The organism is Synechococcus sp. LTW-G (assembly GCF_054459035.1).
Map to the genome: position 1 here is coordinate 215404 of NZ_JBTKYW010000003.1, position 57297 is coordinate 272700.

The window sequence follows — 57297 nt, forward strand, 5'->3', positions numbered from 1 at the left end:
GCGATGACGGCCACCTCCCTTGAACAGGACCTGGCGTCCTTGGCGGAGAGCTGCGATGCCTGTCGCCTCTGCAAGTTGGGCTCCAGCCGCAGCCAGGTCGTGGTCAGCCGCGGCAATCCCCAGGCGCGCCTGATGGTCATCGGCGAGGGTCCTGGTGCTCAGGAGGATGAGCAGGGACAGCCCTTTGTCGGCCGCTCCGGCCAGCTGCTGGATCGCATGCTCGAGAGCGTGGGCATCGACAGCAATCACGACGCCTACGTCTGCAACATCGTCAAGTGCCGGCCACCGGAGAACCGCAAGCCCACGGCCTTGGAGATGGCCTCGTGCAAGCCCTGGTTGGATCGTCAGATCGCCCTGGTGGATCCCGCGGTCATCCTGTTGGCTGGGGCCACGGCCGTGGAGGGCCTACTGGGCATCAAGGGCGGGATGACCAAGATTCGCGGTCAGTGGCGCCAATGGGAAGGCCGTTGGTTGATGCCTGTCTTCCACCCCTCGTACCTGCTGCGCAATCCCTCCAAGGAGCGCGGTGCCCCGAAGTGGCTCACCTGGCAGGACCTGCAGGATGTGCAGCGCCGTCTGGCCCAATTGGACGCTCCGTTGTGACAGGCTTGGCCCAACCGGCCTGCCCAACGCTGCTGCCATGACTGCCTCTCTCACCGCAACGCCCGAGGCGGGGCAGCTGTCCTCCCGTTACGACACGGTGATCCGCCGCCGCCAGACCCGCAGCGTTCGGGTGGGCGACCTCTGGATCGGGAGCGAGCACCCCGTGGTGGTGCAGTCGATGATCAACGAGGACACCCTCGACATCGAGGGGGCCACCGCTGGGATCCGTCGCTTGCATGAGGCGGGCTGCGAGATCGTTCGTGTCACCGTTCCGTCCTTGGCCCACGCCAAGGCGATGGGGGAGATCCGCAAGCGCCTGGAAGACACCTATCAGCCCGTTCCCCTGGTGGCTGATGTGCACCACAACGGCATGAAGATCGCCCTGGAAGTGGCGAACCATGTCGACAAGGTCCGGATCAACCCGGGCTTGTTTGTCTTTGACAAGCCGGATCCGAATCGGACCGAGTTCACCCCCGAAGAGATCGCCCAGATCGGTGATCGCATCACCGAGACTTTTGAACCCCTGGTCAGCCTCCTGAAGGCCCAGGACAAGGCCCTGCGCATTGGCGTCAACCACGGCTCCCTGGCTGAGCGGATGCTGTTCACCTACGGCGACACCCCCCTGGGGATGGTGGAGAGCGCCCTGGAGTTCATCCGCATCTGCGACCGCCTCGACTTCCACAACATCGTGGTCTCGATGAAGGCTTCGCGGGCTCCAGTGATGCTGGCCGCCTACCGGATGATGGCCGACCGGATGGATGCCGAGGGCTTCAACTACCCCCTGCACCTCGGGGTGACAGAAGCCGGTGACGGTGATTACGGCCGGATCAAGAGCACCGCTGGCATTGCCACCTTGTTGGCCGATGGCCTGGGAGACACGATCCGGGTGTCGCTGACCGAGGCACCGGAGAAGGAAATCCCTGTCTGCTACTCGATCCTGCAGTCCCTGGGTCTGCGCAAGACCATGGTCGAGTACGTCAGCTGCCCCAGCTGCGGACGCACGTTGTTCAACCTGGAGGACGTGCTCAACAAGGTGCGCAACGCCACCTCCCACCTCACGGGTCTCGACATCGCTGTGATGGGCTGCATTGTTAATGGCCCCGGTGAGATGGCCGATGCCGATTACGGCTACGTCGGTAAAACCCCCGGGGTGATTTCGCTTTACCGCGGCCGCGACGAGATCCGCCGGGTTCCAGAGGCCGAGGGCGTGGAGGCTTTGATTGCCTTGATCAAGGACGACGGCCGTTGGGTCGATCCCTGAGGCCCTACGGCTAACCCTTAGATATCTCCGGTTTTCACGCCAACTGAGGTGTGTGAATTGCAGCTACGTTGAAGCAATCTCCCGGCCTCAGGAGCGCCTTGATGACTCAGCCACGCGGCCTGTTGCTTGTTCTGGCCGGTGCCGGCGCAGTCGGGGCGATCTGCTTGCCTCCCCTGCTGATGCCCAGTTCGGCATCGCTGGTGAGCGATAGCCCGAAGGAAGTCATTGATCAGACCTGGCAGATCGTCTTCCGGGACTATCTCGATACCAACGGCAAATACACCACCGACAAGTGGAAGGACTTGCGTCGTCAGGTTCTCTCCAAGAGTTACGGCAGCACCAAGGAGAGCTACGAGGCCATCCGTGGCATGTTGGCCACCCTGGATGACCCCTACACGCGCTTCCTCGATCCGCGTGAGTTCAAGGAGATGCAGATCGACACCTCCGGGGAACTCTCCGGGGTCGGCATCCAGCTGAGCCTGGATAAGGACAGCAAAGAACTCACCGTTGTCAGTCCGATTGAAGGATCTCCGGCCTCCCGCGCCGGAGTGATGCCCAAGGACGTCATCACCGCGATTGACGGCAAGAGCACCAAGGGGATGACGACCGAGGATGCGGTCAAGTTGATTCGCGGCAAGGCCGGCAGCACCGTGACCCTGCAGCTCCGCCGCAACGGCAAGCTGCTGGATACGCCCCTGGTGCGTGCACGCATTGAGCTCCATGCGGTCGACACCCAGGTCAACACCAGTGCCGATGGCACCAAGATTGGCTACATCCGCCTGAAGCAGTTCAACGCCAATGCCGCCAAGGACATGGCGCAGGCGTTGAAGGATCTGGAGAAGGAGCAGGTCCAGGGCTACGTGCTCGATCTGCGCAGTAACCCCGGTGGCCTGCTGGTGGCGAGCATCGCCATTGCCCGCCAATGGCTCAATGAGGGGGTCATCGTCTCCACCAAGACCCGCGATGGCATCCAGGACACCAAGCGGGCGGTGGGCCGCGCCCTGACCGAGCGTCCCTTGGTGGTGCTGGTGAATGAGGGTTCAGCCAGTGCCAGCGAAATCCTCTCCGGTGCTCTGCAGGACAACCATCGCGCTGTGTTGGTGGGGGAGACCACCTTCGGCAAGGGTCTGGTCCAATCGGTTCGCGGCCTGATCGATGGATCAGGAATGACCGTGACGATCGCCAAGTACCTCACCCCAAGCGGTCGCGATATCCATAAGCACGGCATTGATCCCGATGTGCGCGCCAAGCTCAGCGCTCGCGAGATCCAGAGCCTGCGGCTGGAGGACCTGGGCACCCAGAAGGACAGCCAGTACCGCGTGGCTGAATCGACCCTGCTCAAGCAGGTCAAGGCCGCCGGCAGCCTGACGAAGTCACGTGCCTACAACCCCAGCAGTGCCAATGTCCCAGCGGCGCTGGCGGCTCCGGTTCAGTAGTTAGGCCACAAAAAAGCCCGCGGTTGCTCCGCGGGCTTTTTTGATCGCGCTTGTGGCCTGACCTCAGGCGGCGCTGCCCACGGGTTGCATCAGGCCGCCGCCAGGGGTGGAGTCGTCGTCATCGTTGCCGGTGTCTGCTTGAAGCAGAGCGAAGACACCCAGGGCCACAAGGGAGATCAAGCCAGAGACAAGGCTCAGGCCTCCGCCGAAGCCGCTGCTGAGATCGATGACTTCGCCGAGGCCGGGACCCATGAGCGTCCGTTACATCACTTTACGGAATTGTAACGGACTTTTGCGCTGGTCGCTCATCTTTGGCCTAAACCGCCAGCACGGCTTCGTTCTTGGCCTTCAGCTGTTCAGCCCGTTGGGCATCGGTCAGGCCATCGGCACCCGGGATCTGCTCGGCCATTTGCTTGAGCCAGTTCATCAGCTCCTCCACCTGTTTCTCCATGGGCAGAACCCCCAGACCCCGTGCCAGCACCTTGGCGGTGCTGCCTGAACCGGCCTGGTAGACGAGCCTGCCGTGCAGGTGTTGGGGTAATCCCTGGCGCAGCAGCCGGAAGGCTGGCTCCTCCATCGGGGTCTCCAAGGCGATGTTGGGTTTCTCGGGTTTGATCCGTGAGAAGCCGCAGCGTTTGGCCAGCAGCTTCAGCTCCATCAGCTGCAGCAGCGAGATGACCGGCGCCGGGATGGCGCCATAGCGATCCACCCAGTCGGCCGCCAGTTGCAGCAGGCCGTCTGGGCTGATGCAGTCGGCCGCGGCGCGGTAGGCCGCCATCTTCTCGTCGTTGTCGCTGATCCAGTCGCCGGGGATGAAGGCGGTGAGTTGCAGATCGATCTGGGTGTCGTCCACGGCGGGGATGTCCTGGCCTTGGATCTCGGCGAGGGATTCCTGGAGCATCTCCATGTAGAGGTCAAAGCCGATGGTCTCCATCTGGCCGCTTTGCTCCACCCCGAGCAGGTTGCCGACGCCGCGGATCTCCATGTCGCGCATGGCCAGTTGGTAGCCACTCCCCAGTTGGGCAAATTCCTGAATCGCGCGCAGACGCTGCCGTGCCGCATCGCTCAGGGAGGCATCACCTGGATAGAACAACCAGGCGTGGGCTTGGATGCCGCTGCGGCCGACGCGACCGCGCAGTTGGTAGAGCTGGGCTAGGCCGAATTTATGGGCGTCCTCGATGAGGATCGTGTTGACCCGGGGAATGTCCAGGCCGCTCTCCACGATCGTCGTGCAGAGCATCAGGTCGGCCTCGCCGGCGTTGAAGGCCACCATGGCGCTCTCCAGTTCGCCTTCAGCCATCTGACCGTGGGCGACCAGGAGCCGTAGGCCGGGGATCATCTGCCGAATCCCTTCGGCCACCTCTTCGATGCCCTCCACACGGGGGACGACGTAGAAGATCTGGCCGCCGCGATCAAGTTCCTGGCGGATTGCACTGCGAACCGCTTCCTCATCGAGGGCCGCCAGGTGGGTTTTGATCGGCCGGCGCAACGGCGGGGGCGTGGTGATCAGGCTCATCTCGCGCACCCCTGAGAGGCTCATGTAGAGCGTCCGCGGGATCGGGGTTGCCGAGAGGGTCAGGACGTCGACGTCCTTGCGCAGGGCCTTGATCTTTTCCTTTTGGTTGACGCCAAAGCGCTGCTCCTCATCCACCACGAGCAGGCCCAGCTCCTTGAACTGGGTGCCCTTGCCCAGCAGTTGGTGGGTGCCGACGACCACGTCGACGGTGCCTTCGCCCAGGCCCTCTTGGATCACCTTGCGCTCGCTGCTGGTGCGGAAGCGGTTGAGCAGGCTGACCTTGATGGGATAGGGCGCAAAGCGCTCCGAGAGCGAGCGCCAATGCTGCTGGGCCAGAACGGTTGTAGGGGCGAGCATTGCCACCTGTTTGCCTGCGGTGACGGCCTTGAAGATCGCGCGGATGGCGACTTCGGTTTTGCCGAAGCCCACATCACCGCAGACCAGGCGGTCCATCGGCTGGGGCTGCTCCATGTCCCGTTTGACATCGGCAATCGCCTTGACCTGATCAGGCGTGGGCTCGTAGGGGAAGGAGTCCTCGAGTTCGTTCTGCCAGGGGCCATCCACCGGGAAGGCGAAGCCCGGAGCCTTGTGCCGTTCGGCGTAGAGCTTGACCAGATCGAGGGCTACCTTGCGGACGGCCTTGCGCGCCCGCTCCTTGGCTTTGTTCCACGCGGTTCCGCCCATCCGGTTGAGGTCCGGGGGGCTGTCACTGGTGGCCCGGTAGCGCCCGAGGCTGCCCAGCTGGTCGGCGGCGACCCGCAGCAGGCCATCGGCGTACTGCACAACGAGGTAGTCGCGGGCTTCGCTGCCAATCGCGAGCTTCTCGAGCTTCAGGAATTTGCCGATGCCGTGGTTGCGGTGCACCACGAAGTCGCCCGGGCGCATCTTGTTGGGATCGACCGTGCGGCTAGCGGCCTTGCGCCGGCGGCGCACGTAGCCGCTGGCCGCCAGGGAGTGCTGGCCGAAGAACTCCCGGTCGGTGATCAGCGCCAGCTTCCAGGCCGGCAACTGCAGACCCTCGAGTTCAGCGGTGCCCTTGGTCTTGAGGGCGACGGGGGTGTTCTGCTCGATCAGCCGATCAATCGCCGGGTGATCCGCCGGGTTGGGGACGAAGCGGCTGATGCAGTCGTGCTCCTCCAGCAGGGCCACGGCCCGGCTGGGCTGGGCCGAGAGCAACCAGACCCGCGCCTTGTCCTTCTGGAAGCCTTTGATCAGTTCGGCGAGCTTGCCGAATTGGTTGGGGTAGGCCGGCACGGGCCGGCTCGAGAGGTCGAAATTGTTGGGGTGGTTGTCGCTCTCCTGGAGCTCCGCCAGGTCAAAGCCCTGGAAGCGCTCTGCAGCGGCCAGGGCCTCTTCGGGCCTGCGGTGCAGCACGGCCGGTAGCTCGACGCCGAGTTCAGCGCAGACCTCAGCGTGGTGCTCGATGGCGTGGTCGAACCACTGCTGGCCGTGGGAGAGGCAGTGGCGCCGCTCATCGATGGCGATCAGCGTGCCATCGGGCAGGTAATCCAGCAGGGAGGCCGGCTCGCTCCAGGCCAGACCCATCAGCCGCCGCATTCCCTCCGGCGTTCCGCCCTCCAGCAGTTGTTCGCTGGCCTCGGGGCTGAGCAGCTGATCGAGACCCTCGGGCATGCCCTCACGCAGGGCATCGGCAATCAGGGGGCCGTAGCCGCTGGGGGTGAGCCGCACCACCTCGATCGGATCGAGGGAGCGCTGGCTGGCGGGATCGAATTCCCGCAGCTTCTCCAGCTCCTCACCGAAAAACTCGAGACGAACGGGGAGTTCGGCGCTGACCGGGAAGACGTCGACGATGTCGCCGCGGCGGCTCCAGCTGCCCTCCTGCTCGATGCTGGTGACCCGCTCATAGCCCAGGCGGGTCAGGGTTTCTCCGAGGGCCTCGAGCTCAAATTCATCCCCTTTGCGCAGGCTGAGGCACTGGGCCTGCAGGGCCGGCGGCGGCGGCAGGTGGGGCTGCAGGGCGCGCTCGGTGGCGACGATGGCGCAGCGGCCCTTGGCATCCAGCAGCTCGCTGAGCACCTGAAGTTGTCCCCAGGTGATCTCGCTGGTTGGATCGAAGGGTTCGTAGGGGCTGCCCTCGCTGGTGGGGTAGAGCTGGGCGCTGCTCCAGCCCATCAGCTCCAGCAGGGCGGCCCAGCGTCCGGCCTCCTCCAGGGTGGGCACGACCACCAGCAGCGGCGCCTCGGCGCAGCCCGCCAGGACGCTGCTGATCAGGGCCCGGGCGCCGCGTCCCGCACCGGAGAGCCGCAGGCGCTCATCCCTGTTGCACCGCTGCAGAACCTCTCCACTGAGGGCCACCTGCTGCAGTTGGCGCACCAGGGCGGAGAGGGGCATGGGGCTCAAAGCACAGCTGACCATCTTGGCAAGAGAATGGTGAGCAGCTGAGGCGGGCTGCGGTGAGGCAAGGGAGGCGTCTGCTGCTGGCCCTGGCGCTTCTGTTGCTGGCCGGGGCGGGGCTGAGTCGGCTGGGGCAACCCGAGAGGGAGCTGGTTGCTGAGGAGGTCGCCCAAGCCAGTAGCACAGCGCCAGCCCTGGCCCCGCCCTTGCCCCTGAACTGGCAACTCACGAGCGCCAGCCAGCGGGCCCTGTTTCAACGGCTGGATCAGGCGGATCAGCTCTGGCTGCCCCGGGTGGAGCGTCTGCCGGGCGGGGGCCAGCGGATCACCTATCGCCGTCGCCTGGGGGAGAAGCCCCTCACCGCATCAGCGCTGCGGCAGTTGATCGCCCATCCGCCCAGCTACAGCCGTGAGCGGGAGGCGATCAGCTTGCTGCTGGAGCAGCTGGAGCGCAGCGGCGTGGTGCTGGTGGTGCGCCAGCCCAAACAGAAGGGAGCCGCCGGTGAGTGGAATCCGCGTCGCGGTGAGTTGCGCCTGAGGCCCGATGTCGCCTCCAAAGGGACGGTCAATTTCACGCGGGTCCTCAACCACGAGGCGATCCATGTGGCCCAGAGCTGCAAGGGCGGCTCAATCCATGCCCGGCCGCAGCTGCTGGGACTGAGCCGCAGCCTGAACGCCTCAGGGCGGCGCCATCTGCAGCAGCCGCTCTATGCCAAGGCCTCGAGCGAGCAAAGGGGGCTCGAGGAGGAGGCCTACGCCAACCAGGAGCAGCTCAACCTGGGCTGGGAGCTGCTGGCGCGCCACTGCCGGCGCCGATGAGTGTTGTCTCCAGCTGCATGTTGAACGCCAGCAGCTGTTCATCACTCAACTGTTGACGACTACTGAGGTTGAACTGCTGCTCCAGGGCCTGGCGGCCGCGGTTGGCATCCCATTGCAAGGAGGCGAGCAGCTGATCGCTCTGCTGGAGCAAATCGCGCCGTCGGAGGGGAATCGACGCGGAGGCGGGATCGCAGCCTGGCTCGAGCACCCTCAGGCTGCGGACGTAGGCGGCCAGATCGGCGTAGTTGGTGATGCGGTTGCGGCTGGGGTGGCCGAAGGCCCGTTGCAGATAGGTCCCCTCTTGGCTGCGCTCCCAGCCCAAGCGTTTGAGCTGAATGTCGATCTCGGCGAGCTCATCACTCCAGTCCTCGGGATCGGTCGCTGGCTCTTGGGCCTCGACGACTGGAGCCTGCGGCAGGGTTGGCTGCACCGCCTCGGGAGCGGCTGCCGGAGCCGGATCGCTGGTCTCTTCAGCGGGCGGCCGCCTGACCACGGCATGGCGGACCGGTGGCTCAGGTGGTGCAGGTGCAGGTGAAGGTGCCGGCGCAGGGGCTTGGTGATTCAGTCGGCTTTGCAGCCGTTCCAGGGCCCGCTCCTCAGCAAGTTCGGCGTTCTCCGCTTCCCCCAGGGCACTACCGAGGCACTGGGATCCCCTCCAGGCACTGAGTTGGACCACGCGCTTGCCGGCTTCGGCGTGCACCAGACGCGACCGAAACGACAGGCTGCTCTCCATGGTTGGCTCGTCGTTTTGGCGTTTCTACACCGGCGGGCCTTGGAATTCTCTGCAGCACCCATGCAACTTCTCAATTGCATTCCAGGCTCAAAGCCCCGCTGGCACGTCAGGAGGTATTGCTCAACTATTTAGGCAATGTAAAAAAACAGTTTATCTATATTAAGAAGCGGCTGCCATCGGGATGGTGTCGCTTTACTTGGATTAATTGACAGTTGCCAATGAACCGGGTCTGTGCTCTCTCGGCTGGGGTTTTAGCGTCATTGGCTTTTGCTGGAGGTTCGCCAGAAGCGCTTTCGCAAGTTCATACGTCTAGTGGGCCAGAGGGATCCCTTCTGGCACAATCAAAACGACCCAAAGATGTTAATAGCGAGCTTCAGCTTGTAAGTAGTTCAAAGACCACTGGCAAGGTCTCTGTTGGTTCAATGAGTCAGTCGGCGAGGGGCAATGTCAACCTTGTCGTCCTGGCTACTCCTGAAATGATCAGGAGAGGAAGGTTGTCAGTCCAGAATCTTACGCTGCTGATGTCAGGGGTCCGTCAGTTTGACCGTAAACGAGGTTCTTTTTCTGGAGTTGTTGCATTTTCTTCTGTTGGCTCTGGACAGTTGAAATATGACCCCAAAATGCGTTCTCTCGTTGGTTCTCTAGGTGGCGAAGTCGAAACGAGTGCATTAAGCCTTGGGAGGGCTGTTCCGACGTCTAGGTATAATGATGCTTATGATCTGCCTGTTCAGAAGGCTCAAGCTCGAATTGTTATCGAGCTTGAGGATGGTCTGCCAGAAAAGCTTCCGCCTGATGGACGGATGAAGCTGGCTGGGAGGATCCGCTACCAGATTTCGGCAAAGCAGAATCCCTCCTTAAATGCCCCGGCAATAGCGATTAGTGGATCAAGTTCTTGGTGGGGCTGGTGGTTCTTCCGTGGACGTTTTGAGATTGCTCGACAGCTATGTGTTCAGCCTGTTCGTATCAAGGCAAGTTCAACTGATACTAATCCAACTGGTGCTGGTCTTGCGTTTGGGATGCCTGGTGCCCGCACACAGTGGAGTAAGGCGGATGTGGTGTTTAGCGTTAGGCCGTGGAAAGAGATTGTTGACTCCGACTTAAAGGTTGCGACTTCCTATGCTCACGCCACTTCTGATGAGGAGATCAAGATCATGGGTAAAGTGGATGACTCTGATTGCGTTGAAATATTCTTTGTTGAAAATTTCTCGCCAGTCGATGCGCATGGTGGTGGTGCGGCATGGGGTGGTGGTCTTGCAACAAGTAAAATTATCTCCAGCGATGGTAATAATAATGGTATTGACTTTACTCATCTTGCTCATGAACTTGGTCACGTCATGGGTCTTAGACACCCATCGAGACCCGCGACAAGTGCATCTCGGCCTGGTAATACTGGAACATTGATGTGTCCTAGTGGTTGGCGACGTGATAACCCTTCTGTGAATAGTATAGGGAATCAAGAGTTGCTATCCAATCCACTCTTTACCCTGACTGTTAAGCGTAGATCTGCGGGTGCAGATTGCATTGATAGCGTTGACTGCGGAGCGTGTCCCTGACTTATTGGTCCTGGGCGCTCCTATCGCATTGTGTGCCTTTTCTTGGGCTGAGCTCTAATTCGCCCCTTTGGTTTGTGGGTCCGATGTTGATCGCTTGCCGGCCTCGGCATGCACCAGACGTGCCCGGAAGGACCGGCTGTTCTCCATGCTCGGGACCTCGGTGCAGCGTTTCTACACTGGCGGGCCTTGGAATCCTCTGCAGCAACTAAATGGAAGCGGAGTCAATTCCATCCCTTTCACCCTTGATCCAGGCGGCGGATCAATGGGGTGAGCTGTTGCTGCTGCTCCCGCTCCTGGTGGCCCTTGAGGCGGTGCTCTCCGCCGATAACGCCATTGCCCTCGCGGCGATCTCAAGGCGGCTGCACGATCCGAAGCTCCAGGGCCAGGCCCTGAACCTGGGATTGGGGCTGGCCCTGGTCTTCCGGCTGATCTTGATTGCGGCCGCCCAATGGGTGCTCGACTTCTGGCCGCTGCAGCTGCTGGCGGCGGGCTATCTGCTGTGGCTCTGTGTCACCAGCTTGAGGTCCAGCGAGGCTGAAACAGGGGATCCAGAGCCCAGCGATGACTCCGCAGCAGATGGAGCGGTCAAGGGGCTCTCGGGGGTGGTGGTCACCCTGGCCCTGACGGATTTGGCCTTCTCCCTCGACAGCGTGGCGGCGGCGGTGGCCGTGAGCGACAACCTGCTGTTGGTGATGATCGGCGGAGTGCTCGGGGTGGTGGCCCTGCGGCTGACCTCCGGGCTGTTTATCCGTTGGCTTGAGGTCTATCGCCACCTCGAAGCGGCTGGTTATCTGGCTGTTGGCCTTGTGGGGATCCGTTTGCTGCTGCGTCTGGTGGCGCCGCAGGTGGTTCCTCCGGAATGGGGGCTTTTGGCGGTCGTGGCCCTGCTGTTTGCCTGGGGCTTCTCCCAGCGCGTCCCTGAGGAGGCCGAGGGTTAGAGCCGATGCGCGTTGAACTGCGGCAGGCCGGCAGCAACCAACTGATCGACCGTCTCGAGCTCGAGGAGGTGCCCCAACCCGGGCGCTGGCTGGAGCTCCCCGAGCGGAGCTATCTGGTGCTGCAGCGCCACCACCGCTACCAGCTGCGCGGCGGGCGCTACGAGCTCAGCTCCATTGCCCTCCAGGTCAAGGCCCAGCGACGCCCTGCGGATGCGCGCTGGTGGCAGGGGCAATGGGTCATCGGTGACCCCAGTTGTCAGTTCAATGCCCGCTCACCGCTGCTGCGTTGCGCGGTGCTGCCGGCGGGTCCCTGTGAGCGCTGCGCCCACCACAGCCTGCGCGGCGAGGGCTGATGGAGGGGCTCTGGCATCGGGGAGTCGTGGCCAGAGGCCATGGCGTGGCCTCGGGGTCGGCCAGTGACAGTCCCTATCCCGCTGGAACGATTGCCCTGCAGTCGCCAATTTTTCTGCAGGGCGGCTTGGACATCTCGGACTGTGTCCAGGGGACGATCAACCTGGACTTCCCAGGCTGCCGTTGGGTCCTAAGCCACCCCGACCACTGCTTTGAGCAGTTGGCGTGGACACCGCTGCACCCGCCTGAGACCTTCTCGTTCTGGCGGGTGCTCCTGCGTCAGCCCTCGAGCGCCGCGGTCGAGGGCTGGATTTACTACCCGCATCCCGAGACCAAGGTTCGCCACTTTCAGCGGGACGGCCGCCTGGAGCTCCTGGCTCCCCGCTTGCCGGAACTTGCGACGGGCGCAGCCCTGGAGTTGGCCGTCGATCCCGCGCGCTGCCGCCCCATCCCGGTTGCTCGTCTTCGGGCACGCCTGCTGGAGTTCCTGAAATTTCGGGTGCTGGCGGCACAAGAGACGTTTTTCCTGCAGGAGCTGCCCGTTCTGCGGCGCTGGCTTGATCAGTCCTGGCCAGAAGCCTCGGTGCTGAGCGATCAGGAAGTGCAGCTCACCCTGGATCAGGCCAGGCAGCTATACACCGAGTCCTGAGCCGTAGGGTGAAGCTTCGCGAGGTTTGCTTATCTCCTCCCCCGATCGTTCTCCCCGGCAGCGTCGTCGGCCGGCTCCGGTGAAGCGGCTGTCGACCAGCGCTTCTGCAACAGCGGAGGCCCCTGCGGTGTTGCCGCCTGTCGATGAGGAGCAGCTAGCGGAGTCCCCGTTTACGGCCCTGGGGCTCGGGCGTCCGATCGTTGAGGCCGTGCTGCAGAAGGGCTACAGCCAGCCCTCCTCCATTCAGCAGCAGTGCATCCCGGCAGTTCTGGCGGGCCGCGATGTGATGGCAGCGGCCCAGACCGGCACCGGTAAAACCGCCGGTTTCACCCTGCCGATGCTGGAGCGCCTGCGTCATGGGCCCCACGCCCGCGGGCGAATTGTTCGTTCTTTGGTGCTGACCCCCACCCGCGAGCTGGCGGCCCAGGTCGCCGACAACGTCAAGGCCTACTCAAGGCACCTGGACCTGCGCAGCGATGTGGTGTTTGGCGGGGTCAAGATCAATCCCCAGATCACCCGGCTGCAGGCTGGCGCCGATGTGTTGGTGGCCACGCCGGGCCGCTTGATGGACCTGGTGCAGCAGGGGGCGATCAGCCTGGATCGCGTCGAGATCCTGGTGCTGGATGAAGCGGATCGGATGCTCGACATGGGCTTCATCCGCGACATCCAAAAAATCCTGCGGCTGCTGCCGGCGAAGCGCCAAAACCTGCTCTTCTCGGCCACCTTCGAGACCTCGATTCGTCGCTTGGCGACGGGTCTGCTCCATGACCCCGTCCAGCTTCAAGTCACCCCCGAAAACCGCACGGCGGCAACGGTTGAGCACATCCTTCACCCTTGCGATATGGCGCGCAAGCCGGATTTGCTCTGCCATCTGATCGCCAGCAATGACTGGCAGCAGGTGCTGGTCTTCTCCCGCACCAAGCACGGCGCGAATCGCGTCGCCGACAGGCTCAGTGCCGAAGGCATGGCGGCGGCGGCGATCCATGGCAACAAGAGCCAAGGGGCCCGCACCCGTGCCCTGGCGGGGTTCAAGAGCGGCGAGCTGCGGGTGTTGGTCGCCACCGACATCGCCGCCCGCGGCATTGACATTCATCAGCTGCCCCATGTGGTGAATCTCGACCTGCCGAACCAGGCCGAGGACTACGTCCACCGCATCGGCCGCACCGGCCGGGCGGGCCACAGCGGCCATGCCGTCTCCCTGGTGGCCGCTGAAGAGCATGAGCTGCTGCGGGCGATTGAACGCTTGACGGGCAAAAAGCTGCCCAAGCAGGAGATCCCGGGCTTTGAGCCCACGGTGCTTTCGGCTCCCCCGCTGGACCTGAGCGGCGGGCGCGGCCGCTCGAGCCGTGGTGGTGGTGGCAACCGTGGTGGTGGCAATCGCGGCGGTGTCAGCCGCAGCGGACGTCCCGCGGCACGCTCCTCCTCGCGCCGCCCTTGAGCCGGCGTGGGTTTTGATCCCAGGCGCTGGTCCGCAGAGCCGCGCCCGCAGCAGCGGGTCACGAGCAATGTGGACGCGCTGCTCCAAGAGAACGAAGCACTGCGGCGTGAGGTGAGTCAGCTGCGCCGGCAGTTGGAGCACCTCCGCCAGCGACCGGAACCCAGCCGCCAGCATTGGCGGCCACCCCAAGCGCTGGTGTCCTCTGCCCAGGTGGAGCGCTGGGGTGCAGCCCTGGCGGAGCAGAAGGGCTGGGCCGTTCTGCGCCAAAGCGGCCTGGAGGAGCTGATTGAGCAGCTCAACCGCAGCAGCTTTCTGCCGCAGTTGAACCTGCAGCAGCGCCTTGACCATCTGGTGCCGGGTCTGGGACGGGATCTCTATGCGGCGACGCCCAGCCCGATCAACAAAAAGCGCTGCGCCGTCCTGGCGGCCTTTGCCCTCTACGGCGTCAGCGCGATCGAATGGCTCGACGACGACCCCCAGCGGGTTGTGCTGGAACTGCGCCAGCGGCAGAGGACCAGCAACCACAACAACAACCGCAGGACGCGCAGTGATCAGCGCCGCACGGACCGCCAGCACCAGTCCACCGAACAGGGACGGGACCCGCGCCGCCTGGCGGCCCTCACGGTGCTGGGGTTGGAGTGGGGGGCCTCCAAGCAGGCGATCAAGCAGGCCCACCGCCGGCTGGTGAAACAGCACCACCCCGATGTGGGCGGAACCGCGGAGGCCTTTCGCCGGGTGAACGACGCCTATCAGTTCCTGGTGGCCTAGTCCCCTAGGCGGTCGCCCGGCACCGCGCCGAGTTGTTGCAGCAGTTGGGTGCCGTGGCTGGCGCTCTTTCCCTCCAGCTGGGCCTCGCGAATCAGCAGGGGACAGCCGGAGCTGGCCACCACCAGTCCGGTGGAGTCGATGCACTCCAGCACGGTCCCGGGGGTGTGGCTGGACCCCCCTTCGCCTGGATTCAGCCCCCAGCGTTCGGCCAATGCTTGGGCTTCCGGGCTGAGTTCAGCGGTGAGACGTTTGATCAGGGGTTCAGAGGAGAGCACCTTGAGGCGTTTGCCCTTCCAACTGCTGCTGGCGCCGGGGTAGAGCCCCATCACCTTGCGGTGGATGGCCAGGGCTGAGGCGGACCAATCGATCTGGAAATCCTCTTTGGCCAGCATCCGGGCGTAGGTCATGCCCTCCTGTGGCTGGACCCGCACGCCCAGCCGCTGCAGGCGTTCCTGTTCCGGACCGGGTCCAGCGGCTTCGATCTGGGGCAGGGCCTCGACCAGGAGCTCGCCGGTGAGCCGGGCCAGTCGTTCGGCCAGCTGGTGGGCGTTCTCCCGCAGGCCGATGGGAATGGCGCGCTCCAGAAGTACCGGTCCGGTGTCGAGCCCCTCCTCCATCGCCATGATCCCGACGCCGGTTTCAGCGTCGCCTTCGATCAGGCTCCATTGGATCGGGCCTGCGCCACGCCAGCGGGGCAGCAGTGAGGCATGGCCGTTCCAGCAGCCCAGGGGTGGTTGCTGCAGCACCTCACGCGGGAGGATTTGGCCAAAGGCAACCACGACGTAGACATCGGCCCCCAGTTCGGCGAGTTGTCGTTGGCATTCCGGATCCTTGCGGATCCGCTCCGGGGTGAATACAGGGATGCCCAGTTCAAGTGCGCGTGCCTTCACCGGGGAAGGCATCAGTGCCTTGCCGCGTCCGCGCCTGCGGTCCGGTTGGGTGACGACACCCACCAGCTCATGTCCGGCGTTGACCAACGCGTCGAGGCTGACGGCGGCGTAGGCCGGGGTACCCCAAAAGAGGATCCGCATCGCTTGCCCTTAGGCCTCGCCGGTGATCGAGAGACCCTCCACCCAGACCATCGGGCAGAGCCCGTCGGGGGTGACCTTGGCCTCGCCCTCGAAGCCGACAATCGCGTTAAGCACCTGGCGGATATCGCCGGCCACGGTGGCGGCATCGATGGAGCGGGCTTCGCCGCCCTTGATCAACCAACCGTCGAAGGGCAGGGAGAAGGAGCCTTGGCTCGCCTTGACCCCGGCATGCAGGGCGGAGAGGGAGTCAATCCAGATGATTGGCTGATCGGCCTTGAACCGATCGAGACCGCTCTGGCCGCCGCTTGTGCCGGGGGTGGGGCCAATCTCAAACCAGTCGGGACCGACAGACACCTTGGCTCCGAGACCGGCGTGGCCGGTGGGGGCAACCCCAAAGGCCCGGGCCGTGGCCTCGGAGTGCAGGAAGTTCTTCAGTACTCCCCCCTCCAGTAGCGACAGCTTGCGGGTGGGCGTTCCCTCTCCATCGAAGTTGGAGGCGCCAATGTTGCCGGGGTGCAGGCCGTTGTCGTCGATCGAAAGGAAGGGCACCGCCAGGCTCTGGCCGATGGAGTCCTTCTGGCTGAGGCTGACCCCGTCCAGCACCGAACGGGCGTTGAAGAGGTTGCTGAAGGCGCCGATCAGATCGAGGAAGGCCTCGGGACTGAGCACACAGGTGTAACGGCCGGTCTCCACCGGGGCGTAATCCAGGTGGCTGATGGTGCGCTCGGCGGCCTCGTCAATGCAGCCGGCAATGTCGAGGTCTGAGGCGCCGTAGGCCAGGCGTACGGCACCGGAACTGCGCGGTTTGCGGCCGCTCTCCTCGGCCCGGGCGTAGAGGTAGATGCTGGCGGTGGTCAGCTGCTGCTGACGGCAGGCCCCATCGCTGTTGAGGTAAATCCGTTCGCTGCTGCGCTCGGCCAGTCCGTTGTAGGGAACGGTGCTGATCGCCTGGTGGCGTCCGAGCAGATCATGCTCTGCGGCCTTGAGCTGCTCGAGCAACTTGAGGATGCCCTGGGGCTGATGCAGCGGTTGATCCAGGGCCGTCAGCGGTGCTGTGGCCAGGGGTGAGAAGGCAGGCGTCTCTTCGGCGTTCCCGAATGCCGCGGCATCCCGGGCACCGGAGAGGGCTCGCTCCAGTCCGCTTTGGGAGAGGTCCGAGGTGCTGGTGGTGCCGACCAGCCCTTCACTGTTCCAGACACGGATCGTGATCGAACTGCGCTGGGCCCCCTTGAGTTGCTTGGGTTCGCCGCGGTCGACCTGCACGGAGGTGTCGGTGCTGCAGGCCGCGCCGAGGTCCCACTGGCGGATGCCGTGCTGCTGGGCGATTCCCTCGAGCTGGCTGCGCAGCTGTTCGGCGTTGAGGCTTTGGTTGGTTTGGCTCATCTCAGCGGCCCCCCACGGTGATGGAGTCGACCTTGATGTGGGGTTGTCCGACGGTGACAAAGATGCTGCCGCTGACGGAACCGCAGAAGCCTGCGGCTAGCTCGAGGTCGTTGGCGCACATCGAGATGCGCGGCATCACTTCCTTGGCCTCGCCGATCAAGGTGGCGCCCTTCACGGGTTTGGTGAGCTTGCCGTCTTCGATCAGGTAGCCCTCCTCCACGGCGAAGTTGAACTGACCGGTGGGTCCGACACTGCCACCGCCCATGGACTTGCAGTAGAGGCCGCGGTCCACCGAGGCGATCAGGTCCTCCGGTTGATGGGGCCCCGCCGCGATGTAGGTGTTGCGCATGCGGCTGGCGGCGGCGAAGGTGTGGCTCTGGCGCCGTCCGCTGCCGGTGCGGGCATGGCCCGTGCGCAGTTCTCCAGCGCGGTCACTGAGGAAACGCTTGAGGACACCGTTCTCGATCAGCACGGTGCGTTGGGCCTCCAGTCCCTCGTCATCCATCGAGAGGGAGCCAAAGGCGCCGCCCGTCAGCCCCTCATCGATGGCGGTGACGGCTTCATGGGCGATCGTCTCGCCGACCTTCTCGGCGAAGGGGGTGGTGCCGCGCTCCACCTGGGTGGTTTCCAAAAGGTGGCCGCAGGCCTCGTGGAAGATCACTCCACCGAAGCGGTTGGCCAGCACCGCTGGCATCTGGCCTGCTTCGACGTAGTCGGCGTAGAGCATGTTGCCGGCACTCGTGCAGACCTCATCGGCGGCCTGGGCGACATCCCACTGGCGTAGATCGTCCGGGCTGTCGGAGGTGCCATAGCGGCGTCCAACGCCGGCCCGGTGATCACCATCGGCGGCCAGGACATTGAGGCCAACGGATTGATGCAGACGGATGTCCCGGCCAAAGGTGCCGTCACTGGCTGCCACCATTACTTCCTGCCAGTCCCGGGCATAGCTGCCCCGGCGGGCCTGGAGATGCTTGCCCTTCTGCAGCAGCTGGGCCGTTCCTTCCAGCAGCTTCTGGGTGCTCTCGGTCAGCTCAGGGCAGCTGCTGAGCCAGAGATTTTTCTCCAGGGCGAAATCCCTGAGGGCCGGTAGACCTTCGAAGCCGCTGAGCCCCGTTCCGTCCAGGTCCAGTCCCAACATCCCCAGGGCTTGGGTCAGCGCCGTCGTCAGTCCGGCTTCGCTGAGGTCGTTGGTGCTGACAAAGCCGTCCCGCTGGTCCCGAAACACCCGGATGCCAGCTCCCATGCCGAAGGCCGGCGTCACGCTCGTGATGGTGTCCTGTTCGGCCAGGACACCGAGGTGATCGGTCCGCTCCAGGAAGATCTCAACGAGATCGGCGCCGGCGGCTTTGCCCATCGCCAGGAGCGATTCCAGGCGCGGGCTCCAGCGCTGATCAAAGGGGCCGAGTAACAGCTCAGCGTGGGACGAGATGGAGGCAATCACGCGGGTTATTGACGGTTGGGCATGGATGGCAGCGGGCCATCACGGTCCTAGCAAGAAGGCCCTGGCCAAAGCGACCAGGGCCTAACCCCCTACAGGGGAACTGCGAATGACGCAGGAATCAGCGAACGGCGGGCTGGTAGTTCTCGCTGCGGATGGGGTTCGTGAAGAACAGCTTGGCCATCTCGGCACCGTTGGCGACCCAGTAGGGCAGCTTGCGCAGAACCTTGAGGGGAGCTGGGGCGTTGCCTTCATCAGCAGCGCTGAGTTTGTCGTTGTTGCGCACCAGGCGCTCAAGACGCGTATAGAACTTCGGATGGTCGACGTTCAGGACCACGGGGAAGACCCGCGCGGTGGTCTCGTTGGTCTTGGCGATGACGTACTTGTCGTACTCGCGGGCATCGAGGCCGAGGGCTTCGTAGAACTCCTTGCGAGCCACATCCCGGACGTACATCGTCGCGAACACGGCCAGCAGGAAGAAGCGACACCAGAGGCGAGCACGCAGGCCGGTGACGCTCTTGGGCTGCGCCTTCATCAGGGCATCGAAGAAGTCGCCGTGGCGGTTCTCGTCTTGGCACCAGTTCTCGAAGAAGTTGAAGATCGGGAAGATCTTGCTGTCGGGGTTCTTCTCGAGGTGGCGGAAGATGGCGATGTAGCGCCAGTAGCCGATCTTCTCGCTCAGGTAGGTGGCGTAGAAGATGTATTCGGGCTTGAAGTACGTGTAGGCCTTGTTGGCGGTGAGGAAGCCGAGGTCGAGCTGCAGACCGAAGTCGCTCATCGACTTGTTGAGGAAGCCAGCGTGGCGGGCCTCATCGCGGGCCATGTGAGCGAAGCACTCGGCCAGCAGGGGGTTGCGCTCTTTGATCCGACGGCTCAGTTCCTTGTAGAGCAGGAATCCGGAGAACTCGGAGGTGCAGCTCTGCTCGAGGAACTCGACGAAGACCTTCCGGGTCTCGGGATCGAGTTTGTCGGCGGCGCCTTCGAACTCCTCGTTGCGAACGAAGTGATGGCGGTTGTAGTCCTTGCGGAACTCCTCGCAGATGGCTTCCAGCTCATCGGCGTTGGGGCTGAGGTCCATGGCAGCCATGGCCTCGAAATCCGTGGTGTAGAACCGCGGAGTCAAGATTGTGTCCTTCACCGGATCCTTCGTGGCCGGTGCATTGGGCGTGCCGATGGCTGTTGCGGCGTCAGATGAGGCAACGGCGGTGGGAGGCACCATCGGGCGGCTTGAACGGAGCAAAACCCATCGTAGGCGGCTTTGGTGCCAGCCCGTTGAAGGGCTTCATCACTCGCAGGTTTAGTTGGCCCCGAGCCATTTCTGACCATTCAGACGCTGCACCAGCCGTGAGACCAGCAGCGCTTGGGTCATTTTTTTCTCGTCAATCAAAAATGACTCCAGCAGGCTCGGTTCGCTGCCGGCTTCAGCCAGGGCGATGGTTTTGGCGGAGCTGATGGAGTCGCTGGTGAAGCAGAGCCAGAAGCGTCGTCCATTGGGGAGGCTGCCCTTCACCTGCCAACAGCTGCTGCCGACCACGGGCATGGGCCCCTGCTCAAAGCTCAGGTTGCAGTCGCTGGGGCCGCCGTAGGCCTCGATTTCCTTGGCCAGAGCCGGAATCAGCAGATTCGGGACAAACTCCGCGAAGGGCTTGTCTTCCGGGGCCGGAGGTTTCGCCGCCTTGGCTGGCTTGGCGTCTGCGGCGCTTGCTGCGGGTTGGGCGGAATCGGTCACCGGTGCAGGCCTCAATCCAGACGTTGGCTGAACTTTAGGGAGTGCTCACCACTCCTCTGAGCTGCTGCTTCCCCAATCGTCAGGATCGGGGCTGCTCGCCGCAGGTGGGGGTGTCGCGCTGGCGCTGCTTTGGCCGCGCTGGATGACGCGAAAGGGAACGGACACCGTTGGGGCGGGATCGGCGGCCCCGCGGCTGGGGCCAGCCCAGGCCGTTTGCGGGCGTTCTGGCTCAGCCTCGACCCCCCAGTCATCCCGCTCGGGCGCTGCTCGCCGTTGGCGCTCTTCAGCTGGTGGGCTGAATCCCCCCCAGGACTCCGGCTCAGGGCGGCGGCGAACGGAGCGCCGGGGCAGGATTTGGGGTCCTCCGCCCTGCAGAGCCAAGGCTGCCCCGGCCGCGCTGAGGCCCGCCCCCAGGCTGGATGCCCCGGCGATCCAGAGGCCCAGGGGCAGGGCGGGTGAGGTCCAGGTGAGGACGCGCACGGCCACCACTGGCTTGGGGTTCACCGCTCCCACGACCAGGGTCGCCAGCAGTGGCGAGAGCAGCGGCAGCAGCAGGATGCGTTTCAACACAGGGGCGATGGAGTGCCTCAGGGCTGGATCGGACCGGTCCAGCGCTGCAGCTGACCGAGCTCATAACCGAGGCAATCGAACACGCGGATCACCAAAAAGTCCACCATCTCCTCCAGGGATGTCGGCTGGTGATACCAGGCGGGGGCGGGGGGGGCGATCCGCGCTCCCGCCTCGGCCAACGTGGTGAGGTTGCGCAGGTGGATCAGGTTCCAGGGGGTTTCCCGCGGGCAGATCACCAGCGGCCGGCCTTCCTTGAGATGGACATCCGCGCAGCGCTCCATCAGATCGGTGGCGACCCCTGAGGCGATTCGCCCGACAGTTCCCATGGAGCAGGGAAGGATCACCATCCCGCGGGTGCGGTGGCTGCCACTGGCGATGGCCACGGATTGATCATTCCAGCGGTGGCAACGCAGTTCCCCGCTGCTGCAGCCGAGGCGTTCGCGCCAGAAGGCTTCCTGGGCGGATGGCTCGCTGGGGACCCGCACACCGAGTTCGGCTTGCCAGACGCCGATCGCTCCGCGACTGACAATGAGATCCACGGATTCCCCGGCCAGAAGCAACAGCTGGAGGGCCCGCTCGGCTAGGGGTTGAGCACTGGCTCCGGAGACGGCCAGAACGATGGGCAGCGGCGCTGCCTGGGCGCTGCTGTCGCTCAAGGTTCAGTCCTCGCCGTCCGCGTCAGTGTCGCTGGAGTCGTCGGGGCTGAACTCCTCGTAACCCTCCGGCAGGACCACGGCCAGATCGATCTGATGTCGCAGGACATCGACCTTTTGGATGGTGACTTCCACCTGGTCGCCCAGCATGTAGGCGCGGCGGTTCTTGCGACCCACCAGCTTGTTCTGGCGGGAGCGGTACTCGTACCAGTCGTCCTTCAGGGAGCTGACGTGCACCAGGCCCTCGACGTGGGACGGGGGCACTTCCACGAAGAAGCCATAGCTCTGCACGCCGCTGATGGTTCCGGTCAGGGTTTGGCCCACAAGCGGTTCGGCTTGACGGGCCTGGGCCATGGCCAGGGCGTCGCCCTGGAGTTCGCTCACAAAGCGGCCGCGCTCGTTCAAGCGATGCAGCAGTGCTCCTGTGAGGGCCTCCTCGACGGGGGAGAGCTGGCTGGCGGTCAGCAGGGGCCAGTCGATCACCCCATGGCTTTCATCGGAGGTGATGTCGACGCGGGTTTTGTGCCGCACGGAGGGACGATCTTTCCCCTCACTCATCAACAGCACCAACAGGTGCTGGTTCCAGAGGTCGGCGTAGTGCAGGGCCGCACAGCACCAAGGGGCGTAGGCCTTGTCCTCTGCAGCCAGGGTGTTGCTGCCGGGCTCTGCACTGAGGCTGACGGGTTTCAGGGGGTCCCGCAGTTGCTGTTGCAGCACCCGGGCGCGGTCGCTGGCGGCGAAGGCCACGGCCAGCTCCTGGGCGCTGGCGTTGCCATCGGCGGAGAGTTCGAGGGGGATCTCGAGGGCCAGAGCGGCTTTGGCCACGTCGTTCAGGGCCTCGGCATCGGGCGCACCATTGAGGGCATAGATCGCGGGGAGCTCCAGAGCGGCCATGTGGCGGCCTAAGGCCCGGTGAGCCTGGAGGACCATCTCCCGCAGCAAGCCGGCTGTGGAGAGGGCTGGATCCAGCTGAACCATCCAGCCCTGGCGGCGCTCATCCGGTTCGGGAATCGCTAGCTCCGCGAGCCCCTCCAGGTTGGGGATGCCCAGGTCCAGATCAATCGAGCCCTGACTCAGGCGGTTCTGCCGGAGGGTCTGGGCCAGGGCGATCAGCTGCTCCAGCAGGGGCAGTTGATCCTTGAGCCCCTTCAGGGCGGCAGGGGTTGTGCGCGCCTTCGGTTTGCGATCGGCCAGGGCCTGCAGGGCTTTGGCGTCAACCAGCCCGTCGGCTGAGATGGTGCTGCGGCAGAAGCGGAAGTGCTCCAGCTGCCCTTCGGCGTTGAGATCGAGGGCCACCGAGAGGGCCGCAGCGGGCGTTCCGGTTTTGAAGGCCGCTGCTTTGGTGGTGGCGCTGGGCAGGTAAGGCAGCCAGCTTTCACCGACGCAGAGCGCTTCACTCCGCTCCCGCAGGAAGAGGTCCAGGGCGCTGCCAAAACCCACCCGTTCAGCAATGGCAGGGGCGTGCACCCAGAGCCGCTGGCCGTTCTCCAGGGATTCCAGGGAGATCGCTGGCAGGAGTGGCGCTTCAGCACTGCCCCAGAGCTGCAGAACAAGCGTGGGTAGAGCGCTCAGGTCATCCCGGGATTTGAGGTCGAGGGCCTTGGCCGTGCTCTTCGGTGCGGCCGGCAGCTCCCGCAGACCGTGTTTGGTCAGCAGCAGATCCAGATCAGCCTCCGGTCCGGCATTGACCGCAAGGCTGCGGGCGACGTGGCCCTCGGGGGCGAGTTGCCCCACGGGGTAACGATCGACCTTGACCTCCACCACGGCTTCGGTGGCGGGTTTGAGGTGCTCGCTATCTCCAGCTGGCAGGTTGATGGCCGTCAACAGACGGTCGTCCAGGGGGACCGCCACCAGGAGGTCGTTTTGCTGCTCCACCTGGGCGAGGAGGCTGGTGGTGTTGCGCTGCAGGATGCATTGCACCCCACCCTCCGGTGAGCGCCGCCGCCCGCCCTCACGGGTGACTCGAACCAGGACCCGGTCACCGTTCCAGGCGTGGTTGAGCTGGTTGTCGCGGATGTAGATGTCTTCGCCACCGTCCTCGCGCAGGGCGAAGCAGAACCCTTTGCTGCTGCAGCGAAGCCGGGCTTCGATCAGGCCCTCGTCCTCGACGCGACTGATGCCCTCGTCGGCTTCCTCGAGCACCCCAGCGCGGGCGAGGGCGGTGAGGGCGATGCGCAGCTGTTCCTTGTCGGCCTTGGTGCTCAGGCCCAGTCCTTTCTCAAGCTTGCTGAGGCTGAGGGGCTCCTGCTGCGGGAGCTGCTCGATGAGGTCCGCGACCGTGAACTTCATGGCTGTTGGGGTGGGCTTCTGCGGAGCGGACAAGCCCAAATGAGGTGGTGGTTCTGCGTGCCCCAGGCATCACTTGAAGACGGCCAACGCCTTCGAGTGCTGCTGAAGCCTCACCATCCTACTCAGCGTCCTGGGCGATTTCCTCGGTTTCTTCGTCCTGCCCGGCTTTTAAGAGCAGACGGCCGCCGATCACGAGAAATCCCACTGAGGCGGCCAGCTGCAGGGCATCGGTCGGGATGACGGCGGAGAGGGACCCCCCGGCGCCTGCCCCCAGCAGGCTGGCGAGAACCAGAGCGCTGGCACTGCCGGCGAAGACGGCGCCGCTGCGGCTCGAGGTGCCGCTGATGGTGACGATCGCCAGTTGGGTCTTGTCGCCCAACTCAGCCAGGAAGACCGTCAGGAAGGTTGAGGCCAGGAGAGGGAGCTGCATGGCAATCAGGCCAGGGGGAACATGCTGACGGCGGCCTGCCGGCCGAGCCAAAGACCGAGGGCGATCATCAAGATCCCGGCCAGGCGTTCGAGTTGACCGGGGGGCAGGACCCGCGAGAGCCAGCGCCCGAGGACGACCCCCACCAGGCTGGAGCTGATCAGGGCTAGGGAGGCGCCAATAAAGACCAAGACCGGACGGCCTGATTCCGCCGAGAGCAACAGCGCAGCCAGTTGGGTCTTGTCGCCCAACTCGGCGAGGAAGACGGTGGTGAAGGTCGTCAGGAAGACCGCGCCAAAGCTGGCGGCCTTCTCCTCTTTTTTGGATTGCGGTTGCGTGGATTCCGGTTGAGGCGTGTCGCTGCTCGGGGCGGACTCAGGCATTAGGGCTGGCGATCGTTGTCTTCAGCGGGCTGGCGGATCGCCTGCTCGAAACGCTTCATCACGATGCCACGACCGCCGTGTTCGCAGCGGATCTGCTGCCGGCAACAGGCGATGGCGAAGTCGTTGGCCTCCTCGGAGGGCACGTCGAATAGCTGGGCCAGGTTTTCGACGCGGCAGAAGACCGGCCGTTCGTCGTAGATGCGGCAGGTACTGGAGCCGGTGTCGAAGTGGATGCACCAGCCGTCCGGCCCGACCATCGAGAGATAGAGCTGCTGCTGCTCCTCGTCCAGCGCGTCGAGGGCTTGATTGCGCTCCCCGGGGTCCAGGCGGCAGCAAGAGCCGCAGCCGCTGATGCAGCGCCATTGAAGGGTCTCAGCCATGGTTCATCCCCAAGGCGCTGTGACAACCCGTCACAGGAGCGATCCCTGCGGGGGCGGCGTCGGCCCGTCTGCTTTTAGGCTGCTGCAAACACGTGCAGCTCCCGAGCCGTTCTCCCATGGGAATCGACTTCCACCTGATCGCCAACTTCGCTGCCCTGTTCCTGATCACCCTGGTCGGCCCGGCCGTGATCTTCATCCTCTTCTACCGCCGCGGCGCCCTCTGATCGGAAGGGTCTTAGGCCTCCCCCTCATCGACACGCTTGGCCCCCTGGAGGTTCTCTTCAGGGGGCTTTGTTGTCTCTAGGCCGCCAGTCCCATCGCCCTGGCTGCGTCTTGAACCAGGGCCTTCACATAGGGGTGTTCCGCCTTCGGGTGATCGATCTGAAGGGCTTCCAGCCGGCCCTGCTGGGCTTCGCCCCGGAGTTCCTCCCCATCGGCGTTGCGAATCACCACGACGTTGCCCTCCCGCCGCACCCAGTAACTGCGCTCCTGGCGTTGGAGCACCAGCGCTTCTCCGCTGCTGGGGCGGATGCCCACCACCTCGAGTTGAAGGCTCTCTTCGCCGTTCCAACGGTTGAGCCTGAGGTGATAGGCCACATCCACCTGCTTCGGCAGCAGATGGCCAACCGCTCCCCAGCGCCAGGCCATGGCCCGCACCCGCGCTTCGCCCTGGCGCAGGCTGAGCTGAAGGTGACCACCCCGCAGCTCCCGCTGTTGGTTGATCGTGCAGCCACAGCTCCAGAAGAGAGGGGTGGGATTGCCAATGCCGAAGGGCTCCAGCCGTTGCAGCTCTCGCCAGAGGGGTCGGTTGATCTGCTCCAGCTTCAGCAGGGCCTCGGGCATGACCAGCTGCAGGCCCTCCCGCTCGCGCCAGACCTGCGCCAGGTCGTTGAGCCGTTCATGCAGGGCCGTGACCCGCTCGGCCTTGACGGTGAAGCCCCCGGCGGCGGGGTGGCCACCAAACCGCTCCAGCAGATCACCGCAGGCCTGGAGGGCGGCATCGACGGCAAAGCCCTTGGGTGCCCGCACCGAGGCCCGCATCCGGCCATCCCCCTCGGCGGCCAGCAGGGCGACGGGGGCGCCGTAGTGCTCGACCAAACGGGCCGCCACGATGCCAATCACGCCGTGATGCCAATGGCTTTGGGCCAGCAGTAGGAACGGACTGCGCTGGTCTCCATCCGCTTCGGCCAGGGCGCGTGCCTCCGCCTCGATGGCATCACAGAGCTCCCGGCGTTGGCGGTTCAAGCTCTCGCATTCCCGGGCCAGTTCCAGGGCCTGCTCCGGGTCATCGGTGGTCAGCAGATCCACCACCAAGCGCGGATCCCCCAGCCGTCCGACGGCGTTGATCCGGGGGGCGAGTTGGAAGCCAACGGCACCGGCATCGATCGGCGCATCGTCGAGACCGGCCACCTGCTGCAGGGCCTGGAGCCCCGGCAGCGGACTGTCCTTGAGCCGTGGCAAGCCGTCCATCAACCAGCGGCGATTGACCCCCTGCAGCGGAGCCATGTCGGCGATGGTGCCGATGCAGAAGAGGTCCAGGGCCATGGCCAGAGCCTTGGCTGAGCGGTTGGCCTTGGCCAGGGCGCCGGCGAGGATGTAGGCCATGCCCACCCCGGCCAGGCCCCGGTAGGGGGAGTCCTCCGGGGTGCACTGCGGGTGCAGTAGGGCGCTGAGGGGCGGCCGTTCCTCGGGAATGGTGTGGTGGTCGGTGACGATGACCTCGAGGCCAAGCGTGTGGGCGCGCTCGAGGGCTTCCCGGGCGGAGACACCGTTGTCCACGGTGACCAGCAGTCGAATGCCCTCAGCGGCCAGCTCCTCCACCATCGAGACATTCAGCCCATAGCCATCGGACTGCCGGCTTGGGATGGCCGCTTGCGGTTGCGCCCCTAACTGCTGCAGGACACCGATCAGGAGCGCCGTGCTGGTCATGCCATCGGCGTCGTAGTCGCCGCAGATCGCCAGGCGTTCGTTGGTTTTGCAGGCCTGCTTCAGGCGCTTGACCGCCAGGCCTAAGTCGGAGAAGTGGTGCTTGGGATCGGGGGCATCCGCGGGGTTCAGCAGTGCTTCGATCGCGGCAGCACTGCCAAAGCCGCGTCGGCTGAGCAGGGCAAGGATGGGTTCTGAGAGTCCCAGGGCCTGCACGTCACCGGGGAGCTCCTCGAGGGCCACCGCAGCGGGAAGCTGCCAGTTCTGTTGCAGGCGCTGGTCGAACAAGCGTTGCTCTGGAGACTCGAGGAGCACGCTTGCGGTTCGTCAGCTTGCATTCTGAGCCGTGAGCAGGCTCTGTCCAGGCCCTGGCGTCCAGCTCCCTTAGCCTCACCCCAGCATTCGGCAGCCCCTTGGTGCGACTGGCCCCCGAGGCTCTTCTTTGGGACGTGGATGGCACCCTCGCCGAGACGGAGCTGGATGGCCACCGCCTGGCCTTCAACCGCGCCATGGCCGAGGCGGGACTGCCCTTTCACTGGGACCCATCCACCTATCTCCCGTTGCTGCGGGTCACCGGTGGCCGGGAGAGGATGGCTGTGTTTTTGGAGCAGCAGGAGGGCTGTCGCCCAAGCGATGAACGGCTGGATGCCCTGCAACACTCCAAGCAAGCCCACTACAGCCAACTGGTCGCAGCGGGTGAGATTCAGCTCAGGCCCGGTGTCCTGCGGTTGATGGCCGCTGCCGCGGCAGCGGGTCTGCCCCAGGCCATCGTGACCACCAGTGGTCGATCGGCGGTGCAGGCCCTGCTGGAGCGTCAGCTGCCGGACCACCGGGACTGGCTGGCCTTCTGGGTGTGCGGGGAAGATGTCAGCGCCAAGAAACCGGATCCCCAGGGCTATCAACTGGCCTTGGAACGCCTGGGCTGTGCCGCCGAGGGCGTCCTGGCCCTGGAGGATTCCGGCCACGGGGTGACTGCCGCCCATCGGGCCGGTTTGACGGTTCTGGCCACCCGCAGCGCTTCCAGTTCCCATGAACCGGCGTCCCATTTCGCGGCGGCAGCGGCGCTGCTGGATGGGCTGGGGGATCCCGATGTGCCCTGTCAGGTCCTGCGCGGCCCGGCTTGCCCTGAGGGCCAGATCACGCTGTCCTATCTGCAGCGACTGTTTCCAGGCGGATGACCCGGATGCCCATTCAGGCCACCCGCTTTGATCGCCTGCAGCGCCAGGGAGCGCAGTTGCTCTGGGGCTCGTTTCAGGGCAGCTGGCGTCGCCGCAGTGCTGGCCTCCTCGCCCTGCTGTTCGGCTTCTATGCCGGCCAGAACGTCACCAGCTGGTGGCTGCAGACCATTGGTCAGCGCCCCTTGGTGGTGCTCTCGGTGGTCGTGCTGCTGGAGATGGTCGTGCGTCTGCGCACCCGAATCGTCCAGGGACGTCCGCCGTTGGGATGGCTCGTGCTCGACAACCTGAGGATCGGCCTGGTCTATGCCGTGGTCCTGGAGGCGTTCAAGCTGGGATCGTAATGATCGAATCAGTGGAGCTCTGCCGCTTCAAGTGAGGCGGCAGAGTCCGATTTGAGGCCTGCGATCAGGCGTCGTCGCCGTCTTCTTCAGCCACGGGATAGACGAAGCCCTGGGCACGGCCGCTCAGCACAGCCTTGCCGATGGAGAGAGCCTTCTGTGCTGCCACAGCAGCCTTGCCTTTCCAGGTGGCGTGGCGCTGGTTCCGCTTGCCCTTGGACGTTTTCTTCTTGGGAACAGCCATCCCGCTTACCTAGTCAGCCAAACCAAGATCTTCCCTTGTCGTCTTTCCTTTCGTCAAATCGCTAAGCTCCAGCCAACGACAGATTGATGTGAGCAGCGGCGCGTCTCCGAGTCAGCTAGCGCAGCAGGTGCCCTCATCCCAAGCGTCCCCCGCCCCTGAGTCCAGGCGTTCAGAGCTTTGGCGCGATCTCGGCATCAGCCGCCCGGCGCCCCCCAGCTACAGCCAACTGCTGACCCAACTGCGCAGCGGCAAGGTCAAGGAACTGTTGCTCTCCCCAGGCCGCCGGGAGGTCCAGGTGACCTACGCCGATGGCAGCCGTGCTGAGGTGCCGGTCTTCAGCAACGACCAGGTGTTGCTGCGAACGGCCCAGGAAGCCCAGGTGCCGCTCACGGTTCGCGACGACCGTCAGGATCGTGCCACCGCCAGCCTGGTCTCCAACGGTCTGCTGCTGCTGCTGCTCTTCGCGGGCTTGGCTCTTTTGATTCGTCGCTCCAGCCAGGTTGCGAACCGAGCGATGGGGTTTGGCCGGAGCAAGGCGCGGATGGCGGAACCGGAAGCTGCGGTGGCTGTGCGCTTTGAGGATGTCGCCGGCATCAACGAAGCCAAGGAAGAGCTGCAAGAGGTGGTGGCCTTCCTGAAGGAGCCAGAGCGCTTTACGGCCGTCGGGGCCCGCATTCCCAAGGGGGTGCTGTTGGTGGGCCCCCCCGGCACGGGCAAAACCCTGCTGGCCAAGGCCATTGCCGGTGAAGCCGGTGTGCCCTTCTTCTCGATGGCCGCCTCGGAATTTGTCGAACTCTTTGTGGGTGTTGGCGCCAGCCGGGTGCGCGATCTGTTCCGGCAGGCCAAGGAGAAGGCTCCCTGCATCATCTTTATCGATGAGATCGATGCCGTTGGACGCCAGCGGGGCGCCGGGATCGGTGGAGGCAATGACGAGCGTGAGCAGACGCTCAACCAGCTGCTCACGGAGATGGATGGCTTCGCCGAAAACTCCGGGGTGATCCTGCTGGCGGCCACCAATCGGCCCGATGTTTTGGATGCCGCGCTGATGCGTCCCGGTCGCTTCGATCGGCGGATCCATGTGGACCTGCCGGACCGCCGCGGGCGCGAGGCGATCCTTGCGGTTCATGCCCGCTCCCGACCGCTTGAACCTGAGGTCTCCCTGTCGGATTGGGCCAGCCGGACCCCTGGCTTCTCCGGGGCTGACCTGTCGAATCTGCTCAACGAGGCGGCGATCCTGACGGCCCGGCGCGAGCGGCAGAGCATCAACGATGAGGCCATCAGCGATGCCCTTGAGCGCATCACGATGGGTCTCACGGCCGCGCCGCTTCAGGACAACGCCAAGAAGCGCCTGATTGCTTATCACGAAATTGGCCACGCCCTGCTGGCCACCCTGCTGCCGAAGTCGGATGACCTCGACAAGGTGACCCTGCTTCCCCGCTCCGGCGGAGTCGGTGGTTTTGCCCGCACGATGCCCGACGAGGAGGTCCTGGATTCGGGCCTGATCAGCAAGGCCTACCTGGAGGCGCGGATGGTGATGGCCATGGGCGGCCGTGCAGCTGAATTGGTCGTCTTCGGACCGAGCGAAATCACCCAGGGCGCCTCGAGTGACCTGGAGATGGTCAGCCGAATCGCTCGGGAGATGGTGACGCGCTATGGCTTCTCGGCCCTGGGCCCCCTATCCCTGGAGGGCGAGGGCTCAGAGGTGTTCCTGGGCCGCGATTGGTTGCGCTCAGAACCCCATCACTCCCAGAAAACCGGGAACCGCATTGACGCCGAGGTTCAGCAGCTGGCCCGCCGCGCCCTCAGCCAGGCGGTCTCCTTGCTGGAGTGCCGCCGGGAACTGATGGACGAGTTGGTCAATCTGCTGATCGAGCGCGAAACCATCGAGGGGCCTGAGTTCCGCGCCGTGGTCGAGCGGGCCGGCGAGCTAGGCGAAGCGAATATCGAGGCTGCGCAGGTAGGTCTGTAGGCCGGCGTCCTGAATCGGCAGCAGGTAGGCGGGCTGACCGCTTCCATTCACATGGGAATGCCAGTAGCCCGGTGGGGTGATGAAGGCACCACCGGCCTGCCAGTCGATCCGCTCGGGATTGCGGATGGTGCCATCGGCGTTGAGGTCGGTGCCCACCAGGGTGTAGACCCCAGGCTGGCAATCGATGATCAGATCAAGGGCTACCGATTGATGGCGGTGGGGCGCTTGGGTTGCCCCGTCAGGAACGATGCCGTACATCGCCCAGAGCACATGGGTGACCGTGCGGGTGCTGGGTAGATCGCGGTTGGCCAGCAGCAGGCTGATGCGGTTGCTGCTCGCGCTCCCCGGTTGCTGAGCCAGTTTGAGCAGCTCAGAGCGCAGCCATTCGGCGCGGTAGTGGGTGGCTTCGAAGCGCGGCTGGCTGGGCACGACCCCCAGGTAGCTCAGTAGGGGGGCGTCATGCACCCAGTAGAGAACGCTGGTGCTGCTGGCCTCAAGCAGCGGGGTGCCGCCTGAGGGCAGCACGAACAGATCGCCCTCGCTCCAGTGGATGCTGGTGTCCTGCTCGGCCTCACGGCCATGGCAGACGCCCGTGCCGGAGAGCACAAAGAAGAGGGAACTGGTGGCGCTTGCCGCGGCACGGACGCCCTCTCTAGCTTCGATGCGGATGAAGTGGGCTGCGAGGCCGGGGCTGGTGGCTGGGCCGGTGGTGCCTAATTCAGCGCTGAGGTCCAGCGGAATGATTCCACTGGGACCGCTGCCATGGAGTTCAGGCCCCCAGCTGCGATAGGGGATCGGTTCGGTGAGACCCCTGCGGATCGGATTGGCCGCCTGTCGGTAATCAAACAGCAGGGCCTTGTCGGCCACAGGAAAGTTTTGGTTGTCCTCAGCCTGGACGCTGAGCCGAAGATCCGCTGATGGACGATCGGGGGTTTGAGTCATCGGGTGACACCAGGTCCAGGGAGAGGTGGCTCTGGGGCGAGCCTGCATGCATGAGTGGCTGGCTGCTGCAGGAATCGCTACAGCGCAGGATCAGCCCCCAGCGACGGCGGGAACGATGCTGACTTCGTCCCCATCATTGAGGGGGGTGGTTTGGTTCTCGAGGAAGCGAATATCCTCGCTGTTCACGTAGACGTTCAGGAAGCGGCGCAGTTTGCCGGCCTCATCACAGAGGCGTCCCTTGAGACCGGGGTAACGGCCATCGAGCGCGTCAATCAGGCCATCGACGCTGGAGGCGTCCAGGGAGACGCTGGCCTCATCGTTGGTGAACTTCTGAAGGGGGGTCGGGATCAGGACCTGAACGGGCATGGCGGGGAGTGGAAGGGTGTGGACTGGCGGTCGGTCGTGATCAGGCCTGCGCTTGATCGGCCTGGGCTTGCTTCCAAGCGGTGTTGAAGGCGTCGAGTTGTGCCTCGATCGTGTAGGGCTTGCCAATGGCATCCACCACGGCCTCGGTGGTTTTGAGGCCGTTGCCAGTGATGTAGGCCACGGTGCGCTCTTCAGGGTTGATCTTGCCCTGCTCCACCAGCTTCTTCAGGACGGCGATGGTGGTGCCGCCTGCGGTTTCGGTGAAGACGCCCTCGGTTTCAGCCAGGAGCTTGATGCCTTCAACGATCTCGGTGTCGTTGACGTCGGTGATGTTGCCGCCCGTGCGGTTGGCAATGTCAATGGCATAGGGGCCATCGGCCGGGTTGCCGATGGCGATCGACTTGGCGATGGTGTTGGGCTTCACCGGGGTGATGAAGTCGCGGCCCTCGCGGAAGGCGGTGGCGATGGGGTTGCACCCCTCGGCCTGGGCGCCGCTGAAGCGCACGGCCTTCTCCTCCACCAGTCCGCACTTGATGAATTCGTCGAATCCCTTGCGGATCTTCGTGAAGAGGGAGCCGGAGGCCAGGGGCGCGACGATGTGGTCGGGCAGTTCCCAGCCCAACTGCTCGATCACTTCGTAGCCGAGGGTCTTGGAGCCTTCGGAGTAGTAGGGGCGCAGGTTGATGTTGACGAAGCCCCAGCCGTAGGTGTTGGCCACCTCAGAGCAGAGGCGATTCACCTGGTCGTAGTTGCCCTTCACCGCCATCAGGGTGGGGTTGTAGATCAAGGTGCCCAGCACCTTGCCCAGCTCCAGGTCGCTGGGGATGAAGACGCAGCACTCCAGTCCGGCGTGGGCGGCAATGGCGGCGGTGGAGTTGGCGAGGTTGCCGGTGGAGGCGCAGCTGACGGTCTTAAAGCCCAGCTCGCGGGCACGGGTCAGGGCCACTGAAACCACCCGGTCCTTGAAGGACAGGGTCGGCATGTTGACGCCGTCGTTCTTGATATAGAGGCTCTTGAGGCCCAGGCGCTTGGCCAGGTTGTCGGCCTTCAGCAGGGGGGTGAAGCCGGTACCGACATCGATCGGATCCCCTTCGATCGGCAGGAAATCGCGGTAGCGCCATATGGAGGCCGGACCGGCTTCGATGGTGGCGCGGCTGACACGGTTGCGGATCGCCTCGTAGTCGTAGACCACCTCGAGGGGACCGAAGCAGACGTCCTCACAGACGTGACGTGCCCCAGGGTCATAGGCCTGCCCGCATTCCTTGCAGCGCAGTCCGGTGAAGGTCGGCCCAACGCTGGAGCGGGAAAGGGTTGCGGTCAAGTTCAGATCCTGAACGTTGGGACGAAATTAGCAGCGCCAATTCACCGGCAGGTTTAAACCCGACCTGCAGGATCGGGTATCTCTAGGTTTGTCTTGAGATCCCCCGTGGCGGCTTGACCGGTCGGTTGTGCTGCCTAGTCTCGGCCAGGGATCGGCTCGGCTTGTGCAGGTATCGGTTCAAGGCCTCAAGCGGCTGTTGCGCTGGCTGGCCAGTGCTGCCCTGGTGCTGGGTTTGTTGGTGCTTCTGCCGCGCCTGGTGATCGAGGCGCAGTGGTTTGCGCAGTTCGATGCCCTCACGGTGGTGCTGCGCCGCTGGTTGTTTCAGTGCCTGGCCTTTGCCCTGGTCCTGGGGTTGGGCCTGCCGCTCCAGCTGCAGCAGCTGCGCCGTTGTTGGCGCCTGAGGCAGGAGGCCCCGCGCAAGCAGCTGCGGGAACGCCCCTTGGCGCCCCTCGCCAGCGGTCCGCTGGTGGCGGTCTTGACCGGCCTGCTCCTGCTGCTGGTGATGGGCCTGAGCTATCTCTTCCTGCAGGCCCGGGGCCTGATCCTGGATCCCTTTGGCGGTGAGGTCATCACCGGCCTCTCGGTCCTGGCGGATCTGCCGCCAGCACTGGTGTTCGGCCTGGCGGTGGTCCTGCTCCCCTGTCTGCTGCGGTGGCCCTACAGCACCCTGCGGATCAGCCTGGCGGCCGCCCTGGCCGGCTCGGCCACGGCCTGCGCCCGTGGTTGGAGCCTCTGGCTGCCGGGTCTGCTGGCCGTTCCGTTTGGCGAGGCCGACCCGCTGACGGGCTTTGACCTGAGCTTCACGGTGCTGCGCCTGCCGGCCCTGCACCTACTGGTCAGCCTGGTGATCGCCCAGGTCCTGATTGGATTTGTCGGCTGCCTCTGGCTGACTTTCTCGGAAGGGACCTCACTCACCGATCTGCGCTTTCCAGGGTTGAGCCGCGAGCAGCAACGGGTGCTGCAACCGCAGTTGGCGGTCTTGGCCCTGATGGCGGCCCTGAGTTACGGCCTCAGTCCCTTTGACCTGATGGTCGAAGGCAGTGGGGTGGCTTCGGGGGCTGGCTTTGTTGACCTGCACATTCGTCTTCCCCTGCGGCTGCTGTTGGCCCTGCTGCTGTTGATGAGTGGCCTGGGACTGCTGGTGCCGGTGCCCCGGTCCTGGTTTCGCCGCGCGGCGATGTTGCCCCTGCTGGTGTCCGCCTGCCTGCTTCCGATCGTGGAATGGGGTCTTGCGCCCCTGGTGCAGCGGGTCTGGGTGCAGCCCCGGGAGCTGCAACTGGAGACCCCCTATCTCAGGCGCGCCATTGCGGCGACGCGCCGGGCCTTTGGCCTCGAGGCCGTGCGGGAGTTGGATCTCGAGCCCAAACAGCAGCTCAGCGCTGCCGACCTCAAGAGCGCCGAGGGCACCTTGGCCAACGTGCGGCTCTGGGACAGCGGACCCCTGCTTGAGGCCAATCGCCAACTGCAGCAACTGCGGCTCTATTACGACTTCCCCTCCGCGGCCGTCGATCGCTATCCGCTGAATGCCGACGCCAGCGCGCTGGGCTCCCAGCAGGTCCTGATCGCTGCCCGGGAACTGGATTCCTCGGCGCTGGCCAAGGGCTCCCGCACTTGGCTCAACCGCCATCTGGTCTTCACCCACGGCTACGGCTTCACGGTCTCGCCGGTGAACGTCTCCGGCAGCGATGGGCTGCCGCTGTATTTCGTCAAGGACCTGGGCCGCAGCGGCCGGGTTCAGGCCCTGCCCCAGCTGGGCCAGAGCCAGAAGCGCGTGGAGCAGTTCCTGCCGGTGGGACGCCCGCGGCTCTACTTCGCCTCCGCTCCCGCTCCCTACGCGATTGCCCCCTCCCAGGTGCGGGAGTTCGACTACCCCGAGGGCGATCTCAACGTCTATTCCCACTACGACGGGCAGGCGGGGGTGCCAATCCACGGGCCCCTGGATCGCCTGATGGCGGCGATCTACCTGAATGAGGTGCGGCTGCTCTTCACCGGCTCTCTGACCCCCTCCTCCCGCCTGCTGGTGCGCCGGCAGGTGAACGAGCGTCTGCAGGCCCTGGCTCCGTTCCTGCGTTTTGAGAGCAAGCCCTATCTGGTGACGGCCCGCGTCGAGGACGACCCCGATTACAGGCCCGAGCACCACCAGTACTGGATGCTCGACGGCTTCACCGAGAGCCGCAGCTACCCCTATTCAGACGCCAACCCCGATGGCATTCGCTACTTCCGCAATCCCGTTAAGGCGGTGGTCAATGCCTACAACGGCGATGTCTGGCTCTATGTGAACGATCCGAACGACCCGGTGCTGCGGACCTGGCAGAAGGTCTTCCCGGATCTCTTCCGTCCCCTCTCAGCGATGCCCAAGGCCTTGCTGGCCCACATCCAGGTCCCCAAGAGTCAGTTCAACATCCAGGCCGAGCGCCTGCTGCGGTACCACGTCACCGACGTGCGCACCTTCTACAACGGTGATGACGTGTGGGCCCTGCCGCTGGAGATCTACGGCGATGCCTCGGCTCCCGTCCGTCCGTATCACGTGACGATGCAGCTGCCCGGTGAGCAGCGTCCTGAGTTTGTGCTGCTGCTGCCCTTCACGCCTCTGAAGCGCCCAAACATGGTGGGCTGGCTGGCGGCCCGAAACGACACCCCCAATTACGGCGAGCTGTTGTTGGTGCGCTTCCCCCAGCAACGTCTGCTTCTGGGACCTCAGCAGATCTCGGCCTTGATCGAGCAGGACCCGGCCATCAGCTATCAATTTGGCCTCTGGAATCGCGTCGGCTCCCGCCTGCTGCGGGGCAATTTGTTGGCGATGCCCGTTGGCCAGGGCTTGCTCTATGTCGAGCCGATCTATCTGCAGAGCAACAACAATGCCCTTCCCACCCTGGTGCGTGTTGTGGTCACCGACGGGCGACGCTTTGTGATGGAGCCCACCTTTGATGAGGCCCTGGCGCGCCTGGTTTCGGTCCAACCCAATGGGGGCATGCGCGCCTTGACCCTGCCCCAGCCGGTCCTTCCCTGAATCAAAAAAAAAGGGGCCCCGAAGGGCCCCGGTCATTCAGTGCGACGACTGAATCAGGCGGCCACAGCGGACTTGGGGTCCAGTTCGCCCTTGGCGTAGAGGCCGGCGTAGTAGTTGATGTCGCGCTGCTTGATCTTGCTGGCGTTGCCGGCACACCAGAACTGCTGGTAGCGATCGAGGCAGACCTGCTTCATGTAGGCCCGGGCAGGCTTGTTGAAGTGGCGGGGGTCGAAGTTGGCGGGATCCTTCATCGCGGCTTCACGCACAGCGGCGGTGAAGGCCAGGCGGTTGTCGGTGTCGATGTTGACCTTGCGGACACCGTTGCGGATTCCTTCCTGGATTTCCTCGACGGGCACGCCGTAGGTCTCGGGGATGGCGCCACCGAACTTGTTGATCATCTCCAGCCATTCCTGGGGCACGGAGGAGGAGCCGTGCATCACCAGGTGGGTGTTGGGGATGGCCTTGTGGATCTCAGCGATGCGGCTGATGGCCAGCACTTCACCGGTGGGCTTGCGGGTGAACTTGTAGGCGCCGTGGCTGGTGCCGATGGCGATGGCCAGGGCATCAACCTTGGTCTTGGCGACGAAGTCGGCAGCCTCAGCGGGGTCGGTCAGCAGTTGGCTGTGGTCGAGCTTGCCCTCGAAGCCGTGGCCGTCCTCGGCCTCGCCCATGCCGGTCTCCAGGGAGCCCAGGCAGCCCAGCTCACCCTCAACGCTCACGCCGATGGCGTGGGCCACGTCCACCACTTCCTTGGTGACAGCCACGTTGTACTCGTAGCTGGCAGGGGTCTTGGCGTCGGCTTCCAGGGAGCCGTCCATCATCACGGAGGTGAAGCCGTTGGCGGCAGCGCCGAAGCAGGTGGCGGGGCTGTTGCCGTGGTCCTGGTGCATCACGACGGGGATGTCGGGATAGGTCTCAACGGCAGCCAGGATCAGGTGGCGCAGGAAGTTCTCACCAGCGTACTGACGGGCGCCGCGGGAGGCCTGAAGGATGACGGGGCTATCGGTCTCATAGGCAGCCTCCATGATCGACTGCACCTGCTCCAGGTTGTTGACGTTGAAAGCAGGGATGCCGTAGCCGTTTTCAGCGGCGTGGTCGAGCAGCAGCCGAAGCGGAACGAGCGCCATGGGGACACCAATAAGGGATTGGCGGGGATCCTAACCGGCGCCTTTTCCTTTAAACCCTGGCCCTGAGTCCAGCATCCGCAGATTCCAGTGCCAGATCGCAAACCCGCTGGCTCGAGAAGGCTTCCGCGAGCCCGGGCACAACGGGTCGGCCCTCGATGGCGGCCTCGGCCCACCACTGGGTGATTCGGCGGACGGCGGCGAGACGGCCATCGGGCCAGGTCTGGGGGAAGGCCAGGCTGGGATCGGGGCTGATCTCCTCGAGGGCCCCGCTGCTGCCGGAGCGCCAAAGTTTGAAGCCGTGGACGTAGTCGCTTTGGTTGCTGGATCCCAGCACCAGGCTGCCTTCGCTGCCATAGACCTCGATCCAATAGCCCCGACCTGGACGGGTCACCGAGCCCAGTGCCACCTGTGCAGGGATCGAGCGGCCCTGGTGGTCCTCCAGCTCCAGTTGCAGCAGGGCGATGTCTTCGGCATCCACGGCCGCCATTCGCCCACTGCCATCGGCCAGGGGGCGCTGGGGAATGGCCATGCTGCGCTGGGCACTCAGGCTGCGGGTCGGGCCAACCAGCCAATGCAGGGTGTCAAAAGCATGGGTTCCGAGGGATCCCAGGACTCCACCGCCGGCGGCCCGCTGGGAATACCAGTTCCAGGGACGGCTGGCGTCCGCCCGACTCCCCATGAGCCAGTCCAACTTCACCAGCCAGGGCGTGCCGACGGCGCCGTCCTGCAGGAGCGCGGCGAACTGTTGAAATTCAGGCACGCCGCGGTATTCGAAGTCCACGGCCACGGTCACCCCGGCCTGGAGGGCCTGGCGCTGGAGGGTCTCCACCTGGGCGGCCTCCAGGGCGACGGGCTTCTCGAGCAGCAGGTGCTTCCCGGCGGCAATGGCCGCCTGGGCCAGGGCGAAGCGCGGTTCAGGGGGCGTGGCGATCACCAGGGCATCCACCCGGGGATCGGCCAGCAGGGCATCGAAATCGCTGAAGCCTGGGAGGTCGTGGCTGCGGCAGGCCTGATCGAGCCGCTCGCTGCGGTGGTGCCAGAGGGCCACCGGTTCAGTCAGGGGGCAGTCCCGCAGGGCGGGGAGGTGCACCTTTTCGCCGAATCCCAAGCCAACAAGGGCCACCCCCAAGGGACGCTGTTGGGTGCTGGATCCGGTCACGGCGGCTCGGCGTTGCTGTTAGGAGCCTGCCAGGAGCTCTTCCCCGGCGGCGCAGACCGCTTCGATGGTGGATTCGATCAACCCGTCATTGGCGGAGGCCTGCCACTGGCTTCCCCATTGGGGCAGTCCATTGACCGAGGTGTCGCGGTAGAGGCGCTGCGCGCAGTCCAGCTCCATCACGTAGAGGCTGCTGGCCGGGGGGCGGACCTCCTTGCCATCGGCACCCGCCTCCGGGGTCGGGGGTTGGAAGCGACTGAGCACCGTCAGATTGCCGTTCTTGTTCAGGCGCAGGCTGCCGCGATCCCACCACTGCTGTCCTTCGCTGGTGACGGGCACCTCCTGCCAATCCACCGGGCCCGCGAAGACCGGCTGGGGAAGGCCACTCAGCAGGACCAGCCCCAGCAGGAGCCCGCAGACGGCGCCAAGGATTCGCTTCACGCGGCGACCGCTTTGCTGTAGCCGTGCATCCTCAGCAGGCTGACCAGGGTGCTGCGCAGTTTGGGACGGGGAACGATGTGATCGACAAAACCGTGGTCCTGCAGGTATTCGGCCGTTTGGAAATCGTCCGGCAGCTTCTCCCGAAGGGTCTGCTCGATCACGCGCCGGCCCGCGAAGCCGATCAAGGCCTTGGGTTCCGCCAGGATCAGGTCGCCGAGCATCGCGAAGCTGGCGGTGACGCCACCGGTGGTCGGGTGGGTCAACAGGGGCAGATAGAGCAACTCAGCCTTGCGGTGGCGTTCTAGGGCCCCGGAGATCTTGGCCATCTGCATCAGGGAGAGCATCCCCTCCTGCATGCGGGCACCACCAGAGGCGCAGACGATCAAGACAGGCGCGCGCTTGGCGGTGGCGGTTTCGATCAGGCGAGCCAGCTTCTCCCCGACCACCGATCCCATCGATCCGCCCATGAAGCGGAAATCCATCACTCCGAGGGCCATCGGAATGCCCTCAACGGTGCACATCCCGGTGATGACGCTGTCTTTGAGGCCGGTGGCGCGCTGGGTGTCGCGGATGCGGTCGGCGTAGCTGCGGCGATCCTTAAAGGCGAGGGGATCGGTGGGACACAGTTCGGTGTCGAGGGCCTCAAAGCTGCCCTCATCGACGATCAGACGGATCCGCTCCTCACTAAAGATGCGGTGGTGATAGCCACAGCCGCTGCAGACACTGGCGTTGGCGGCCAGGTCCTTGCGGTAGACCACCAGCCCGCATTCCGGGCACTTGCTCCAGAGGCCATCGTCTTCGCTGACCTCCTGGGCATTGCGCACCGCAGGAGCGGTCTTGCGGCGATCGGCAAACCAGTCGAACAGCGACATGGTGATAGCGGTCTCCGGATGGTCTGATCAGACCATTAAAGGGCGCTCCAGCCCAAGTGCTCGCCCAGCTGTTGCAGCCAGAAGCTGTTTCCAGCCATCCAGACCGCCAGTCCGCCGCCCACCAGGAAGGGGCCAAAGGGGAAGGGTTGGCCGCGCTTGAGCCGGCCGCTGAGCAGACCGACCAGACCAAAGAGCGCCCCGGAGAAGACCGCCAGGGCGACGCTCAGGCCCAATCCCGTCAGACCCAGCCAGGCACCAAGCAGGGCGGCCAACTTGGCATCCCCAAGACCCAGAGCAGGTTTCCCGAGCAGCTTCTGGCCGGCGGCGCTGGTGGCTTCAAACCCCAGTAGGCCAGCGCTGGCAGCCAGGAGATGCCAAAGCAGGAGCTGCGGCTCTGGACCACCGCTTTGGCTGAAGACCGCCAGCAGGCTGAAGACAAAGCCCAGCAGAACCCCGGCGCGGCAGAGGGGCTCCGGCAACCAGAGCTGATCCAGATCAATCAGCAGCAGCGGAAGCAGCAGGGTCACCAGACACCAGCCGGCCAGCAGCTGCAGAACGGCGGGGGCCTGCCCCAGGGCTTCAGGATGGCCCAGGGCTGCCGCCAGAAACAGACCGCCGCAGAGCAGCTCCACCGCCGGGTAGCGCAGGCTGATGGAGCTGCCGCAGTGGCGGCAACGGCCGCGTAGTAGCAGCCAGCTGAGAACCGGGATGTTCTCGCTCCAGCCCAGGCCCGTGCCGCAGTGGGGGCAGTGGCTGCGGGGCATGACCACGGACTCCTGGCGGGGATAACGCCAGGCGACGACGTTCAAAAAACTGCCGATGCACAGACCCAGCGCAGTGATCAGCAGCAGAACCGTGCTGGGAAGAGTGCTGAGCATCAGAGACCCCGGTAGGGCGAGCGGGAGGGACGGCTGCGGGACGGGCGGGAGCGGACCCAGTCCAGTGGGATGAACTGCTCCTCGGGCAGGAGCACCGGCAGTTCAAAAACCACCCGCCCTTGCCCTGGGCTCAGCACAATCCCCTGGGGCTCCAGGGCCGAGACGGAGCGCTCAAGGAACTGGAAGTAAATCCTCCGCGCCTGGGCAATCACCGCGGCGCTATTGATCCGATCCCAACGGGGTTGCGCAGATACAGAAGAACCCACCGCACCTCGAATCTCAAAGGAGAGAGGAGCTGGTGGGTTGATACGACTGGGCTGAGGAGCAACCGATGTGGGAGGACCGTGTCCGCCAGTTGCGCCCCAGCCTAGGGGTGAAGTTGGCTCAGGCCAGCTTCTTTTTCTCTTCGATCATGCGGTGAATGATCGGGGTCAGGATCAGCTCCATCGCGAAGCCCATCTTGCCGCCGTTCACCACGATCGAGGTGGGGCTGGACATGAATGAATCGTGGATCATGTCGAGCAAGTAGGTGAAGTCGATCCCCCACTTCTCACGAGCACCCTTGCGGAAGTGAATGATCACGAAGGACTCATCCGGGGTGGGGATGTTCCGGATCATGAAGGGGTTCGAGGTGTCCACGGTGGGGACACGCTGGAAGTTGATGTCGGTCTGGCTGAACTGCGGGCAGATGTGGTTGATGTAATCCGGCATCCGGCGCAGGATCGTGTCAACGGTGGCCTCGGCGGAGTAGCCGCGCTCAGCGTTGTCACGGGAGATCTTTTGGATCCACTCCAGGTTGACGATGGGCACCACGCCCACCAGCAGGTCAGCCAAGCCAGCGACGTCGTAGCCCTCGCCCTTCACGCCACCGTGGAGCCCTTCGTAGAAGAGCAGGTCGGTACCTGAGGGGATGTTCTCCCAGGGGGTGAACTGGCCGGGCTCGAGGTTGGTGCCGAGGCGGGCGTTGTGGTCAGCGGCCTCTTCCACGGAGTGGAGGTAGTAGCGCTTCTGGCCAGCGCCGGTTTCGCTGTAGCTGCGGAAGAGCTCTTCGAGCTTGTCGAACAGGTTGGCCTCAGGGCCGAAGTGGGAGAAGTTCTCGCCCTTGGCCAGGGCCGCGCCCATGGCCTCTTTCATGGCGGCCCGCTCGTAGCGGTGGTAGCTATCGCCTTCCACCACCGCAGGGGTGATCCCCTCGCGCTTGAAGATGTGCTCAAAGGCACGCTTCACAGTGCTGGTGCCTGCGCCGGAGGAACCGGTGACAGCAACAACCGGGTGACGCTTCGACATGCGCAGGGATCGGTGGAACTAGCGGCGAGTTTGGCAGGTCGCGTGGCCAATCCCGCCGATCCGTTGATCCCTGTTGCTTTAGGCCTCGAGGGCGGCCAGCAGTTGATCGCCCATGGCGTTGCAGCCCAGTTGGGTGCAGCCCTCGGCCATCAGATCACCGGTGCGATAGCCCTGGGCCAGGACCCGGTCCACGGCCTGCTCGAGGGCGGTCGCAGCGGCGTCTTGCTGGAGACCCACGCGAAGCATCATCGCGGCGCTCAGCACCATGGCCATCGGGTTGGCTTTGTCCTGGCGCGCAATGTCGGGGGCAGAACCGTGGATCGGTTCAAACAGGCCAGGGCCGCTTTCGCCTAGTGAGGCTGAGGGCAGCATGCCGATGGAGCCGCTGAGCATCGCGGCCTCATCGCTAAGGATGTCGCCAAAGAGATTGCTGGTGAGCAGCACGTCGAACTGACGGGGGTTGCGCACGAGTTGCATCGCGGCGTTGTCCACGTACATGTGGCTCAGCTCCACGCCCGCATAGCTGCTGGCGTGGAGGGCCTCGACGCGATCGCGCCAGAGTTGGCTGACATCCAGCACGTTGGCTTTGTCGACGCTGCAGAGGCGGCCGCTGCGCTGCTGGGCAATGTCAAAGCCCACCTTGGCGATGCGATCGATCTCATCATCGAAATAGGCCATGGTGTTGAAACCACGCACCCGGCCGTCGGCCTCAACGCGGCCCTTCGGAGTGCCGAAGTAGACGCCCCCGGTGAGTTCGCGAACCACCATCAGGTCGACCCCCTCGATCACCTCGCGCTTGAGGGTGGAGGCATCGATCAGCGCCGGGATGATCTTCACCGGACGCAGGTTGGCGAAGAGCCCCATGCCGGAGCGCAGGCCCAGCAGCCCGGTCTCCGGGCGCTTCTCGCGGGGCAGGGTGTCGTATTGCGGCGAGCCGATGGCGGCGAGAAGCACGGCATCGGCGGCCTTGCAGGCCTCGAGGGTGCTCGCGGGCAGGGGTTCGCCGGTGGCGTCGATGGCGCAGCCCCCCATGGGCTGCTCGTTGTAGACCAGCTCAAAGCCGTGGCTGCGGCTGACCGCGTCCAGCATTTGGCGGGCCACCGCCGTGATCTCAGGACCGATCCCGTCACCGGGGAGCAGGGTGATCCGGAAGCTGGTCATCGACGTCCGCCTGGGCTTCGGGGGAGGCTACGGCTTGACTTGTTTTTCCAGTTGGCGGAGCGCCTTGCCGAGCTCGGGCAGCTTGTTGAAGGCCGCTGAGCAGCGCAGCCAGAGGCGGTTGGGGATGGCGGGATAGCCGCTGACGACCTCACCGGCGGCCACTTCCCCATGGACCCCGGACTTGGAGGAGGCAATCGAGCGATCGCCCATGACGGCCTTGTTGGCGAGGCCCACCTGGCCGGCCAGGATCACGCCGTTCCCCAGCTTGGCGCCGCCGGCAATGCCGACCTGGGCCGCCAGGGCGCAGCCCTTGCCCGTGGTGACGCCGTGGCCGATGTGGACCAGGTTGTCGATCTTGCTGCCAGCGCCGATCCGGGTTTCGCCGACGGAGGGGCGATCGATGGTGCTGCCGCAGCCCACCTCTACGGCATCCTCGAGGACCACCAGGCCGGTCTGGGGCATCTTGCGCCAGCCGCTGGCGGTGGGCACAAAGCCAAAGCCTTCACTGCCGACGACGGCATTGGAGTGCACCACGCAGGCGCGTCCCAGTCGGGAGCCGGGGTGCAGGACGGCGCCGGCATGCAGTTCACAGCCATCGCCGATCTGCACGTCGTCGTAGATGACGACGTTGGGGTGGATCGTGCAGGAGGCGCCGATTTGCACGTCGCTGCCGATCACTACGTTGGCGCCGACATGGCTCCCCATGCCCACCACCGCCTCCGGTGCAATCACGGCGCTGGGGTGAACACCCGGAGCCTTGGGGGCACGGGGGTAGAGGGTGTCGAGGGTCTCGGCAAAACCCAGCCGCGGGTCAGCCAGGGCGACCCAGGCCATGCCCTTGGCCGTGGCTTCCGCCTGGGCGGCCTCACATTCGTTGCCCTTGGCGGGCAGCAGCACGGCGCTGGCGCCGCTGGCATTGAGGGCGGCCGCCAGGGCATTGCCAGCCTCAAGAAAACTGATCTGACCGCTGAGGGCCTGGTCGAGGGCGGCGGCGGCACCCAGCTCTGGGTCCTCCCCGAGGTGGTGCTGAAGGGACTGGATCCCACCTGCGGCCTTCACCTCGCTCAGTTGGCTGAGCAGTTGGCTGAAGCGCATCGGCGGCGGGGGGATGTGCTGCGGATGGTAGGCCGATTTCTCAGGTCTCAGCTTGAGGCGATGACGACGAGGTGGTCCCGATGAATGACCACTCCGCTCTGCCCCTGATCCCCCTCCAATTCATCGCTTGCTAGGGCGCTGAGGCCCCGGGCGAGCTCCCGCCCGTCCTCGCCCAGAACACGCACGGCCTCGCGCCTGCCAAAGGAGCCGTCCACGCTGCGGACCCCGACGGCCAGCAGCGAGGCTCCCTGCTCCAGCAGCGCACGCTCCGCTCCGGCATCCACGGTGATGCTGCCCTTGGGCAGCAGAGCATGGGCCAGCCAACCCTTGCGGCTGCTCAGGGGGGTCTCACTGGGGCGGAACAGCGTCCCCAGTTGTTCGCCGGCCAAGACGGCTTCCAGCACAGCGGGATCGCGGCCATCGGCCAGGCGCACCTGAATGCCGCTGGCGGTGGCGATGCGCGCGGCCGAGAGCTTGGTGGTCATCCCGCCGGTGCCCCAGCGGCCCCCGCCTTTGGCCACCCCGGCCAAGGCCTCGATCTCGGCTAGGGACTTGACCTCAGGGATCGGCTTGGCGCCGGCATCGCTGCGGGGATCGCCGGAGTAGAGGCTGTCGATGTCGGTCAGCAGGACCAGCTCATCGGCCTGGATCGCAACCGCCGCCAGGGCGGAGAGGGTGTCGTTATCGCCAAAGCGCAGCTCATCGGTCGCGAGGGTGTCGTTCTCGTTGATCACCGGGGTGACGCCCCAGCTGAGCAACTGCTCCAGGGTGCGGCAGGCGTTCTGGTAGCGGCGCCTGGAGGCCAGATCGGCACGGGTCAGCAGCACCTGGGCGACGCAGCGCCCGCGGGCGGCAAAGGCCTGGTCGTAGAGGGTCATCAGTCGCCCCTGGCCCACGGCGGCTGAGGCCTGCAGACCCTCCAGCTCCGTCGGTCGCTCGCCCAGTTGCAGGGCCTGGCAACCCAGGCCAACGGCGCCACTGGTCACGAGCACCACGGGCTCCTCCCGTTGCCAGAGGCCGCAGAGGCTGGCGGCTAGGTCGTTAATCACCTGCTCGGTTCCGCGGCTACCGGAGCCCCGCAGAACACTGGTGCCGACTTTGATGACCCGGCGCATCCCCATCGTCAGGAGAGCTCCGCTCCAGCCAGTTGGGCCAACTTCACCTCAAAGCGCTGCCAGTGGTCATGGCGGCAGGGCTGACCGGCGGCGTCAATCGGTTTGACCAGCACGGTGTACATCCCGAGTCGGTTGCCGGCCAGCACATCGGTGAACACCCGATCGCCGACCATCGCGACCTGGGCGGCGGGGAGATCGAGCTGTTGCAAGACCCGGCGCAGGGGGGAGCGCCGCGGCTTACCGGCGCTGGTGGTGAAGTCCACGCCCAGACGCTCGGCGACGCCGCCAATGCGGGCCCGGGAGGGGTTGTTGCTGAAGAGGTGCAGCGGCACGGTCTCCTGCGCCCGTTTCAGCCAGGCCTCCATCGGCTCGGGGAGGCTGGAGCCCCGGTGGGGCAGCAGGGTCCGGTCCACATCCAGCACTAGGGCCCTGATCCCCTGGGCCAGTAGGCCGTGCAGGGGAAGGTCCACCAGGGTTCCAGCCGCCACCAGATTGGGCTGCAGCAGTTCGGAGACGGAAAGGCGGGTCACCGAATCAGTCGTCACCGAGCTCGCGGTCCTCGAGTTCTGCCTCGATCCGGGGCTGAACGCGTTCGAACTCCTCGCCCTCCACCAGCACGCCCTCGCCGTTTTCCATGCGGGCCACGACAAAGAAGGGATCCAGGGGGATGAACAGGCCGTATTCCTTGTCCTCGGCCCGGAACTGGATCAGCATTTCGTAGAGGTCGGTTTCATCGTCCTCATCGCCGTCGAGCTCGTCCTCGTCGTACTCCTCGGGATCGGGTTCCTCCAGGTCACCGCTGACGGTCAGGGTGACGGCGGAGCGCACGAGGGTTAGGTCGTGCTCCTGCAGCACCACATCGGCCACCGAGAGGATCGGTTCGGCATGGCTGAGCTCTTCGATGACCTCGTCTTCGCCGTTCTCGTTTTCGGCGATCTGCACCAGGCAGACCGGGGTGTCGACGGGGGTCAGCAGGGCGTAGTCCTTGCCGTCCAGGGGAATCAGTTGCTCAAGGAAGCAGAGCAGCTGGCGCCCGCTCTGGTCCCGCACCAGCACGGTCGGGACATCACCGGTGCCGTTGATGCTGGGGCCGTCAGTGCTCATGGCGCATGGGGGAGATGGTCTAAGGATGCCTGGGCATCGGACTCCAGGCCATGGGCTGGGGTCGCCTTGCTGACCGCTGCCGGCTCCGGCCCCTCCTGGAGCCACTGCTCGAGCAGCAGGGCGGCGGCGGCGCTATCGAGGGCGCCGCTGCGGTCCCCCCGCAGGCCAAAGCGCTCCCCGGCATCCCAGCTGCTGGCGTATTCATTCACAAAGGCCAGGGGGAGGGCCAGGTCCCGGGCTAGGCGTTCGCCGTAGCGGCGGCAGTGCTCCGCTTGGGCAGTGGGTTGTTGCTGGGCATCCAGTGGGAGTCCCACCACCAGGGCCAGGATCCGCCGTTCCCGCACCAAGGCCTGGAGCTGCTGCAGGTCCGCGGGATAGCGGCCCCGGTGCAGGGCCGGAAGGGGTTTGACCGTCAGGCCCAGGGGGTCACAGCCGGCCAGGCCGATGCGTTTCCGGCCGACATCCAGGGAGAGCACCGAGCGGGGTGCGGGGGCGGCCATCAGCGCTCGAGGGGCGTTGGGATTGGCTTCTGACCCGGCTGCAGCTGGCCAAGGACCGCCTCCAGCTTGCGGCTGACCCCTTGGCTGGTTTGCGGGGCATGGCGGCGCCAGACGCTGCGGGCCATCACCACCTCTTCCCCTTCGGGCGCCATCCCCAGGCTTTGCAGCCATTGGTTGTGCTCGTGTTTGAGGACATCACTGCGGATCAGCACTTCACCGAGGCCCTGGGCGCTCTGCTCCAGCAGCAGGTGCAGGGGTTGCCCCAGCAGGTGCTGCCAGCCGGGGTGGAGGCTCAGCTCTAGTTCTGGGATCTCTCTGCTGCCGGGGCGCAGCCGCCGGACCCCGGCCACCGCTTGCTGGCGACTGGTGTCCATCAGCATCCAGCTGGGCTGTTCGCTTTGATCGAGCAGATCGTCCACGCGGCGATCAAGCAGTTGCCGCAACTGGGCCGGCAGGGCGGCCTGCTCGAGTTGCCACATCGCCAGGGCGCTCCGGCGATTGAGCGGCAGCAGCTGCAAGTCCGAGGGCAGGGCGCGATCGAGCGGTTTCTGGGGCGGTTCCCAGCGCCAGAGGGTTTCGTGGCGGAGTTGCTGGAAGCCCTGTTGCCGCAGGAGACCCAAGCGATTGCTGTCGGTGCTGGGGCTGGTGGCAATCCAACTGGCGGCGCTCGGACTGCCCTGGATGGCGGCGCGCACCAGGGCGGCCTCAATCGCCATGCGTCCGGCTTCTCCGGCCTCCAAGCTGGCCTCACTGCTGCGCAGGTGTTGGATCTGCCAGCAGCTGCCGCTGCGGTTGAGCCGTTGACTGACAACCAGTCCCAGGGGGGTCTGGGGGTCGCGGAAGGCCACGAAGGTCTCCGAGGCCAGGGCCGGTCGCGGGGCGAGACGTTGAAGCAGCCGTTCGGGCCCCTGCAACAGCAGGGATCGCTGCAGCAGAGGCAGGAGATCGCTGAAGCAGGGTTCCTGCAGAAAAGGCAGCTGCCATCCCCGCAGCGGCTTCACCTGAAGGCTTGGTTGAGCAGCTGAGGACACGGCGGCGCCGAAGGGGCCTCCTTCAATGGTATGGGCGATTGCTAGTTCGGGCGAACCAGCACCAGTGGGGTGCGCTCGTTGGCGTTGCCGGCGGGGTTGGGCTTGAGGGCCCGCTCCAGCAGCGCCTCATCGCAGCCGGGGCTGGAGGCCAGCACCTTGACCCGACCGAGGTCGTTGACATCCACAACGGCGACGGCGACGCCGAGCTCGGCGGCCAGTTGGCGGCAGACCTCGCTGCTTTGAACCGGACCCAGGACGATGGTCTGGTCGTAGGGCGGAGTGGTGCCGGTGACGTCGTCGATCAGGCGGGCCTGTTCACCGGCCAGCCGATAGAACCAACCCTTGAAGCCCACGAGCTTGAGGGCGGTGCCGGCGAGCCAGGCACAGAGCACGCGCGCCGGACCGACGTTGTCGATCAGGGTCTGCAGGCCGCAGGCGGTGGCCAGGGAGCTGGTGGGGTGGAAGACCCGGCAGAGCAGACGGGCCAGGCTGGAGGGGTGCAGGTTGGCCGGGTGGTTGTAGCGGCCCTGCATGACCGCCAGCGGGGTCTCGCCGATGGTCAGGACATCCCCGGGCTGCAGCACGGCGCCGGCGTAGTGCTGCAGGACCTCGGCGGGATCGTCGAGGGTTCCGAGCAGATGGGTGCGAATCGGCAACACGCTGCAGCGATCACCCTGGCGCCAGGTCGCGCTGGAGCTCTGCGCTGGCGCGGGACGCCGCAGGGGGATCAGCACCCCATCGCGTTGTTGGAGCCGGCCGAAGGGTCCGTAGTTGATCCAGAGGATCTCCAGCCAAAGGGTGTCCAGCAGGTTGCGCAGGTCGCTGCCGGCTGGGGCCTCAAGCGTGATCAGCGCTTCGGCTTGGGTGGTCTTGCGCCCTTTGACGATGTAGGCGAACCAGTAGCCATCGGCGCGGGCCTCCTCATCGGGGTGCTGCGGGCTCAGGCTGCAGCGCACGTTGACCCCAGAGAGGTCCGCGCGTCCAAGCAGGGTGGGTTTGAGTTCAATCTCGGGAACAAAGACCTCCATCCGCCGGTGTGGGTTGCGGATGCTCAGGGTTCCCTTGACCTGCCATTGGCTGTCGGAGACCCGTTGCACCTTCCAACCGCTGCTGCTGAGCCGCAGGGGTGAGGCGGGCCGCAGGCGATGGCGCAGCTCCAGCCAGAGCAACGCCAACCCAAAGACCAGGGCGGCGATCAGGACAACAGCAAACAGGGCGGCCAACAGCGGAGCTTTGCGTTCTGCGGGAGCGTAGGTGGTGCAGAAGAAAAACCCGCTTAGCGTTTCGGCATTGCGGTGGTGAGCCCCGATGCGCAAGACCTTCGTTCTCGATACGAATGTGTTGCTGCATGACCCCCAGGCCCTCACACGCTTTGAAGACAACGCGGTGGTGATCCCGATCGAGGTGGTCGAGGAGATCGACCGCTTCAAGAAGGACCCCTCCGAGAAGGGCCGCAATGCCCGCCAGATCTCGCGCCTGCTCGATGCCCTGCGGGAGAAGGGAAACCTGGCGGATGGCGTGCCGATTGATGGGGACAGTGGCGGCACGCTGCAGGTGGTCTTCTGCCGCAGCGAGACCCTGGCCCAGTTGCCGCCGGAGCTCAAGGGCGGCAGCGGTGACAACAACATCCTGGCGGTGGCGCTGGAGCAGCTCCGCTCCGGCTTGATTGCCGATCAACCCCCGGTGGTGCTGGTCACCAAGGACACCAACCTGCGGATCAAGGCCGATGCCGTCGGCCTGACTGCTCAGGATTACACCACCGACAAGGTCGACATCGCCGACCTCTACGCCGGTGTCAGTGAGCTATCGGCCAGTGCAACGGCGATGGACACCCTCAAGAGCGAGGGGGGGCTGCCGCTCACGGAGCTTCCCTCCTCTGAAGGTGCCGACCTACAGGCCAATGAGGGGGTCACCTTGGTGGATCAGGCCCAACCCAATCACACGCTGCTGGCGCGTTTTGATGCCCAGCATCAGCGGCTGGTGCCGCTGCAGCGCAGCACGCGGGCCCGCCTGGGCAAGGTCTCGCCCCGCAACCGCGAGCAGACCTTTGCCTTGGATCTGCTGCTGGATCCCTCGGTGCAACTCCTGACCCTGGTGGGGAAGGCCGGGACGGGAAAAACCCTGCTGGCCCTGGCGGCGGGCCTGCACCAGGTGGCGGATGAACAGCTCTATGAACGCCTGCTGGTGACCCGGCCGGTGATCTCGCTGGGCAAAGAGATCGGCTTTCTGCCCGGCAGCCTCGAGGAAAAGATGGGCCCCTGGATGCAGCCGATCATCGACAACCTTGATTTCCTGCTCGGCAACAGCCCTGAAGAGGAGGGCCGTTCAGGAGCCAAGGGCGCCTTGGGGCCTGCGACTCGTGCCGGCACCAATCGGGCCCCCCGCAGTAACTGGACGGACCTCAAGGGGATGGGACTCCTGGAGGTGGAGGCGATCAGCTACATCCGCGGTCGCTCGATTCCGCGGCAGTACATGGTGGTGGATGAGGCCCAGAACCTCACCCCCCACGAGGTCAAAACGATCGTCACCCGCGTGGGTGAGGGCACCAAAATTGTCTTCACCGGTGACCCCTATCAGATCGACAATCCCTACGTGGATGCCGAGAGCAATGGCCTGACCTGGCTGGTGGAGCGCTTCAAAGGGCAGCCGCTCGCGGGCCACATCACCTTGATCCGCGGCGAGCGCAGCGAACTGGCGGAGCTGGCGGCGAACCTGCTTTAGAGGAGTGAACCAGCCTGTATGGATCCCACGAAGTAGTCCTCCGAGACCGTGATCTGGATGTTTTCTCCGCCTTGGTTCCCGATCCCAAAATAGAGATCATTATTCAGACCCCTTATAAATACATTATCGAAGGTGCCGATGATGGAGTTGGCTTTGAGGATTGAATAAGAGCCTGCTGTTCTGCTGCTCTCTCCGTCGAACTTAATCAGTAGGTCTCCATTGATCGTCAGGTTTTTATCGATTTCCATGATTAAATCGTAATCGTTGGCGTTGGTGATGCTGCTGATCATCAGACTGTTGTCGCTAAATGTCTTCTCATTGGTGAGGCCTTCGCTCCCATTGATCACTGTTTCGTAGCGGGAGTCAATCAGCAGTCCTGAAACCTTGTCGGCGATCAAAGTTGGTTCGATTGCTGCATTAATAGATTCACTATTCCAGGTTGTTGAGATAAAACTTTCCCAGTTGCTGCTCTGATCTAAGCGGCCATTGCCGTTGCTATCGAGAAAGACCTGAATTCCCTCCAGTCCACGTTCTCCTTCGCTTCGCTGACCATCAGCATTGCTATCTTCGTAGACTGTGCCAGAGAGATTCAGTTGTGCAATGTAATCTAAGGCATCCATGGCATTAATCAAGCCGTAGCCACTGGCACGATTAAAGCCGCTCTCATTTGTTGTTGTGTGGTCATATGTTTGGACGATGGTTGCTGTTGTCTTTAAGGCATCAATGATTTCGCTCGGCTTTAATTCTGGATTCAACTCAAGCATTAGCGCGGCTACTGCTGCGGCATTCGGTGCTGCTGCTGATGTTCCTTCAAAGTTCTGAAGGAAGTCACCATCGGAGTCAGCGCTCACGTCGTAGCCATGACTAAAAAATGATGTATTGCCCTTTTGAGGCACGACAAATATCGGATTTTGCCTCATCTCCGGCTCTGCCAAGAAGTTACCTTCAGAGTCAAAGTAAATTGGAGTAACACCCCAAGAGCTGAATTGACTGAGTTCGGCTGTATCGGCTCGATAGGCTGGAGTGCTCCAGTACTGTACGGAGCCAACGTTTGCACTTAAGTTTCCGGCTGTGTGTCCAATATCTGTTGATGAATGAAAGCCTAGGTCGCTGTCCTTAGAGACTTGAACATCTTTACTATTGCCCGCGAGCCACTTAAATACTCCAGGCCGAGTCTCGCTCGATGGTTCATTATGGACGACTGCAATTTTGTAAGTTGATTTACCGTCTGTACTAAACCACGTCCACGGATATTTCCCATCTGGATCGAGAATCCCCTCATATTTGAAATTATCATCTTCATCGAAGACCATGACTTTAAGAGACTTAGTGTTTTCGCCCCACTTACTGTTCCACTGTAGAGTGACTCCATCTTTGCTAATGCCTTTAATGCTTTGCAGGTAACTTGTGCCTTCTGTTCCTTCAAAAAGATGGAGTTCATGGCCTGCTCTGAGTTCTTCTTGAAGTTGGACTGGAAGATCTTTGAATGTGTCCTCCTTTAGGATGTCATCAAGCCCCTTTGCTTGGAAGGTCGCTTGGTATGAGCTGTCTGAAGAATTTCCTGCTGCCGCGAAGTACGTGACTCCGTATTTGTTGACTACATAATTGATGGCCTTTGTCATCCTTCCGTCTTCAAACCATGGCTCATTATCATCTAGGTCATCAACCATGATTCTCGCTCCGTTTTCTGCAAGGCTGATGAGTGACTCCTCCCATACCGTGAGTTGCCCTTCGTAGACTTCAAATGCCTGTCTGATGATTTTATTTCGCTCGGGATCACTTCTTTCTTTTTCCCATGCGTCGGATATGCGGGCATTAAAGGCCTCGTCATCCCAGGAGTAGAAGTCAATATCAGCACCAGGAGCAATCGAGTGCAAGATTTGCGCCATGGATCGTCCCTCGTCATTGCCCTCATTCTTATGACCAGGTGCATGTTGCTCAGCTCTGGTAATGGTGACTCGGTTTGGATCAAGTACTCCTGTTTTGTAGTCCCACTCTTCGCCGCCCAGGGCATTCCAGGAGCTTGAGAGGAGGCCAATCTTGACCCCCTGGCCATTGACTCCGTATTTAGCTCGAGCTGAATCAGCCTCTAATGAGGTAACTGCCTGATTCAGTGTCGTTTTGGGGTGCAAGGTGCTCGGCGATAGGAGCGATGAGCGGTCAAACCGTTCCCAGCTATCGCCGTCTGGACTTGTTCCATTTGTGACTGTCTTTTGTGTGCTTAGGCCAAAACTGATCTCTGGGGAGTGTTCACCTAGTCGGATGTTTGCATTGAGCTTTCCTGTCGGACTGATCAGGCTTCGGTCACTTGGAAGTGTGACCCATGGTGTTACTGGTCCGATCACACTTGATGGCGAAATATAGTCGAACCTATAGGAACCGTTGACATCAGTACTTACATTCTTTTCTTCAGACTTAAGAAACAGTTGCCAGGTGTCCAACTGAATGGGTGCATCTGAACTGTTTTTGACTTCGAGTTTCCAGGCTCCATTCGGCTCAGCCCCTTTAAGAGCTGTGAGTGATGCTAAGGACAGCGATGTGCTGTCTTGATCCAGAGTGTCCTTGATCGAACTGGCAATATTGTAATTAGAGATGCTGTCTTTTGATTCGCTATAAATAAAGCTCTTTGACTCACCAGCTTTGAGATTTAGGCCAAAACTTGTTGGTGCGTTCTTACGACCGGCTTCGTATGAGAGGTATTTGGAGTCTATCGTCGTTCCGGCAATCGGTATGCGTACTCCGCTCGGGCTGATCAGGGTCACGAAAATACGACCTGTGTCGCTGTTGTCGTTTCCTGTCAGTGAAAAAGCAACGGCAACGTCGCTAATGACACCAGGTTGATTATTGACCACAACCTCTGACTCACCTTTTCCTGGCCAATAAATTGGAATTTCAGCTTTTTCCGGACCATGTGGGAAATTTTCCGTTCCAATCAATGACTTATCCGTGATCTCCTGTTTGGCATTTATTACCACTGGCACGGGATCGATTAAAGTGCTGAAATTAAAGACCTGAACTAAATCCTGGTAGTCCCGATCGCCGCCTCCTTTCAGATCTTCAAATCCGATCTTGTTGGTGCCGAGGCTATAAAAGTGCTGGATACCATCTGAGTTAGCGGCTGCAAAGGCGAAATAGGTTTCACCGTTGCTGACTCTGGCGTATGGAGCCAGCATCCTGCCACCCTTGATGGTGATATTCTTGCTGCTAACTTCATCGTCATTGATCTGGATTCCCGTAAGGGAATTGACCAGGTTGTCCGGCCGCAGGGCTTCCTTGGCGTAGGAGACATCGCCTGGTAGTAGCGTGTCGCCATTCGACGCTCTGATGGCGCCATCGGCGCCGCTTATCACATACCAGCCCAAATTAGAATTCAGATCAGCTTCCCGGCCAAAGTCGAGAGTTCCATTGATGCTTTGGTCTGTTGCAAAGGCTGTGAAATCCAGAATTGGTGCCTGATTCTGCAGATCGGCGATCAGGGAATTGATGCCCTGTACACCTGGCGTGATATTGACGGTCAGAGCTGTGTGATTCTCATTGCTTAGAGAGAGCGTTTTGTTCTCTTGATCAGGGACCACTGTCGTTTCCAACCAGCTGACGCGAGGATCATCGATACCGGTGAGTTGATCGATGGAGCCGCCTTCAACCTCGAAGAACATCACGCGTTGGCCCGTGTTGACCAGAATTTCATTTATGAAGCTTTTGTTCTCCGGGATCATGCTTAGGTCGACGGATTCCCCAAGGCTCGTAATCAGTGTTTTTGCGCGCTCCTTGAATAGGGTGTTACTGAAGTCGATTAGATATTCATAGGGATTCAATACGAGGTAGCCAATGGAGCTTGTGACGTCGGGGCGATTCCCTATATCAACTTCAGCACTAACCCTGATGTTAAAAGGTTTTTGCTTATCAGCCGTGAGATTGTCAATGCCATCAGTAAGTAAGACCTGATGTCGATCCATCGCCCTAAAGGATGGCTGAATTACTGCGCTCCCAAAGCCAAGTGCGACGTTAGTTCTGAATTCTTCTTGCGACGCATTCGCATTGATACTTAGCCGATCGGCATAACCATCGCCGTTTAGATCGTAGAATCGAGCTCCAAAACGATCTGCAGAGTCATAGGTAATCACCTTTTCAAGCTTTATCTGTGCAGGATCTAGACTGAAGACATTTGCAGTAGCCGCAAACATCCAACGGTCAGGACTTGGTTCGCTATTCAGTGACGTACTGGCTCTCAATATTGCGTATGTGTCAATTGGCAGTGTCGTTCTTATTTCATGGTCTTTGCTATTCGTTGGAAGTATTGCCCCAGAAGCATCGATGGAAGGAGTTATCGTGTAGAGATTCGCGACAGGAGAGCTGATGACGTTGTATTGTTCAGGCATAAACTGTGAGAACAAAATATTCGCCTGATCCCGAGGTAGTGTCACGTTCTCATATATATCTCCATCAAATTCCAGGCTGCTACCGTTGAAGATCGCCTTGGCACTTGTGCTATCAGGTATTAACTCCAGAACGGCTGACTTTCGAGACAAGCCATCCGTCGTTCTAACTGAGAAGTCCAGGGAAATTGTCTCTTGAGAGTGTGCCACCTCTTTCTCGTTAATAATCAGGTTGTAGAGGGATACTCCTGCGGGGAATGTGAATGGCATGATGATGTCTCCGTCGACTTCTCTGCCCCCTTGCAAGGCGAGGCCTTCAGGTTTAAGGATGTTGAGATAAGCATTGGCACTCGTCGCTGCCTTAGTTGAGCCTGGGACGCTGATGTCATATGGAGATATGAAATCCATAGAGCCACGCCATTTATCGGCATCATGCAGGATGATCTCGATTTCAGTGGCTGCGTCTTTTTTCTGAAGTTCGCTATTCAGTTGTATTACAATACTGCTATTGACCTGATTACCTCGTTTGTCGACCTTGGCTTTAGAGCGTTGTTCTAGCGTGATGTCTGAGATATGAAGGAGTTCGTTGCTGTAATTGTGTTCGCCCAGTTCACCAGAGAAACTGTAGATATAACTTCCTTGTCCCTGCGTCCCTGCGATTAGCAGATCATCTTGAGGGTCGTATTGAATTGTTTTTACGTAGCTTCCAGGACCGTTAGCAGATGCCAGCCCCTGCCATGGCATCTGTATAAACTGACCAATGGGCAGCCCGTTCTCGGAGAGAGCGATTGACCAGACTCCATTTAGGCCGCCTAAAACAAGTTGATCAGGACGATTGCCATCGCTAGGAACAAAGACGAGCGCTTGATTTCCCCATTGGTCATCTGGAGTGAACTTAACGCCAAGCTCTCCTAAACTTATGCTTATTACTTCCCCATCTGACGTCCTGATTCCGAGTACTTGAGCCTCTGCTTCAACTAACGTCGGAAAATAATGGTAGTAGTTAATCAACCTCCCGCCTTGAATCCAATATAGATTGTCTCCCGATCTTCCTTGTCCATGGGCGACGTCAATGACTTGTCCAGCACTTTCGAAGGACTCGCGATAGCTTCCAAAGTCAACTTCATTGATCCTGTAGTCTCCAGATGAGTTCGATTGCCTACCATAAATCGTTGGCTTTCCCTCCCTATTTAGTGCTCCTACATACAGACTTGCAATTGCTTCGCCATCTGCATCACCCTGGTTGTCTATCGCTGTTGGCTTCAGCTGAGGTTCTGCATAGTCTGATTCAATTAATGGTCTGAAAACAATTGCATTGTCTGGCAGTTCGCTTGAGGCAGCGATTGACTCGTAGATATTGAGCTGACCGGAGAGCGCAATGTTCCCTTCCTTGTACGCATTCGCTTCTGTTGGAAGTATAAAGACATTTCCTGCGTTTGGTAGTTGAGCCTCTTCTGACCACCCCCACGGTATCGGATCTTGTTTGGGTGATCGTTGGAGATAAAAGATGGATGATTCTCTCGAATTAATATATCCATCTGTCCCGTAGTCATACTTAACAAGAATTCCGTTCTGTAGATATCCGTAGCTGCTTAGATATCCTGAATAGTCATTGCTATCCCCTGAGTCATCAAAAAACGCTAGTTGTCCATCCCCCACCCAAACATTACTGGCGTGATCATCGCCGTAATATCCGAGTGATGCAGAATTGTCCTGGTAGGAACTTGCAATGCTGTTGCTTGCTGAAGCCCAGCTTACCATATTGGTTTCGAGCGTATTCAGCCCCTTTGACGTTAGGGACTCCCACCAAGCATCTGATTTTGTACTGCTTCCATTAGGTCCCACTTCTATTCCAAGCTCCCAGATGCCGCCATCATCTGTTTGGATCAGCTTTGGTCCAGTCTTGCTTTCGTAAAAGGCGATCGCACGGCTGTCAGCGTGGGGCTGACCTGGTGAGAAGGGCGTCACCAGCTTGTCTTCCTCTGTATTGATCCTGGGACCGTAGAGCGTCTCTGAGATGAGTGGTTTGTCACCGCTGAAATCCACTCGGACCAAGCCCCCATCAACTGTTGGGCTAGCAAGGCTTGCTTTGCCAAACGTATTTCCACCCACGAAAACCGAGTTACCCGCTGGATCATTTGGATCCGCTGCTAATGAGAAGTTACCGTATAAATAATAATTACTGGCTTGATTGGTTCCTATGTCACCAGCGTTCACAGAGAACAGCTTGTAATCAATCAATTCTTGCGATGCTGGATCTATGCGGAGTCTGATAATGAAATTGATAGGGCCGTTCGGATTTGATTTGGGTGATCCCGAGAACAATCCTACAAAGCTAACTAGTTCTCCGTTGATTAGATCTGGGTGCGTCGATGTTCTGGCGGGCAGGGATATTTGGTTTTGATTGTCAAGATTATAGGCTTCGATTTCCTCTAGC

The 57297-nt window shown here is 63.1% G+C and carries 52 protein-coding genes (1 of these 52 only partly in view); 17 read left to right on the forward strand and 35 right to left on the reverse strand.

Annotated features, from left to right (window positions below; all coding sequences use genetic code 11):
* Positions 1-3 precede the first annotated feature (3 nt).
* The 3 genes from ACXIQ9_RS07405 (at position 4) to ACXIQ9_RS07415 (ending at position 3300) form a co-directional block, all read left to right on the forward strand.
* On the forward strand, positions 4-603 hold the full coding sequence (locus tag ACXIQ9_RS07405) for a uracil-DNA glycosylase (RefSeq protein WP_459016246.1): 600 nt from the start codon (positions 4-6) through the stop codon (positions 601-603).
* A gap of 37 nt (positions 604-640) precedes the next feature.
* A complete protein-coding gene (gene ispG / locus ACXIQ9_RS07410; protein ID WP_010317506.1) occupies positions 641-1864 on the forward strand; it encodes a (E)-4-hydroxy-3-methylbut-2-enyl-diphosphate synthase in 1224 nt (407 codons plus the stop codon).
* Positions 1865-1965: 101 nt separating this feature from the next.
* On the forward strand, positions 1966-3300 hold the full coding sequence (locus ACXIQ9_RS07415) for a S41 family peptidase (RefSeq protein WP_029626349.1): 1335 nt from the start codon (positions 1966-1968) through the stop codon (positions 3298-3300).
* 63 nt (positions 3301-3363) lie between these two features.
* Here the strand turns inward: ACXIQ9_RS07415 and ACXIQ9_RS07420 are convergent, their stop codons facing one another.
* Both ACXIQ9_RS07420 and mfd read right to left on the reverse strand, forming a co-directional pair.
* The gene (locus tag ACXIQ9_RS07420) at positions 3364-3552 is read right to left on the reverse strand and encodes a hypothetical protein (protein WP_010317502.1); all 189 of its coding nucleotides are present in this window, start codon (positions 3550-3552) and stop codon (positions 3364-3366) included.
* A gap of 64 nt (positions 3553-3616) precedes the next feature.
* Positions 3617-7168 (reverse strand): transcription-repair coupling factor, encoded by a 3552-nt coding sequence (gene mfd, locus ACXIQ9_RS07425; protein WP_459016247.1) that lies wholly within the window; start codon positions 7166-7168, stop codon positions 3617-3619.
* A 62-nt stretch (positions 7169-7230) separates the two neighbouring features.
* Here mfd and ACXIQ9_RS07430 point away from each other — a divergent pair, with 62 nt between their 5' ends.
* Positions 7231-7989, forward strand: coding sequence for a hypothetical protein (locus ACXIQ9_RS07430; RefSeq protein WP_459016248.1), 759 nt, complete (start codon positions 7231-7233; stop codon positions 7987-7989).
* Here ACXIQ9_RS07430 and ACXIQ9_RS07435 read toward each other — a convergent pair.
* The gene (locus ACXIQ9_RS07435; protein ID WP_459016249.1) at positions 7943-8722 is read right to left on the reverse strand and encodes a hypothetical protein; all 780 of its coding nucleotides are present in this window, start codon (positions 8720-8722) and stop codon (positions 7943-7945) included. The genes ACXIQ9_RS07430 and ACXIQ9_RS07435 overlap by 47 nt on opposite strands.
* A gap of 2 nt (positions 8723-8724) precedes the next feature.
* On the opposite strand from ACXIQ9_RS07435, the gene ACXIQ9_RS07440 reads away from it, so the two are divergent.
* The 7 genes from ACXIQ9_RS07440 (at position 8725) to ACXIQ9_RS07470 (ending at position 14419) form a co-directional block, all read left to right on the forward strand.
* Complete coding sequence (locus ACXIQ9_RS07440) at positions 8725-8931, forward strand: hypothetical protein (protein ID WP_459016250.1); 207 nt, start codon at positions 8725-8727, stop codon at positions 8929-8931.
* A gap of 51 nt (positions 8932-8982) precedes the next feature.
* Entirely contained in the window at positions 8983-10275 is a 1293-nt protein-coding gene (locus tag ACXIQ9_RS07445; RefSeq protein ID WP_459016251.1) for a hypothetical protein, read from the forward strand.
* Positions 10276-10484: 209 nt separating this feature from the next.
* Positions 10485-11213 carry a TerC family protein gene (locus tag ACXIQ9_RS07450; protein WP_459016252.1) on the forward strand — a complete coding sequence of 243 codons (729 nt, stop codon included), beginning with the start codon at positions 10485-10487 and terminating at the stop codon, positions 11211-11213.
* A 5-nt stretch (positions 11214-11218) separates the two neighbouring features.
* On the forward strand, positions 11219-11566 hold the full coding sequence (locus tag ACXIQ9_RS07455) for a DUF6464 family protein (RefSeq protein WP_296416067.1): 348 nt from the start codon (positions 11219-11221) through the stop codon (positions 11564-11566).
* On the forward strand, positions 11566-12213 hold the full coding sequence (locus tag ACXIQ9_RS07460) for a hypothetical protein (protein ID WP_459016253.1): 648 nt from the start codon (positions 11566-11568) through the stop codon (positions 12211-12213). The genes ACXIQ9_RS07455 and ACXIQ9_RS07460 overlap by 1 nt, the downstream gene beginning before the upstream one ends.
* 208 nt (positions 12214-12421) lie before the next feature.
* The gene (locus ACXIQ9_RS07465) at positions 12422-13651 is read left to right on the forward strand and encodes a DEAD/DEAH box helicase (protein WP_459016291.1); all 1230 of its coding nucleotides are present in this window, start codon (positions 12422-12424) and stop codon (positions 13649-13651) included.
* A gap of 6 nt (positions 13652-13657) precedes the next feature.
* Complete coding sequence (locus ACXIQ9_RS07470; RefSeq protein ID WP_459016254.1) at positions 13658-14419, forward strand: DnaJ domain-containing protein; 762 nt, start codon at positions 13658-13660, stop codon at positions 14417-14419.
* On the opposite strand, the gene fmt is transcribed toward ACXIQ9_RS07470, so the two are convergent.
* From fmt to ACXIQ9_RS07525, 11 genes are all read right to left on the reverse strand, one after another.
* Complete coding sequence (fmt, locus tag ACXIQ9_RS07475; protein WP_459016255.1) at positions 14416-15450, reverse strand: methionyl-tRNA formyltransferase; 1035 nt, start codon at positions 15448-15450, stop codon at positions 14416-14418. The genes ACXIQ9_RS07470 and fmt overlap by 4 nt on opposite strands.
* Positions 15451-15459: 9 nt before the next feature.
* Positions 15460-16833, reverse strand: a complete 1374-nt coding sequence (locus tag ACXIQ9_RS07480; protein WP_296416063.1) for a TldD/PmbA family protein — start codon at positions 16831-16833, stop codon at positions 15460-15462.
* A gap of 1 nt (position 16834) precedes the next feature.
* A complete protein-coding gene (locus ACXIQ9_RS07485; protein ID WP_459016292.1) occupies positions 16835-18187 on the reverse strand; it encodes a TldD/PmbA family protein in 1353 nt (450 codons plus the stop codon).
* 205 nt (positions 18188-18392) lie between these two features.
* Positions 18393-19490 (reverse strand): magnesium-protoporphyrin IX monomethyl ester (oxidative) cyclase, encoded by a 1098-nt coding sequence (gene acsF, locus ACXIQ9_RS07490; RefSeq protein ID WP_010317488.1) that lies wholly within the window; start codon positions 19488-19490, stop codon positions 18393-18395.
* A gap of 78 nt (positions 19491-19568) precedes the next feature.
* Positions 19569-20000, reverse strand: coding sequence for a DUF2996 domain-containing protein (locus ACXIQ9_RS07495; protein ID WP_010317487.1), 432 nt, complete (start codon positions 19998-20000; stop codon positions 19569-19571).
* Between the two features lie 45 nt (positions 20001-20045).
* The gene (locus ACXIQ9_RS07500; protein ID WP_459016256.1) at positions 20046-20567 is read right to left on the reverse strand and encodes a hypothetical protein; all 522 of its coding nucleotides are present in this window, start codon (positions 20565-20567) and stop codon (positions 20046-20048) included.
* 20 nt (positions 20568-20587) lie between these two features.
* Positions 20588-21226, reverse strand: a complete 639-nt coding sequence (locus ACXIQ9_RS07505) for a flavin prenyltransferase UbiX (protein ID WP_247478755.1) — start codon at positions 21224-21226, stop codon at positions 20588-20590.
* A 3-nt stretch (positions 21227-21229) separates the two neighbouring features.
* Positions 21230-23545, reverse strand: a complete 2316-nt coding sequence (locus ACXIQ9_RS07510; protein ID WP_459016257.1) for an RNB domain-containing ribonuclease — start codon at positions 23543-23545, stop codon at positions 21230-21232.
* Positions 23546-23630: 85 nt separating this feature from the next.
* Complete coding sequence (locus ACXIQ9_RS07515; protein ID WP_296420617.1) at positions 23631-23942, reverse strand: TMEM165/GDT1 family protein; 312 nt, start codon at positions 23940-23942, stop codon at positions 23631-23633.
* Positions 23943-23947: 5 nt separating this feature from the next.
* Complete coding sequence (locus ACXIQ9_RS07520; RefSeq protein WP_247478742.1) at positions 23948-24322, reverse strand: TMEM165/GDT1 family protein; 375 nt, start codon at positions 24320-24322, stop codon at positions 23948-23950.
* Entirely contained in the window at positions 24322-24702 is a 381-nt protein-coding gene (locus ACXIQ9_RS07525) for a YkgJ family cysteine cluster protein (RefSeq protein WP_459016258.1), read from the reverse strand. The genes ACXIQ9_RS07520 and ACXIQ9_RS07525 overlap by 1 nt, the downstream gene beginning before the upstream one ends.
* A gap of 92 nt (positions 24703-24794) precedes the next feature.
* On the opposite strand from ACXIQ9_RS07525, the gene psb30 reads away from it, so the two are divergent.
* On the forward strand, positions 24795-24926 hold the full coding sequence (gene psb30 / locus ACXIQ9_RS07530; RefSeq protein WP_232197314.1) for a photosystem II reaction center protein Ycf12/Psb30: 132 nt from the start codon (positions 24795-24797) through the stop codon (positions 24924-24926).
* Between the two features lie 76 nt (positions 24927-25002).
* On the opposite strand, the gene recJ is transcribed toward psb30, so the two are convergent.
* On the reverse strand, positions 25003-26943 hold the full coding sequence (recJ, locus tag ACXIQ9_RS07535) for a single-stranded-DNA-specific exonuclease RecJ (protein ID WP_459016259.1): 1941 nt from the start codon (positions 26941-26943) through the stop codon (positions 25003-25005).
* A 101-nt stretch (positions 26944-27044) separates the two neighbouring features.
* On the opposite strand from recJ, the gene ACXIQ9_RS07540 reads away from it, so the two are divergent.
* Both ACXIQ9_RS07540 and ACXIQ9_RS07545 read left to right on the forward strand, forming a co-directional pair.
* Positions 27045-27806 (forward strand): HAD-IA family hydrolase, encoded by a 762-nt coding sequence (locus tag ACXIQ9_RS07540; protein ID WP_459016260.1) that lies wholly within the window; start codon positions 27045-27047, stop codon positions 27804-27806.
* The gene (locus ACXIQ9_RS07545; RefSeq protein ID WP_010317472.1) at positions 27803-28147 is read left to right on the forward strand and encodes a DUF565 domain-containing protein; all 345 of its coding nucleotides are present in this window, start codon (positions 27803-27805) and stop codon (positions 28145-28147) included. The genes ACXIQ9_RS07540 and ACXIQ9_RS07545 overlap by 4 nt, the downstream gene beginning before the upstream one ends.
* Positions 28148-28211: 64 nt before the next feature.
* On the opposite strand, the gene rpmF is transcribed toward ACXIQ9_RS07545, so the two are convergent.
* Complete coding sequence (gene rpmF, locus ACXIQ9_RS07550; RefSeq protein ID WP_010317471.1) at positions 28212-28388, reverse strand: 50S ribosomal protein L32; 177 nt, start codon at positions 28386-28388, stop codon at positions 28212-28214.
* Between the two features lie 88 nt (positions 28389-28476).
* Between rpmF and ftsH the strand changes: the two genes are divergently transcribed.
* The gene (gene ftsH, locus ACXIQ9_RS07555) at positions 28477-30357 is read left to right on the forward strand and encodes an ATP-dependent zinc metalloprotease FtsH (protein WP_459016261.1); all 1881 of its coding nucleotides are present in this window, start codon (positions 28477-28479) and stop codon (positions 30355-30357) included.
* On the opposite strand, the gene ACXIQ9_RS07560 is transcribed toward ftsH, so the two are convergent.
* The 3 genes from ACXIQ9_RS07560 to thrC all read right to left on the reverse strand — a co-directional run bounded on the left by ACXIQ9_RS07560 (position 30316) and on the right by thrC (position 32986).
* Positions 30316-31299, reverse strand: coding sequence for a cupin (locus ACXIQ9_RS07560; RefSeq protein WP_459016262.1), 984 nt, complete (start codon positions 31297-31299; stop codon positions 30316-30318). The two genes, ftsH and ACXIQ9_RS07560, sit on opposite strands and share 42 nt — an antisense overlap.
* A gap of 90 nt (positions 31300-31389) precedes the next feature.
* On the reverse strand, positions 31390-31665 hold the full coding sequence (locus ACXIQ9_RS07565; RefSeq protein WP_459016263.1) for a MoaD/ThiS family protein: 276 nt from the start codon (positions 31663-31665) through the stop codon (positions 31390-31392).
* 40 nt (positions 31666-31705) lie between these two features.
* Entirely contained in the window at positions 31706-32986 is a 1281-nt protein-coding gene (gene thrC / locus ACXIQ9_RS07570) for a threonine synthase (RefSeq protein ID WP_296416059.1), read from the reverse strand.
* Between the two features lie 127 nt (positions 32987-33113).
* Here thrC and ACXIQ9_RS07575 point away from each other — a divergent pair, with 127 nt between their 5' ends.
* Positions 33114-35996: a UPF0182 family protein gene (locus ACXIQ9_RS07575; RefSeq protein WP_459016264.1), complete on the forward strand. Its 2883-nt coding sequence runs from the start codon at positions 33114-33116 to the stop codon at positions 35994-35996.
* Positions 35997-36049: 53 nt separating this feature from the next.
* On the opposite strand, the gene fba is transcribed toward ACXIQ9_RS07575, so the two are convergent.
* The 15 genes from fba to ACXIQ9_RS07650 form a co-directional block, all read right to left on the reverse strand.
* Entirely contained in the window at positions 36050-37123 is a 1074-nt protein-coding gene (fba, locus tag ACXIQ9_RS07580) for a class II fructose-bisphosphate aldolase (protein ID WP_459016265.1), read from the reverse strand.
* A gap of 49 nt (positions 37124-37172) precedes the next feature.
* Positions 37173-38282, reverse strand: coding sequence for a Gfo/Idh/MocA family protein (locus ACXIQ9_RS07585; RefSeq protein ID WP_296416057.1), 1110 nt, complete (start codon positions 38280-38282; stop codon positions 37173-37175).
* Between the two features lie 18 nt (positions 38283-38300).
* Entirely contained in the window at positions 38301-38711 is a 411-nt protein-coding gene (locus ACXIQ9_RS07590; protein WP_247479710.1) for a hypothetical protein, read from the reverse strand.
* Between the two features lie 5 nt (positions 38712-38716).
* Positions 38717-39592 (reverse strand): acetyl-CoA carboxylase, carboxyltransferase subunit beta, encoded by an 876-nt coding sequence (gene accD / locus ACXIQ9_RS07595; protein ID WP_459016266.1) that lies wholly within the window; start codon positions 39590-39592, stop codon positions 38717-38719.
* Between the two features lie 35 nt (positions 39593-39627).
* Entirely contained in the window at positions 39628-40470 is an 843-nt protein-coding gene (locus ACXIQ9_RS07600; RefSeq protein WP_296420622.1) for a prepilin peptidase, read from the reverse strand.
* Positions 40470-40736, reverse strand: coding sequence for a hypothetical protein (locus tag ACXIQ9_RS07605; protein ID WP_296416054.1), 267 nt, complete (start codon positions 40734-40736; stop codon positions 40470-40472). The genes ACXIQ9_RS07600 and ACXIQ9_RS07605 overlap by 1 nt, the downstream gene beginning before the upstream one ends.
* 118 nt (positions 40737-40854) lie before the next feature.
* Entirely contained in the window at positions 40855-41757 is a 903-nt protein-coding gene (locus tag ACXIQ9_RS07610) for a phosphoribulokinase (protein WP_247478728.1), read from the reverse strand.
* A 78-nt stretch (positions 41758-41835) separates the two neighbouring features.
* Positions 41836-42918 (reverse strand): 3-isopropylmalate dehydrogenase, encoded by a 1083-nt coding sequence (gene leuB / locus ACXIQ9_RS07615; protein ID WP_459016267.1) that lies wholly within the window; start codon positions 42916-42918, stop codon positions 41836-41838.
* A 27-nt stretch (positions 42919-42945) separates the two neighbouring features.
* Positions 42946-44013: a UDP-3-O-(3-hydroxymyristoyl)glucosamine N-acyltransferase gene (lpxD, locus tag ACXIQ9_RS07620; protein ID WP_010317432.1), complete on the reverse strand. Its 1068-nt coding sequence runs from the start codon at positions 44011-44013 to the stop codon at positions 42946-42948.
* A 47-nt stretch (positions 44014-44060) separates the two neighbouring features.
* Entirely contained in the window at positions 44061-45128 is a 1068-nt protein-coding gene (gene proB / locus ACXIQ9_RS07625; protein WP_371820496.1) for a glutamate 5-kinase, read from the reverse strand.
* 8 nt (positions 45129-45136) lie between these two features.
* Entirely contained in the window at positions 45137-45658 is a 522-nt protein-coding gene (locus ACXIQ9_RS07630) for a YqeG family HAD IIIA-type phosphatase (RefSeq protein ID WP_296418539.1), read from the reverse strand.
* A gap of 4 nt (positions 45659-45662) precedes the next feature.
* Positions 45663-46232, reverse strand: a complete 570-nt coding sequence (locus ACXIQ9_RS07635; protein WP_010317427.1) for a DUF3727 domain-containing protein — start codon at positions 46230-46232, stop codon at positions 45663-45665.
* A complete protein-coding gene (gene ruvX / locus ACXIQ9_RS07640; RefSeq protein WP_459016268.1) occupies positions 46229-46732 on the reverse strand; it encodes a Holliday junction resolvase RuvX in 504 nt (167 codons plus the stop codon). Before ruvX ends, ACXIQ9_RS07635 begins: the two co-directional genes overlap by 4 nt.
* Entirely contained in the window at positions 46732-47763 is a 1032-nt protein-coding gene (locus ACXIQ9_RS07645) for a hypothetical protein (protein WP_296418537.1), read from the reverse strand. Before ACXIQ9_RS07645 ends, ruvX begins: the two co-directional genes overlap by 1 nt.
* A gap of 41 nt (positions 47764-47804) precedes the next feature.
* Entirely contained in the window at positions 47805-48986 is a 1182-nt protein-coding gene (locus ACXIQ9_RS07650; protein WP_459016269.1) for a F420-0:Gamma-glutamyl ligase, read from the reverse strand.
* Positions 48987-49071: 85 nt separating this feature from the next.
* Here ACXIQ9_RS07650 and ACXIQ9_RS07655 point away from each other — a divergent pair, with 85 nt between their 5' ends.
* On the forward strand, positions 49072-50484 hold the full coding sequence (locus ACXIQ9_RS07655; RefSeq protein ID WP_459016270.1) for a PhoH family protein: 1413 nt from the start codon (positions 49072-49074) through the stop codon (positions 50482-50484).
* On the opposite strand, the gene ACXIQ9_RS07660 is transcribed toward ACXIQ9_RS07655, so the two are convergent.
* Positions 50481-57297 carry the 3' portion of a S8 family serine peptidase gene (locus tag ACXIQ9_RS07660; RefSeq protein ID WP_459016271.1) on the reverse strand. 740 nt of this gene lie beyond the right edge of the window, so the window shows 6817 of its 7557 coding nt (coding positions 741-7557); its start codon lies beyond the right edge, outside the window — the gene reads right to left on this strand; its stop codon occupies positions 50481-50483. The genes ACXIQ9_RS07655 and ACXIQ9_RS07660 overlap by 4 nt on opposite strands.

What these genes read in the sequence shown, in the direction of transcription:
- ACXIQ9_RS07405 (WP_459016246.1), top strand. Translation starts at nt 4, where the DNA reads ATGACGGCCACCTCCCTTGAACAGGACCTGGCGTCCTTGGCGGAGAGC.
- ispG (WP_010317506.1), top strand. Translation starts at nt 641, where the DNA reads ATGACTGCCTCTCTCACCGCAACGCCCGAGGCGGGGCAGCTGTCCTCC.
- ACXIQ9_RS07415 (WP_029626349.1), top strand. Translation starts at nt 1,966, where the DNA reads ATGACTCAGCCACGCGGCCTGTTGCTTGTTCTGGCCGGTGCCGGCGCA.
- ACXIQ9_RS07420 (WP_010317502.1), bottom strand. Translation starts at nt 3,552, where the DNA reads ATGGGTCCCGGCCTCGGCGAAGTCATCGATCTCAGCAGCGGCTTCGGC.
- mfd (WP_459016247.1), bottom strand. Translation starts at nt 7,168, where the DNA reads ATGCCCCTCTCCGCCCTGGTGCGCCAACTGCAGCAGGTGGCCCTCAGT.
- ACXIQ9_RS07435 (WP_459016249.1), bottom strand. Translation starts at nt 8,722, where the DNA reads ATGGAGAGCAGCCTGTCGTTTCGGTCGCGTCTGGTGCACGCCGAAGCC.
- ACXIQ9_RS07450 (WP_459016252.1), top strand. Translation starts at nt 10,485, where the DNA reads ATGGAAGCGGAGTCAATTCCATCCCTTTCACCCTTGATCCAGGCGGCG.
- ACXIQ9_RS07455 (WP_296416067.1), top strand. Translation starts at nt 11,219, where the DNA reads ATGCGCGTTGAACTGCGGCAGGCCGGCAGCAACCAACTGATCGACCGT.
- ACXIQ9_RS07460 (WP_459016253.1), top strand. Translation starts at nt 11,566, where the DNA reads ATGGAGGGGCTCTGGCATCGGGGAGTCGTGGCCAGAGGCCATGGCGTG.
- fmt (WP_459016255.1), bottom strand. Translation starts at nt 15,450, where the DNA reads ATGCGGATCCTCTTTTGGGGTACCCCGGCCTACGCCGCCGTCAGCCTC.
- ACXIQ9_RS07480 (WP_296416063.1), bottom strand. Translation starts at nt 16,833, where the DNA reads ATGAGCCAAACCAACCAAAGCCTCAACGCCGAACAGCTGCGCAGCCAG.
- ACXIQ9_RS07485 (WP_459016292.1), bottom strand. Translation starts at nt 18,187, where the DNA reads ATGGGCAAAGCCGCCGGCGCCGATCTCGTTGAGATCTTCCTGGAGCGG.
- acsF (WP_010317488.1), bottom strand. Translation starts at nt 19,490, where the DNA reads ATGGTGCCTCCCACCGCCGTTGCCTCATCTGACGCCGCAACAGCCATC.
- ACXIQ9_RS07515 (WP_296420617.1), bottom strand. Translation starts at nt 23,942, where the DNA reads ATGCAGCTCCCTCTCCTGGCCTCAACCTTCCTGACGGTCTTCCTGGCT.
- ACXIQ9_RS07520 (WP_247478742.1), bottom strand. Translation starts at nt 24,322, where the DNA reads ATGCCTGAGTCCGCCCCGAGCAGCGACACGCCTCAACCGGAATCCACG.
- ACXIQ9_RS07525 (WP_459016258.1), bottom strand. Translation starts at nt 24,702, where the DNA reads ATGGCTGAGACCCTTCAATGGCGCTGCATCAGCGGCTGCGGCTCTTGC.
- ACXIQ9_RS07545 (WP_010317472.1), top strand. Translation starts at nt 27,803, where the DNA reads ATGACCCGGATGCCCATTCAGGCCACCCGCTTTGATCGCCTGCAGCGC.
- rpmF (WP_010317471.1), bottom strand. Translation starts at nt 28,388, where the DNA reads ATGGCTGTTCCCAAGAAGAAAACGTCCAAGGGCAAGCGGAACCAGCGC.
- ACXIQ9_RS07560 (WP_459016262.1), bottom strand. Translation starts at nt 31,299, where the DNA reads ATGACTCAAACCCCCGATCGTCCATCAGCGGATCTTCGGCTCAGCGTC.
- ACXIQ9_RS07565 (WP_459016263.1), bottom strand. Translation starts at nt 31,665, where the DNA reads ATGCCCGTTCAGGTCCTGATCCCGACCCCCCTTCAGAAGTTCACCAAC.
- fba (WP_459016265.1), bottom strand. Translation starts at nt 37,123, where the DNA reads ATGGCGCTCGTTCCGCTTCGGCTGCTGCTCGACCACGCCGCTGAAAAC.
- accD (WP_459016266.1), bottom strand. Translation starts at nt 39,592, where the DNA reads ATGTCGCTGTTCGACTGGTTTGCCGATCGCCGCAAGACCGCTCCTGCG.
- ACXIQ9_RS07600 (WP_296420622.1), bottom strand. Translation starts at nt 40,470, where the DNA reads ATGCTCAGCACTCTTCCCAGCACGGTTCTGCTGCTGATCACTGCGCTG.
- ACXIQ9_RS07610 (WP_247478728.1), bottom strand. Translation starts at nt 41,757, where the DNA reads ATGTCGAAGCGTCACCCGGTTGTTGCTGTCACCGGTTCCTCCGGCGCA.
- leuB (WP_459016267.1), bottom strand. Translation starts at nt 42,918, where the DNA reads ATGACCAGCTTCCGGATCACCCTGCTCCCCGGTGACGGGATCGGTCCT.
- lpxD (WP_010317432.1), bottom strand. Translation starts at nt 44,013, where the DNA reads ATGCGCTTCAGCCAACTGCTCAGCCAACTGAGCGAGGTGAAGGCCGCA.
- proB (WP_371820496.1), bottom strand. Translation starts at nt 45,128, where the DNA reads ATGCGCCGGGTCATCAAAGTCGGCACCAGTGTTCTGCGGGGCTCCGGT.
- ACXIQ9_RS07635 (WP_010317427.1), bottom strand. Translation starts at nt 46,232, where the DNA reads ATGAGCACTGACGGCCCCAGCATCAACGGCACCGGTGATGTCCCGACC.
- ruvX (WP_459016268.1), bottom strand. Translation starts at nt 46,732, where the DNA reads ATGGCCGCCCCCGCACCCCGCTCGGTGCTCTCCCTGGATGTCGGCCGG.
- ACXIQ9_RS07655 (WP_459016270.1), top strand. Translation starts at nt 49,072, where the DNA reads ATGCGCAAGACCTTCGTTCTCGATACGAATGTGTTGCTGCATGACCCC.